The organism is Flavobacterium frigoris (genome assembly GCF_900111075.1).
In the GTDB taxonomy this organism is placed as follows: domain Bacteria; phylum Bacteroidota; class Bacteroidia; order Flavobacteriales; family Flavobacteriaceae; genus Flavobacterium; species Flavobacterium frigoris.
In genome coordinates, this window is the sequence record NZ_FOFZ01000004.1 from 173,015 (window position 1) to 230,685 (window position 57,671).

45 protein-coding genes and 3 tRNA genes (2 of these 48 running past the window's edge) are annotated in these 57,671 nt (G+C 34.0%); 24 read left to right on the forward strand and 24 right to left on the reverse strand.

Going from position 1 to position 57,671, the window contains the following annotated elements; genetic code table 11:
- A protein-coding gene (locus BMW63_RS07940; RefSeq protein ID WP_074722928.1) for a hypothetical protein crosses the window boundary here: on the reverse strand, positions 1 to 710 show its 5' portion. It extends 169 nt beyond the left edge of the window; only the first 710 of its 879 coding nucleotides appear in the window; it begins with the start codon at positions 708 to 710; its stop codon lies beyond the left edge, outside the window.
- 52 nt (positions 711 to 762) lie between these two features.
- On the reverse strand, positions 763 to 1,827 hold the full coding sequence (locus BMW63_RS07945) for a hypothetical protein (RefSeq protein ID WP_074722929.1): 1,065 nt from the start codon (positions 1,825 to 1,827) through the stop codon (positions 763 to 765).
- A gap of 336 nt (positions 1,828 to 2,163) precedes the next feature.
- Here BMW63_RS07945 and BMW63_RS07950 point away from each other — a divergent pair, with 336 nt between their 5' ends.
- The 6 genes from BMW63_RS07950 to BMW63_RS07975 all read left to right on the forward strand — a co-directional run bounded on the left by BMW63_RS07950 (position 2,164) and on the right by BMW63_RS07975 (position 13,533).
- Positions 2,164 to 3,993: a PAS domain-containing sensor histidine kinase gene (locus BMW63_RS07950; RefSeq protein ID WP_074722930.1), complete on the forward strand. Its 1,830-nt coding sequence runs from the start codon at positions 2,164 to 2,166 to the stop codon at positions 3,991 to 3,993.
- Complete coding sequence (locus tag BMW63_RS07955) at positions 3,983 to 4,375, forward strand: response regulator (protein ID WP_074722931.1); 393 nt, start codon at positions 3,983 to 3,985, stop codon at positions 4,373 to 4,375. Before BMW63_RS07950 ends, BMW63_RS07955 begins: the two co-directional genes overlap by 11 nt.
- 72 nt (positions 4,376 to 4,447) lie before the next feature.
- The gene (locus BMW63_RS07960) at positions 4,448 to 5,362 is read left to right on the forward strand and encodes an ABC transporter ATP-binding protein (RefSeq protein ID WP_074722932.1); all 915 of its coding nucleotides are present in this window, start codon (positions 4,448 to 4,450) and stop codon (positions 5,360 to 5,362) included.
- 5 nt (positions 5,363 to 5,367) lie between these two features.
- Positions 5,368 to 6,204, forward strand: coding sequence for an ABC transporter permease (locus BMW63_RS07965; protein WP_074722933.1), 837 nt, complete (start codon positions 5,368 to 5,370; stop codon positions 6,202 to 6,204).
- 15 nt (positions 6,205 to 6,219) lie between these two features.
- Entirely contained in the window at positions 6,220 to 8,559 is a 2,340-nt protein-coding gene (locus BMW63_RS07970) for a choice-of-anchor L domain-containing protein (RefSeq protein ID WP_074722934.1), read from the forward strand.
- A gap of 24 nt (positions 8,560 to 8,583) precedes the next feature.
- On the forward strand, positions 8,584 to 13,533 hold the full coding sequence (locus tag BMW63_RS07975) for a T9SS type B sorting domain-containing protein (RefSeq protein ID WP_074722935.1): 4,950 nt from the start codon (positions 8,584 to 8,586) through the stop codon (positions 13,531 to 13,533).
- 389 nt (positions 13,534 to 13,922) lie between these two features.
- Here BMW63_RS07975 and typA read toward each other — a convergent pair whose 3' ends face one another.
- Complete coding sequence (gene typA, locus BMW63_RS07980) at positions 13,923 to 15,719, reverse strand: translational GTPase TypA (RefSeq protein WP_074722936.1); 1,797 nt, start codon at positions 15,717 to 15,719, stop codon at positions 13,923 to 13,925.
- Positions 15,720 to 15,877: 158 nt separating this feature from the next.
- On the opposite strand from typA, the gene BMW63_RS07985 reads away from it, so the two are divergent.
- Positions 15,878 to 17,590, forward strand: coding sequence for a PAS domain-containing protein (locus tag BMW63_RS07985; protein WP_074722937.1), 1,713 nt, complete (start codon positions 15,878 to 15,880; stop codon positions 17,588 to 17,590).
- 4 nt (positions 17,591 to 17,594) lie between these two features.
- Positions 17,595 to 17,999: a response regulator gene (locus BMW63_RS07990; RefSeq protein ID WP_074722938.1), complete on the forward strand. Its 405-nt coding sequence runs from the start codon at positions 17,595 to 17,597 to the stop codon at positions 17,997 to 17,999.
- 188 nt (positions 18,000 to 18,187) lie between these two features.
- On the opposite strand, the gene rpsT is transcribed toward BMW63_RS07990, so the two are convergent.
- The 5 genes from rpsT to proS all read right to left on the reverse strand — a co-directional run bounded on the left by rpsT (position 18,188) and on the right by proS (position 20,333).
- The gene (rpsT, locus tag BMW63_RS07995) at positions 18,188 to 18,439 is read right to left on the reverse strand and encodes a 30S ribosomal protein S20 (protein ID WP_016991462.1); all 252 of its coding nucleotides are present in this window, start codon (positions 18,437 to 18,439) and stop codon (positions 18,188 to 18,190) included.
- A gap of 35 nt (positions 18,440 to 18,474) precedes the next feature.
- Positions 18,475 to 18,546, reverse strand: a tRNA-Glu gene (locus tag BMW63_RS08000).
- Positions 18,547 to 18,587: 41 nt separating this feature from the next.
- Positions 18,588 to 18,659, reverse strand: a tRNA-Glu gene (locus BMW63_RS08005).
- Between the two features lie 46 nt (positions 18,660 to 18,705).
- A tRNA-Glu gene (locus BMW63_RS08010) sits at positions 18,706 to 18,777 on the reverse strand.
- A 77-nt stretch (positions 18,778 to 18,854) separates the two neighbouring features.
- Positions 18,855 to 20,333, reverse strand: a complete 1,479-nt coding sequence (gene proS, locus BMW63_RS08015; protein WP_074722939.1) for a proline--tRNA ligase — start codon at positions 20,331 to 20,333, stop codon at positions 18,855 to 18,857.
- Between the two features lie 101 nt (positions 20,334 to 20,434).
- Between proS and BMW63_RS08020 the strand changes: the two genes are divergently transcribed.
- From BMW63_RS08020 to BMW63_RS08040, 5 genes are all read left to right on the forward strand, one after another.
- The gene (locus tag BMW63_RS08020; RefSeq protein WP_074722940.1) at positions 20,435 to 21,418 is read left to right on the forward strand and encodes a hypothetical protein; all 984 of its coding nucleotides are present in this window, start codon (positions 20,435 to 20,437) and stop codon (positions 21,416 to 21,418) included.
- A gap of 51 nt (positions 21,419 to 21,469) precedes the next feature.
- Complete coding sequence (locus BMW63_RS08025) at positions 21,470 to 22,972, forward strand: OmpP1/FadL family transporter (RefSeq protein WP_074722941.1); 1,503 nt, start codon at positions 21,470 to 21,472, stop codon at positions 22,970 to 22,972.
- Between the two features lie 211 nt (positions 22,973 to 23,183).
- Entirely contained in the window at positions 23,184 to 24,497 is a 1,314-nt protein-coding gene (rimO, locus tag BMW63_RS08030) for a 30S ribosomal protein S12 methylthiotransferase RimO (protein WP_074722942.1), read from the forward strand.
- A gap of 55 nt (positions 24,498 to 24,552) precedes the next feature.
- Positions 24,553 to 25,020, forward strand: coding sequence for a hypothetical protein (locus BMW63_RS08035; protein ID WP_074722943.1), 468 nt, complete (start codon positions 24,553 to 24,555; stop codon positions 25,018 to 25,020).
- A 41-nt stretch (positions 25,021 to 25,061) separates the two neighbouring features.
- On the forward strand, positions 25,062 to 25,964 hold the full coding sequence (locus BMW63_RS08040; RefSeq protein WP_074722944.1) for an N-acetylmuramoyl-L-alanine amidase: 903 nt from the start codon (positions 25,062 to 25,064) through the stop codon (positions 25,962 to 25,964).
- 169 nt (positions 25,965 to 26,133) lie between these two features.
- Here the strand turns inward: BMW63_RS08040 and BMW63_RS08045 are convergent, their stop codons facing one another.
- The 6 genes from BMW63_RS08045 to BMW63_RS08070 form a co-directional block, all read right to left on the reverse strand.
- Complete coding sequence (locus tag BMW63_RS08045; protein WP_245744920.1) at positions 26,134 to 27,141, reverse strand: outer membrane beta-barrel protein; 1,008 nt, start codon at positions 27,139 to 27,141, stop codon at positions 26,134 to 26,136.
- 916 nt (positions 27,142 to 28,057) lie between these two features.
- Positions 28,058 to 28,468 (reverse strand): hypothetical protein, encoded by a 411-nt coding sequence (locus BMW63_RS08050; RefSeq protein ID WP_074722945.1) that lies wholly within the window; start codon positions 28,466 to 28,468, stop codon positions 28,058 to 28,060.
- An 11-nt stretch (positions 28,469 to 28,479) separates the two neighbouring features.
- Positions 28,480 to 29,424 carry an NAD(P)H-dependent flavin oxidoreductase gene (locus BMW63_RS08055; RefSeq protein ID WP_074722946.1) on the reverse strand — a complete coding sequence of 315 codons (945 nt, stop codon included), beginning with the start codon at positions 29,422 to 29,424 and terminating at the stop codon, positions 28,480 to 28,482.
- 15 nt (positions 29,425 to 29,439) lie between these two features.
- Positions 29,440 to 31,047, reverse strand: coding sequence for a S8 family serine peptidase (locus BMW63_RS08060; RefSeq protein WP_074722947.1), 1,608 nt, complete (start codon positions 31,045 to 31,047; stop codon positions 29,440 to 29,442).
- Between the two features lie 114 nt (positions 31,048 to 31,161).
- Positions 31,162 to 32,349 (reverse strand): tRNA 2-thiouridine(34) synthase MnmA, encoded by a 1,188-nt coding sequence (mnmA, locus tag BMW63_RS08065; RefSeq protein ID WP_074722948.1) that lies wholly within the window; start codon positions 32,347 to 32,349, stop codon positions 31,162 to 31,164.
- Positions 32,350 to 32,424: 75 nt separating this feature from the next.
- On the reverse strand, positions 32,425 to 33,135 hold the full coding sequence (locus tag BMW63_RS08070; RefSeq protein WP_074722949.1) for a toxin-antitoxin system YwqK family antitoxin: 711 nt from the start codon (positions 33,133 to 33,135) through the stop codon (positions 32,425 to 32,427).
- Positions 33,136 to 33,627: 492 nt separating this feature from the next.
- Here BMW63_RS08070 and BMW63_RS08075 point away from each other — a divergent pair, with 492 nt between their 5' ends.
- Entirely contained in the window at positions 33,628 to 34,593 is a 966-nt protein-coding gene (locus BMW63_RS08075; protein ID WP_074722950.1) for a fasciclin domain-containing protein, read from the forward strand.
- Positions 34,594 to 34,660: 67 nt separating this feature from the next.
- On the opposite strand, the gene yidC is transcribed toward BMW63_RS08075, so the two are convergent.
- From yidC to guaA, 6 genes are all read right to left on the reverse strand, one after another.
- On the reverse strand, positions 34,661 to 36,565 hold the full coding sequence (gene yidC / locus BMW63_RS08080) for a membrane protein insertase YidC (RefSeq protein ID WP_074722951.1): 1,905 nt from the start codon (positions 36,563 to 36,565) through the stop codon (positions 34,661 to 34,663).
- An 85-nt stretch (positions 36,566 to 36,650) separates the two neighbouring features.
- The gene (locus BMW63_RS08085; RefSeq protein WP_074722952.1) at positions 36,651 to 38,264 is read right to left on the reverse strand and encodes a CTP synthase; all 1,614 of its coding nucleotides are present in this window, start codon (positions 38,262 to 38,264) and stop codon (positions 36,651 to 36,653) included.
- 153 nt (positions 38,265 to 38,417) lie between these two features.
- Positions 38,418 to 38,651, reverse strand: a complete 234-nt coding sequence (locus BMW63_RS08090) for a DUF3820 family protein (protein WP_074722953.1) — start codon at positions 38,649 to 38,651, stop codon at positions 38,418 to 38,420.
- Between the two features lie 82 nt (positions 38,652 to 38,733).
- On the reverse strand, positions 38,734 to 39,135 hold the full coding sequence (locus tag BMW63_RS08095) for an OsmC family protein (protein WP_074722954.1): 402 nt from the start codon (positions 39,133 to 39,135) through the stop codon (positions 38,734 to 38,736).
- A gap of 87 nt (positions 39,136 to 39,222) precedes the next feature.
- Complete coding sequence (locus tag BMW63_RS08100; RefSeq protein ID WP_074723033.1) at positions 39,223 to 41,190, reverse strand: LysM peptidoglycan-binding domain-containing protein; 1,968 nt, start codon at positions 41,188 to 41,190, stop codon at positions 39,223 to 39,225.
- A 127-nt stretch (positions 41,191 to 41,317) separates the two neighbouring features.
- Positions 41,318 to 42,847 carry a glutamine-hydrolyzing GMP synthase gene (guaA, locus tag BMW63_RS08105; RefSeq protein WP_074722955.1) on the reverse strand — a complete coding sequence of 510 codons (1,530 nt, stop codon included), beginning with the start codon at positions 42,845 to 42,847 and terminating at the stop codon, positions 41,318 to 41,320.
- 227 nt (positions 42,848 to 43,074) lie between these two features.
- Between guaA and BMW63_RS08110 the strand changes: the two genes are divergently transcribed.
- Positions 43,075 to 43,602: a hypothetical protein gene (locus BMW63_RS08110; protein ID WP_074722956.1), complete on the forward strand. Its 528-nt coding sequence runs from the start codon at positions 43,075 to 43,077 to the stop codon at positions 43,600 to 43,602.
- Positions 43,603 to 43,619: 17 nt separating this feature from the next.
- Here BMW63_RS08110 and BMW63_RS08115 read toward each other — a convergent pair whose 3' ends face one another.
- Together BMW63_RS08115 and BMW63_RS08120 are read right to left on the reverse strand one after the other, a co-directional pair.
- Entirely contained in the window at positions 43,620 to 44,321 is a 702-nt protein-coding gene (locus BMW63_RS08115) for a hypothetical protein (RefSeq protein WP_074722957.1), read from the reverse strand.
- 171 nt (positions 44,322 to 44,492) lie between these two features.
- A complete protein-coding gene (locus BMW63_RS08120) occupies positions 44,493 to 45,089 on the reverse strand; it encodes a hypothetical protein (RefSeq protein WP_074722958.1) in 597 nt (198 codons plus the stop codon).
- A gap of 264 nt (positions 45,090 to 45,353) precedes the next feature.
- Here BMW63_RS08120 and BMW63_RS08125 point away from each other — a divergent pair, with 264 nt between their 5' ends.
- The 6 genes from BMW63_RS08125 (at position 45,354) to BMW63_RS08150 (ending at position 51,205) form a co-directional block, all read left to right on the forward strand.
- Entirely contained in the window at positions 45,354 to 45,743 is a 390-nt protein-coding gene (locus BMW63_RS08125) for a RidA family protein (protein ID WP_074722959.1), read from the forward strand.
- Positions 45,744 to 45,808: 65 nt separating this feature from the next.
- The gene (locus BMW63_RS08130) at positions 45,809 to 47,065 is read left to right on the forward strand and encodes a voltage-gated chloride channel family protein (RefSeq protein ID WP_074722960.1); all 1,257 of its coding nucleotides are present in this window, start codon (positions 45,809 to 45,811) and stop codon (positions 47,063 to 47,065) included.
- Between the two features lie 67 nt (positions 47,066 to 47,132).
- Complete coding sequence (locus BMW63_RS08135; protein ID WP_074722961.1) at positions 47,133 to 48,140, forward strand: DHH family phosphoesterase; 1,008 nt, start codon at positions 47,133 to 47,135, stop codon at positions 48,138 to 48,140.
- A gap of 6 nt (positions 48,141 to 48,146) precedes the next feature.
- Entirely contained in the window at positions 48,147 to 48,842 is a 696-nt protein-coding gene (gene gldI, locus BMW63_RS08140) for a gliding motility-associated peptidyl-prolyl isomerase GldI (RefSeq protein WP_074722962.1), read from the forward strand.
- Between the two features lie 16 nt (positions 48,843 to 48,858).
- Positions 48,859 to 49,983, forward strand: a complete 1,125-nt coding sequence (locus BMW63_RS08145; RefSeq protein ID WP_074722963.1) for a peptidylprolyl isomerase — start codon at positions 48,859 to 48,861, stop codon at positions 49,981 to 49,983.
- A 40-nt stretch (positions 49,984 to 50,023) separates the two neighbouring features.
- A complete protein-coding gene (locus BMW63_RS08150; RefSeq protein ID WP_074722964.1) occupies positions 50,024 to 51,205 on the forward strand; it encodes a peptidylprolyl isomerase in 1,182 nt (393 codons plus the stop codon).
- Positions 51,206 to 51,296: 91 nt separating this feature from the next.
- On the opposite strand, the gene BMW63_RS08155 is transcribed toward BMW63_RS08150, so the two are convergent.
- Positions 51,297 to 51,737 carry a hypothetical protein gene (locus tag BMW63_RS08155; RefSeq protein ID WP_074722965.1) on the reverse strand — a complete coding sequence of 147 codons (441 nt, stop codon included), beginning with the start codon at positions 51,735 to 51,737 and terminating at the stop codon, positions 51,297 to 51,299.
- Positions 51,738 to 52,058: 321 nt separating this feature from the next.
- Here BMW63_RS08155 and BMW63_RS08160 point away from each other — a divergent pair, with 321 nt between their 5' ends.
- The 3 genes from BMW63_RS08160 to BMW63_RS08170 all read left to right on the forward strand — a co-directional run bounded on the left by BMW63_RS08160 (position 52,059) and on the right by BMW63_RS08170 (position 57,475).
- Positions 52,059 to 53,189: a Rieske 2Fe-2S domain-containing protein gene (locus tag BMW63_RS08160; protein ID WP_074722966.1), complete on the forward strand. Its 1,131-nt coding sequence runs from the start codon at positions 52,059 to 52,061 to the stop codon at positions 53,187 to 53,189.
- A gap of 281 nt (positions 53,190 to 53,470) precedes the next feature.
- The gene (locus BMW63_RS08165; protein ID WP_074722967.1) at positions 53,471 to 55,360 is read left to right on the forward strand and encodes a heavy metal translocating P-type ATPase; all 1,890 of its coding nucleotides are present in this window, start codon (positions 53,471 to 53,473) and stop codon (positions 55,358 to 55,360) included.
- Positions 55,361 to 55,630: 270 nt separating this feature from the next.
- Positions 55,631 to 57,475 (forward strand): PAS domain S-box protein, encoded by a 1,845-nt coding sequence (locus BMW63_RS08170; RefSeq protein WP_074722968.1) that lies wholly within the window; start codon positions 55,631 to 55,633, stop codon positions 57,473 to 57,475.
- Here BMW63_RS08170 and BMW63_RS08175 read toward each other — a convergent pair.
- On the reverse strand, positions 57,472 to 57,671 hold the 3' end of the coding sequence (locus BMW63_RS08175) for a GNAT family N-acetyltransferase (protein ID WP_074722969.1). Its footprint extends 409 nt past the window's final position; 200 of the gene's 609 nt are visible here — the last part of the coding sequence; the start codon falls outside the window, past its right edge — the gene reads right to left on this strand; the stop codon is at positions 57,472 to 57,474. The two genes, BMW63_RS08170 and BMW63_RS08175, sit on opposite strands and share 4 nt — an antisense overlap.

The window sequence follows — 57,671 nt, forward strand, 5'->3', positions numbered from 1 at the left end:
TCTGTAGTAAAATCTTTAAAAAGCCATACTTTACTATGGCATAAAAGAACCACTTTAGACCCATCTGGACTTATGGCTGCACTAGTAATAGCATTGTTTTCAAAACTACCTCCTGTCTTGAATTCTCCAAGTAACTTTGCCTGATGATAACCTGCTTTATTAGGGATTTTATAAAGGAAAGTCGTGCCATCAAATTTACTACTTCTGTTTTTTGTAAAAAGATAAAAGTTATTCTTAAACTCAAAAAAAGATTCAACATCATATAAAAGATCCTTCTTCTTTGGCGGAAATTTTTTTTGCTCTGGATACTCAAATGAAATTTTATAAGAAGCGTTTATCGTATTCTTTAGTAAAGAATCTTTAGCAATTTTATAAATACATAAATCTTTTCTCTCATTGTCATTATTACCAAAGTCCCCTATATATAAATTTCCTTTGCTATCCTTAGTAATATCTTCCCAATCGATATTTTTAGCGTTTTGGATTGTGATGCTTTTCTCGAGTTTTCCCTTTGGGTTTAACCCATAAATCATATTAGCATTACCGCTATCTTCAAGAACCCAAAGCAAGCTAGATTGTGTTGCATAAGCTATTCCTGAAACTTCTTTTAATTTATTCGGTAGTGCATAAAGTGATGTTATTACTTTTGAATCTTGTTTACAAGACAAAAACAATATTAACAATAATACAATCGAGATTGGGTTTCTCATTTTTTGGAGAATTATGTGATAAAAACTTAACAACAAAAACCTAATTCATGAATTAAAAACCAGGTTTAAATAAATTGGGATTTTTATAGTTTCTGGTAACAAATCGAAAAGCTGCAGTCAAAACATTACCCATCCTTTTAGCATTTTTAAAATTCAAATCATTTGTAAATACATACAAATCATTCTTTAGTCGTTCCACATTTTCATCAGGGGCAATGAGATCATTTCCCATAATCTTTAATAGCCTTTTAATACGTGTTTCTGCCGATAAGATTCTCTTAGCCAATACAGATCGTTCTTCATCCTTATATTGTTCAATGGAACTATCCTGCAATTTATCTTTGACTAATTTTACCATTGGATAATTCTCCTTAAAGAATTGCGGTCTATAAATCTTGAAATTTCCCTCGTAACACTGCTGATCAAAATCGATGGGACGAATTCTATAAACTACCTGGTCAAAATCATGAATGGGGACAATTACATAGTTGTAAGACCTCATGTCACCTAAAAGTCGTATCATGCAGCGTTCATTAAACTTCACAAATTCTTTTGCTATTTGTGATTTTTCAGTTTCGCTACAATCATTCAAAAGTGTTTTTATAAATACATCTCCTGGAATCCCCATGATATGTTCTTCAATCAAAGTATCTTCATATACTAAAAAATTGATTTTATCTGGAGATAGAATGTGTTCTAGCTCTAGGCCATATACTCTTGAGGCATCCGCTTTCTTTACGTAAAAATGAGTGTAGTTGTCATTTAAAATATTTCTTACTTTTATTCGAAAAGGCTTCGAATTTCCAAAGGTGCAATAATCGATTGAATCTACATTTAAAAACTTGATAATATCTAAATTTCCATCTGAATGCAAAAGCGAATAGATCTTTTTTAAAGTTAGATCAATTTCCATTCTTTCAAATTCATTATAATAAACCCTTATCCATAGGGTATCTTCTTCATGCTTATCGTAGACGTTTATAAAACCTGAGAAACGCAATAAATCATCATAAACAACAGGAACTTTTGAAATACGATCAAAACGACCTAAGTAATCAAAAAGGGCATTATTTATAGGATAGGATGGTTTTTTAAACAGTACTTCAGAATCGCTCATTACAGTGGATTTAATGCAAATTTACATCAATTTATAAGTAAAAAAGAATAAAACACAAACTTCTTAATTTATTCCAAGCATTAGATACCCATATCCCAACCCTTCACAATTATATTTAGTATCCACAATCCCAACGAAGTAGCGTAAGAAAAAATTTATACTGAAATATTTAAAATAAACGACGTTAAAAATAAAATACTGATCTACAATAACTTAAAATAAAAATAACTTCAAAGCACTAAATCACCAACAACTTATTTGTTAAAAAAAACAGTAGGGAAAATATTTATTCTACATTTGAAAGCCCCCAAGGCAAAATCGATATTCAAACCTACTATGACTGACCAGGATGATATATATGTTAAAGCAGCGGCATCTGCTAAAATTGGTATATGGAAAATAGACATTAAAGCCAATGCGGTTTATTGGGATACAGTTACAAAAAGTATTCTTGAAGTTTCTGAAGGTTTCCAACCAATAAAAGGATATGCTATCAATTTCTTCTCAGAGGGAGATATGAGGACGCGATTCGAAATAAATATAAAAAAAGCAATCGAGGAAGGAATTTCATTTCACGAAAAATTCCAAATTACAACAGCTAAAAACAACATCAGATTTGTCGAATGTGTTTGCCAGGTCGAATTCAAAAACGGCGAACCAGCTCATTTAATAGGTACTTTTCAGGACATTACAAAAGAGCAAAACCTGATTCACAAACTAGAATTAAGTGTAGAAAAATTCTCTTCTATCTTTTCCAGTGCCAATGATGCTATTATCATTATTGACTCTGCAACGGGAATTATTACAGACTGTAATGCAAGATCTTATGAACTTAGTGGCTATGACTGTTCAGAACTATTGGGTCTTCATAATTCAGAACTTTTCCCGCCTGATAAAAGGAAACAAATTAGAATCTTTCTTGCAAATCAATTAAAAAAAGATACCCATTTTGTAAATGAGACCTACTTAAAAACAAAGAATGACACTGTTATTCCAGTGGAAGTTGCCTCAGGCAAAAAATTTATAGTAGATAATCACACCTACCTAGTTTGTTTTTTCAGAAACATAAGTGATCGTAAAAATGTTGAAGCCAATCTAAACATGTTGTCTCTTGTTGCTTCTGAAACTACCGACACCATTGTAATTGCTAATGCACAGGGAAAAGCAATTTGGGCTAACAAAGCCTATTTAGATTTGACAGGGTTTAGTCTAGAAGAAGTAATTGACCACAGGCCAGGCTATAGGTCTAAAGGCCCTGAGACAGATCCTGACGCCACTGCCAAAATGAGGAAAGCGATTCAGAACAAAGAAAGCATAAAAATCACGATTCTTAATTACAATAAAAAGAAAGAAAAATATTGGTTTGAATTGAATATAACAACGGTATTTGATAACGAAAATAATTTTATAAACTTTGTTGGCGTAGGACGCGATGTCACTTTAAGGATAGAAAAAGAGATTGAACTTAAAAAACTCTTAGAAGTAACAAGTCAACAAAACAGCAAACTATATAATTTTGCACATATTGTTTCGCATAATATCCGTTCGCACTCTAGTAATTTAGAAATGGTTGTAGATATCATTGAGAACTCTGAAACGGAAGCTGAAAAACTTTCATACTTTGATTTATTTAAGGAAGGAACTGCAAAACTTTCTGAAACAATTGAATATTTAAACGAAATAATAACTATTCAGCAGAAAACAAATATTCAAAAGACAACCATTTGTTTAAAAGACGAAATCCAAAAAACAAAAATGGCGCTGAGATTAGCGATTAAAGAAAGTCAAATAGTAATAACCGATACTATTCCTGATGATTTAACGGTAAGTGTAATTCCTGCTTATTTAGATAGTATTTTACTTAACTTATTCACTAATGCCATAAAATATAAATCCCCAAACCGCAAAGCTTTTCTTGAAATCAATTACGAAATCAATGAACATCAAACTATCATAAGCTTTAAAGACAATGGATTAGGATTAGATTTAAAGAAAAATGGACATAAATTATTTGGAATGTACAAAACATTTCATGGTAATGAAGATGCAAAAGGAATAGGATTATATATTACCAAGAATCAAATAGAGGCTATGGATGGTAAGATTGAAGTTGAAAGTGAAGTAGGTTCTGGTAGTACTTTTAAAATTTTTATAAATGAAAAATAAAACAACCTATATAATCGATGACGATAAATTATCAATTAAATTAATGAGTATGTTGATTTCAAAAAATAAATTTTGTCAAGAAATAATATCGTTTCATAATTCACAAGAAGCTTTAAATGAACTCAGAAAAAATTGTAATGATTCCTCAAGTCTCCCTGACGTAATTTTACTAGATTTAAATATGCCCCTTTTAGATGGATGGCAATTCCTTGATGAATTTGTACAATTGCCCATTAAGAAAGAAATCTCCATTTTTATTGTCACTTCTTCCATTGATCCTTCTGATATCGAAATGGTGAAAAAATATGCAATTGTAAAAAACTATATCATGAAACCAATTACCGCACAAAAATTAGAAGACGCATCCAAGTTAATCGAATAGCAAACTAATTTTGGTAAAACGGTAACAATTCCCTATTTTGATCGTCCTATTTATAATATAAAAACGAACATTTTGGAAACCATCCTTTCTATTAAAAATCTCAGCAAACGCTACGGAAGCGTACAAGCCTTAAAAGATATTTCTTTCGAAATAAAAAAAGGCCACGTTTATGGTATTCTAGGCCCAAACGGAAGCGGAAAATCAACAACACTTGGTATTGTTTTAAACGTCGTCAATAAAACCTCGGGAGAATACAGCTGGTTTGATGGAAAAATGGAAACTCATGAAGCTTTAAAAAAAGTGGGGGCAATTATCGAAAGACCCAATTTCTACCCCTACATGACGGCACAAGAAAACCTGAGGCTAGTTTGTAAAATCAAGGATATCAGTTATGCTAAAGTTATGGAAAAACTGCAACTTGTAGGCTTGGATGATAGAAAAGACAGTAAATTTAGCACTTTTTCTTTAGGAATGAAACAACGTTTAGCGATTGCATCTGCCCTATTAAACGATCCCGAAATATTAATTTTAGATGAACCTACTAATGGCTTAGATCCTCAGGGAATTCATCAAATTAGAGATATCATAAAACAGATTGCCTCACAGGGAACTACTATTTTATTAGCCTCTCATCTATTAGATGAAGTCGAAAAAGTGTGCACTCATGTTTTAGTGTTAAGAAAAGGACTCGTTCTCTATTCCGGAAGTGTGCATGGTATGTCTTCCAATGAAGGTTTCTTTGAATTAAAGGCAGAAGATACTGCGAATTTAATCCAAGTTTTAAAAACGCATCCAGCCCTAGAGAGTATTAAACAAGAAGAAGGGAAAGTTTTTGTATATCTAAAAAGTCCCTTAGAAGCCGCTGCTTTAAATAAATTCCTTTGTGAAAAAAATATTAATCTAAGTCATTTGGTAAAACGCAAACACAGTTTGGAAGAGCAATTTTTAGAATTGACAAAAAATGCAAAACCAACACTTAAAAACTAAAAATAATGAAAAGATTATTATCAATTGAATTACAAAAAATATGGATGAATAAAGCCAGTCGTGTATTGACTTTGACCTACTTCATTTTACTTTCCTTTATAGCAATGATTGCGTCTATCAAATTTGACATAGGTTTTTTTAAAATTCATCTTGCAGAAATGGGTATATTCAATTTCCCGTTTATTTGGCATTTCAACACCTACATTGCCGCAATTTTAAAATTATTCCTAGCCATTGTTATCGTTTCCATGATGGCCAATGAATATAGTTACGGTACTTTAAAGCAAAATCTTATTGATGGTTTGAGTAAAAAAGAGTTCATTTTGTCTAAATTTTTAACCGTACTTTTATTCTCATTTTGCTCTACTATCTTTGTATTTATCATGAGTTTGATTTTAGGGTTTGTTTTCTCTTCATATACAGAGTTATCCATAGTCTTTTCTGAAATGGAATATCTAGTAGCATTCTTTGTCAAATTAGTTGGCTTTTTCTCTTTTTGTTTGTTTTTAGGAATATTAGTAAAGCGCTCTGCATTCGCACTTGGGTTTCTGTTAGTCTGGAACATTATAGAAGGAATTGTTAAAGGTATTTTGGTTTTTAAAATTTTTCCAGATAACAAAATAGCTGATTATATTACACAATTTTTTCCATTAGAATCGATGTCTAATTTGATAGTCGAACCTTTTTCCAGGTTATCTGTGATAAAAACTATAGGATCACAAATTGGAGTAGACAGTATTAAAGATTATAGTGTACATTTCTTATCGATATTCATTGTCTTGTCATGGTCAATTATATTTATGTTGTTTTCTTATAAATTATTAAAAAACAGAGATTTATAGTACCTTTATCAGTCTATGAAATTCATAAAAGCAATATTACTTTTTATCTTTCTATGTTATTTTCCCGTTATGGGAAGTGCACAATCAATTACGGTAAACGATACCTATACTGAACAAAATCTCGTAGACATATTGACAAATAACAGTTCCTGTTCTACAACTTCAAATCCTAAAGTCTTGGGAGATACTTTTTCAGGTACTCAAAATAGTCATGGCTATTTCAATTCAGGAACGAGTAGCTTCCCCTTTTCAGAAGGAGTGATTTTAAGTACCTGGAGCATTAGTAAAGCCGTTGGCCCCTTCGATGTGACAAATACAGGTGGAGGAAATATCTCTTGGAAAGGAGATCCAGAGTTAGAACAAGTATTAGGTATTTCAAACACTTTCAATGCAACCGTTTTAGAATTTGATTTTGTACCGTTGACCAACTTCATCAGTTTTAATTTTATATTTGCTTCTAATGAATATCAAAGTTACTTCCCATGCGAATATTCAGATGCTTTCGCTTTTCTAATAAAAGAATCAGGAACAATTGGTTACACAAATTTGGCAGTACTCCCTGGAACTAACACTCCTATTTCTTCACAAAATGTACATCCTTTAATTAACGACGTAACCGATAGTAAAGGATTTCACAAAGGCTGCCCTGCAATAAATGAAACTTATTTTGGAGGTTTAATTACAAGTGCTCCTAATAATAGTCCTATTAACTATAGTGGTCAAACAAAGAAAATGACTGCCCAAACAAACGTTGTTGCGGGAAAAACGTATCATATTAAATTAGTAATTGCCGATCAAGGTGGTAATTATTATGACTCTGCTGTTTTTCTGGAGGCAGGTAGTTTTAGATCTAAAATAGATTTAGGCACGGATCGGTTACTATCCACAAATAATGGTGTCTGTTTTGGAGAGAATTATGTTATAAACACAAACCTACCCATAACAAATAATTACAAATGGTATAAAAATAATTCTACTACTCCTATCCCTGGCGCGACTAAACCTTCATATACTGTTACAGATGCAGGAACTTACAAAGTAGAATTAGATGTCCCTAATTGTATCTCATCAGGGGAAATAAAAATTGAATATGCTGCCGAAATTGTATTGAATAATACCACTTTAGTACAATGTGATGACAATGGCGACGGGGTCTCCATTTTTAACTTAACAAAAGTAGATGCTCAAATTAAAAATAATAATTCCTCATTAAGTCCAGTCATTTATTATGAAACATTGGCTCAAGCCAAAGCATCCCTAAATCCGATTACAAATTCTTCGTCCTATGTGAATAAGTCTCAGAATCAAATTCTCTATGCAAAAGTTACAAATAGCTATGATTGCATCAACTACGCCGAATTAACACTCCAAATTTCTAATAACGCTATTACACCGCCAAATCCTTTTAGAACTTGTGACGCAGATGCCAATAAAGACGGCTTATCTGTTTTTGATTTAAATATAGAAATAACTCCCAAGGTTTTAAACGGACTACCAGCAGGATTAAATGTAGAATACTTTTTGAATACAGCCGACGCTATTTCTCAAAATAATGTACTTCCAAATACATTCAATAATATAACTCCAAATCAGCAAATTATTTTTGCGAGAATCATAAATGGTTCCGATTGCTATGCTATTACTCCTATCACTTTAATTGTAGACACATTTAAGCCTCCAAATTTTGAAGATATAAATGCCAGTTTATGCAACGGCAATACGACAACGATTTCAGTCAATACGGGTTTCTCTAGTTACCTCTGGAATACTGGAGAAATAACGACTTCGATAACCGTTAACACACCAGGTGATTACACCGTAAAAGTCACCGATTCGAACGGATGTGAAGCAACCAAAACATTTCATATCAAAGCCTCAGGGATTGCAACGATAACGGGAGCAATTGTAAATGAATTTGCCGGAAATGACAACTCAGTAGTACTTGAATATACAGGCTCAGGAGATTATGAGTTTTCACTTGACAGCACTTATTTTCAGGATGATCCTCAATTCACAGGGATTATCGCAGGATCTTATATCGCTTATGCTAGAGATAAAAATGGTTGTGGTTTATCAAATCCTTTTGCTATTAGTGTATTAGATTATCCCCGATTTTTTACTCCAAATGGAGATGGATATAATGATTTTTGGACTATTAAAAACCTTGATTTACTACCAAAATCAAAAATAATTATATTTAACAGATATGGTAAATTGCTCAAAGAAATAAGTCAGACCAGTATGGAATGGAATGGTACATTTAATGGCTCTGAATTACCTGCTAATGACTATTGGTTTAATTTAACTTTTGAAGACGGAAAAATCATAAAAGGCCATTTTTCTTTAAAAAGATAATATTTATTTTACTATTTTTAGTGCATGAAAAAAACTTTACTAATTTTCTTTACTTTTTTATCTATAAGCTGTTTCGCACAATTTAGTAAAACACATTATATTCCACCTTTGTCAGGTTCAGATCTTATTCCTGCTCAAGATCAATATCTATATATCTCAACACCGAGTACTACTGCGGTAAATGTTAAAATTAACGCATTAGGAGCTGGCATTATTAACATTCTTGTTTCTAAAGATGCTCCCTATGTTTATAACATAGGTTTTGGAACGGATTCACAATTGCACGTAAGTCCTTATTTATTGAATACTCCTTTATCAAACAAAGGATTTATAATTGAAGCCGACAACTTAATATACGTTGCTGCAAGAGTGATGGCAGGAAATTACAATCAAGCAGGGTCACTTGTTTCTAAAGGAATTTCAGCTATTGGAAATGAATTTAGGGTGGGCGCTTTTGTGAATACTGAAACAACGAATAATGCTGCATTCAGATATACTTTTTTATCCATATTAGCTACTGAAAATAATACTGTGGTGGATTTTAGTGGAATTAAAACGGGAGTAACTTTGGTTGGAAATATCGCAGTTGGAAATACACCACCAAGTGTAACATTAAATAGAGGTCAAAGCTATGTTTTAGCAACAGAAGATAATAGTATCGCAAATAAGGACGGATTAATTGGTGCCTTAGTTAAATCTAACAAACCCATTGTAATGAATTGTGGATCCTATGGAGGTACCAATGGGAATATCAATAACAATCTAGATTTAGGATTTGACCAAATTGTCTCTGCAAAAAACATTGGAAATGAATATATTTTTGTTCGTGGATTTGGGTTAGATATTTTAGAGCGTCCATTGCTTGTTGCGCATGAAGATAACACTTTCGTTTATCTAAATGGAAGCGCTACTCCATATAACGCAACACCGCTTAATGCCGGACAATATATTATTTTTGATGGTACAAATTATTCAACCAATCAAAGTTTATATGTAGAAACGTCCAAAAATGTTTTCGCATATCAAAGTGTTGGAAGTTCAAGTCAAGCAAATCAAGAAATGTTTTTTGTACCACCATTGAACTGTTCTACCCCAAATATAGTTGATAACATTCCATTTATAGAGCAAATAGGATCAACGACATTTACAACAAACAGCGGCTTAAATATTGTCACAGAAAAAGGAGCAACAATAGAAATTTCGATAAACGGCATTAAACAACCTATAGGTGTGGCTCCAAAAGATGTCGTTGGGAATACCAAATTTGAAACCTATGCGTTAAGTGGCTTGACAGGAAATATTGGTGTCTATTCATCTAAACAAGTCTATGTGTCTTATTTTGGTTCAAACAGTGCTGCCACATATGGCGGCTACTATTCTGGATTCGATCTAAAACCAGAAATTATTTCGGATAAAATTGCCGTAACGAATACTTCTTGTATTCCAAATATTATCTTAAAACTGAACTCTTTATCTTCTTATGATACTTTTCAATGGATTTTTAATGATAGTGATATCCCAGGTGCAACAACTAATACATATACTCCTACAGAGCCAGGATATTATCAAGTCAGGGGTAGTATTTCTAGTTGTGGAATACCGCAGCTTTCAGATAAAATACCGGTTAGTATTTGTACTCCTGATACAGACACTGATGGAACGAATGATAACATTGATATTGACTTAGATAACGACGGGATTACAAACTGCACCGAATCCTATGGGAATGAAGGCGTCGACATTTCAAATATAGCTAACGGTACGATTTCTAAAGACAATTACAGTAATCCATTTAGCGGAACACTAACTTCTAATGGCCCAACTACACCTACAATCTTTGCAGGTAAAACAAATGGAGATTTTACTACTGAAGTCCCATCTGGTAACGGAAACTACCTAACTTATACTATGAATTTTACTACACCAGTGTCGCTAGCTTTAGAATATATTAAAGTTGGAAACAGTAGCGATTTATTAAACTCTAATTCCGAATTTATTTTAAAATCACCTACAAATAAAACCATCACAGTATTGAATCCAGATAATCAATTGTTAATTGACACCAATTACGATGGGATTTTTGAAAGTAACATAACCGAATTTTCTTCCTTTGAAATCCGATTTAGACTTAATAGTGTTATACCATTAGCAGCTGGAACAGGAACCTTTAGTTTTCGTTCCTTTATGACCGAATCAATTTCTTTTACACATAAAAACTTATCTGACACACAAGTTAACAAAGGTTCATTCACCATTTTGGCCACTTGTATTCCTAGGGACGCAGATTTGGATGGCATCCCTGATCAATTGGATTTCGATAGTGATAATGATGGGATTCCTGATAACATTGAAGCTCAAGGAACCACAGTAATAACTATTTCTAATATAGATACCAATAAAAATGGTCTTGACAACGCTTTTGAACCTGGGTTTTCTCCTATAGACACTGATAATGATGGGATTCCTGATTTTTTAGATTGGGATAGCGACAATGATGGAATCTATGATACAATAGAGACAGGAAGTTTGGGAACGGACACTGATGGGGACGCAATTAAAGACTATCGAGAACTAGACAGTGATAATGATGGCTGTAATGATGTCATAGAAGCTGGGTTTACAGATTCTAATGGAGATGGATTATTAGGCTCAATTACACCACCAACTGTTGATTCTAAAGGAATTGTAACAAGCCGGACTAATGGCTATACTCCTCCAAATGCTAACTATACGACTGCTGCACCTATAGTAATTACAACCCAGCCGATTGTTGCAGCAACTTGTGAACTACAAAACGCCACGGTTACAGTCGCGGATAATAGCGGTAACACCTACCAATGGGAACTTTCAACGAACGGAAGTACGTGGACTCCCATAACTAATAATGCAACCTACTCACAAGAAACAACTAATTCATTATTAATTACAAGTGTAAAAAATACTATGAACGGATATAAATATCGTGTTCAACTTAAAAAAGTAGGGAATTCATGCGGCTTACTTTCCTCAGAAACAACCTTAACGGTTTATGCTTTACCTGTCGTTACTAATGTTACTATTATTCAGTGTGACGATGACATTAACGCTGTAACAACATTCAATCTAACCGTGAAAAACGATGTGATTTCTACTAACTATGCAAATGAAAATTTCAATTATTACACCTCATTTAATGGAGCTACAACTGCAAATTCCGCAGAGTTAATAACAAACCCTATAGCTTTTACTAATACAACTCCGGGTTTAATGAAAGTTTGGGCGAGAGTTGTGAATTCCAATGGCTGCTTTAGTGTAGCTGAATTAACCTTGAAGGTTTTGACAACACAAATCCCGAATACATTCCAAAGAACGTATAGACAATGTGACGACTTCTTAGATGTAAACGGGAACAACACTGCAAACAATGACAAAAGAGACGGGGTTGCTTCCTTTAATTTTAGCACTGCAGCAAATGACATAAGAACTATCTTGCCACAGGGAAATTACAATGTAGCTTTCTATCGAAATCAAGCCGATGCCCTAGCCGAAATTAATGTTATAGCAGATATTTCAAATTACAGGAATATTGGTTATAAAAACACGCAACAAATTTGGGGTAGAGTGGACAGTGATATTGATAATGCTTGTTATGGTTTGGGGCCTTATATTAATTTAATGGTCGAGGCATTACCCTTTGCAAATCCAGTGACAATACCACGACAATGCGATGATAATCAAGATGGAATTTTAACTTTTAACACCGCTACACTTGAAGCTTCCCTACTAAACGGACAAAGTAATGTTACCGTTACTTATTTAGATGCAAATAACAATCTTTTGCCAAGTCCATTCCCAGCTACATTCACAACTGCTTCGCAAACCATAAAAGCAGTAGTAACTAATAATACAACATTAGCATGTTATGATGAAACTCTGATTAAATTTATAGTAGATGATCTACCGGAAGCTTTTGCAATTACTACTTCCTTAACAACAGCGTGTGATGACGAGCCAAACCCTTTACTTCAAGATGGAAAATTTCCTTTTGACACGTCAACTTATGAGACAACAATACTAGCAGGACAAACAGGAATGACTGTAAAGTACTTTGATCAAAATGGGGTTTTGCTATCTAGTCCCCTACCCAATCCTTTCGTTACAGGAACACAAAATATAATTGTTACAGTTGAAAACACAGTAAATACAACTTGCGCCGCCACAGTAACTATTCCGTTTATTGTTCATGCGTTGCCAAACATTGAATTAAACATTGACGGTAGCGAAAATGAATTAGTGTGTTCAAATCTACCCACCTTTTTTGTTAAATTGGATGCGGGAATTCAAGACGGAAGCCTACCAAGCAATTATACATACGTATGGACTAAAGATGATGTAACTTTACCTACTCAAACTACTGAATTTTTGGATATAAATGAAGCTGGAACTTACACTGTGAGAGTTACTAATCTAAGCGGTTGTGACAGAGTACGAACTATAAAAGTTACCGCTTCAGATATAGCACATATTCAAAGTATAACTGTTGTGGATTTAGCAAACATCAATACCGTTACCGTAAACAATACAGGTCCAGGAAAATACGAGTATAGTTTAGACGAACCTAATGGTCCATTTCAATCATCAAATTTCTTTGACAATGTACCAGCCGGAATTCATCAAGTATATATAAATGATATAAATGGATGCGGAACTGTTAGCAAGATTATAGCAGTATTAGGTGTCCCAAGGTTTTTCACTCCTAATGGAGATGGTTATAATGACTATTGGAATTTAAAAGGAGTAAATGCAAGTTTCAATTCAAATACAACGATTTTCATCTTCGACAGATACGGAAAACTTCTCAAGCAAGTTGCTCCTACATCTCAGGGATGGGATGGAACTTTCAATGGATTACAACTCCCCTCAGATGACTACTGGTACACTATTAAACTTGAGGACGGTAGAGCAGTAAACGGACACTTTAGCTTAAAAAGATAAAACAAACTCATATTTCTGAAATAAACTACTCTGCACTTTCAGTGTGGGGAGTAGTTTTAGAAAAACTGAAAATCTCACTTATCTTTTCAATCAAAAACTACTTTGAATTATTAACTCTATGTTTTTTCCTCCTATGTTCTAGATGTTCATTTACCATTATCATTAAATATACTTATCACGTACAAACCTGTTAAAAAATCTATACTCAAACACTTAAGAGAGCCTTTTATTTCGCGTATGCCAAAGCATTAAATACACAGTCATAGATGATTCATATCTTAGACTAATAAAGGATCTCATACTTTGCAATAAACTTGCAACTCACATTTAATTAGCAAGCATAAAAAAAGCCATTCTTTCGAATGGCTTTTCTTTATAAAATAATAAAATTAGATTTTAAATCTTTTTCTATCTGTTTCTGTCAAATATATTTTTCTCAAACGAATAGATTTTGGAGTTACCTCTACATATTCATCTTTTTGAATGTATTCTAAAGCTTCCTCTAATGAGAAAATAATTGGTGGAATAATTCTAGCTTTTTCATCATTTCCAGAAGAACGTACGTTAGACTGTTTTTTAGCCTTAGTTACGTTAACACACATATCATCGCTACGTGAATTTTCTCCAATTACTTGACCTTCATAAATTTCATCATTAGGATTAACGAAGAATTTACCACGATCTTGCAATTTATCGATAGAATAAGGAATTGCTTTACCATTTTCCATAGAGATCAAAGAACCATTGTTACGTCCAGGAATAGCACCTTTGAAAGGCTCATATCCTATGTAACGATGTGACATAATTGCCTCACCGGCAGTAGCAGTCAACAATTGATTACGCAATCCGATAATTCCACGAGACGGAATATTGAATTTTATAATCATACGTTCTCCTTTTCCTTCCATGCTCAACATTTCTCCTTTACGGATTGTAACAAACTCTACAGCTCTACCTGAAAGATTCTCAGGTAAATCAATTGTTAACTCCTCAATTGGTTCACATTTTTTACCATCAATTTCTTTAATGATAACTTGTGGTTGACCAATTTGTAATTCATACCCTTCTCTTCTCATTGTTTCAATAAGAACAGACAAGTGAAGTACTCCACGACCAAAAACCATAAACTTATCAGCTGAATCAGTTTCACCTAATTTCATTGCTAAGTTTTTCTCCAATTCTTTATTTAATCTATCTCTAATATGACGAGAAGTTACAAATTTTCCTTCTTTACCAAAGAAAGGAGAGTCATTAATCGTAAACAACATACTCATTGTAGGCTCATCAATAGCAATTGATTTTAGAGCTTCCGGATTTTCAAAATCAGCGATAGTATCTCCAATTTCGAAACCTTCAACACCAACAATCGCGCAGATATCTCCCGCAATAACCTCTTGTACTTTCTTACGACCAAGACCTTCAAAAGTATGAAGCTCTTTAATTCTAGATTTAGATATTGTACCATCTCTTTTTACTAACGAGATTGGCATACCCTCTTTCAAAATACCTCTTTCAAGACGACCAATAGCGATACGACCTGTAAAAGCAGAAAAATCTAAAGAAGTAATCAACATTTGTGGAGTTCCTTCAGAAACTTTAGGAGCTGGAACATTAGCGATAACCATATCTAATAATGCTTCAACATTATCAGTAACGTTTTCCCAATGGTCAGACATCCAGTTATTCTTAGCAGAACCGTAAACTGTTGGAAAATCCAACTGCTCCTCTGTTGCTCCTAATTCAAACATTAAGTCAAAAACTTTTTCATGAACTTCTTCAGGAGTACAGTTTTCTTTATCAACTTTATTAATAACAACGCATGGCTTTAAACCAAGGTCTAATGCTTTTTGTAAAACAAAACGAGTTTGGGGCATAGGCCCTTCAAATGCATCCACAAGTAGACAAACACCATCAGCCATATTCAATACACGCTCTACCTCACCACCAAAATCGGCGTGACCGGGAGTATCAATAATGTTGATTTTTGTTCCTTTGTACTGAACAGAAACATTTTTAGAAGTAATGGTAATACCTCTTTCACGCTCTAAGTCGTTGTTATCAAGGATTAAGTCACCTGTGTTTTCGTTGTCACGAAATAACTGACAGTGATACATAATTTTATCAACCAAAGTTGTTTTACCGTGATCGACGTGGGCAATAATTGCAATGTTTCTAATAGATTCCATCTGTGATTTTTAATGGCTGCAAAGGTACACTTTATTTTGATATAAAAAATATTTATACAATACTTTACATATAGTTAACGTTTTAGATATTAATTGTGAGTTAAAAATAAGTGCGTAAAGGTGTCTTAAATTTCATTATAATTAATTACATTTGAGTAATGAAAAGCAAAACTAACCAGCTAACTATAACATATATCCTTATAGCCGTCTTCGTGGCTATCGTTTTTTATAAAATTTCCATAAAATACTATTATCTAGATTATTACAAAATTTTTAATTTTACAAAAGACCTCGCTTTAGTTTTTTTAACAGGCATGACCTTTAGATATATTCTATCCAAAAACGATAATAGAAACAAAATTATTTTTGAAAAACTCAAGAAAACCAACGACGAAATTAAGGAGTCAAATGAAAAATATGACATCGTTGCTAAAGCAACTAGCGATACGATTTGGGACTGGAAAATCCAGAAAGACAAACTCTTTTGGAACAAGGGAATAAAAAGCATTTTTGGATATGATCAAGATCAGGTTGGAGAAAGTTCAAAATGGTGGTTTGACAACATACACCCAGAAGATAGCATTAAAATGTCGATTAAATTATATTCTTTTATAGAACAAAAAACCGAAAATTGGCAAGATGAATACCGCTTTAAATGCGCTGACAACTCTTATAAATATGTACTTGACAAAGGATTTCTTCTAAAAGATGAAAATGGAAAGGTAATTAGAATGATTGGTGCCATCCAAGATATCACAAAACAAAAGAAAGAAGAACTCCGACTTAAATTATTAGAAACCGTAATTGTTCAAACAAAAGACTCAATAATTATTACAGAGGCTAATTTTAACAAAACTAAATTACCCAAAATAGTTTACGTAAATCCTGCTTTTTCAGTTATGACAGGTTATTCTGTTCATGAAATCACTGGAAAATCTCCAGATTTATTGAGAGGCATCAATACCGACAAGGATAATATCAAAAAAATAATAACCTCAATAAAAAACAGAGAAGAAAGCGTAATTGAAATAATTGCTTATAAAAAAAACGAAGAGGAGTTTTGGTTGCGATTTTCCATGATTCCGATTTACAATTCAGAAAACGAACTATCGCACTGGGTCTCGATACAAAGAGATGTCACTGAAGAGAAAAAGCAAGAAATAGAAAAAGAACACCTCATACGAGAGCTAACTAAAAACAACAAAGATTTAAAGCAATTTTCTTATATCACTTCCCATAACCTTAGAGCACCTTTATCGAACTTAACCGGCTTATTGAATTTAATAGAAGACATCCCCATTGAAAATTCAGAATTAAAAGAAATATTACATGGCTTCAAGAACTCAACCAACCTGCTAAACGAAACCGTAAACGACCTGACAAAAGTCATGATCATAAAAGACAACCCTTCTACTAGAAAAGAAGTAGTTGTATTAAAGGAAGTATTTGAAAAAATACAAAGCCAACTCATCTTTTCAAGTCACACCCATCAAACTATATTGAAAGTTAATTTTGAAAACGCCCCTTTATTAGAAGCCAATAAATCGTATATAGAGAGTATTCTACTGAATCTTTTGACAAATTCCATAAAATACAGATCAGAAAATAAAATTTTAGAGATATCGATATCTACACATCAAGCTGAAAATCAAGTAATCTTCATTTTTACAGACAATGGAATTGGAATTGATTTAGAAAGAAATCGAGATAAAGTTTTTGGGCTTTACCAAAGATTTCACAACTACCCCGATAGCAAAGGGCTGGGCCTGTACCTCGTAAAATCGCAAGTTGAAGCCATGGAAGGATCCATCAGTATTGAAAGCGAAGTCAATAAAGGAACTACTTTTACCATAACATTCAAAAACAACTAAAACAATGCTAGACTTAATTTTATGCGTTGATGACGACCCTATAACTCTAATGTTAAGCAAAAAAGTAATTTTCAAAACTACTTTTACACATGAAATAATTACAGCACAGAATGGAGAAGAAGCCCTTCAATTCTTCGACTCAATCAGACACAAAGGCGCGGATTTCAATATACGACCTCAGTTAATATTTTTGGATTTAAACATGCCCGTAATGGGCGGATGGGAATTCTTAGATTCTTTCAATAGCCTAGCTTATTCTGATTTTAATACTACCACAAAAATCGTGATCCTTTCGTCAACAATTGATCCAGCAGATTTAGAAAAAGCAAAAACATACCCCATGGTCATTGATTTTCTATCAAAACCCATTACTCTATCCATGCTGGATTATCTATCAAAAAAAGTATAATAAAAACTATTAAGACAGGAAGATAGCACAATGACAGACTCCGTGAAGCAAGTAGCAATATTACACTTAACTATTGTCGCTCCACAGGTTTTCAACGTGACAAACTTGACCCGTCTTAACTTAAAAAAAGACATAAAAAAAGCTCCTAGAAAAGGAGCTTTTTTTTATAATATATAAAAATGTAATAATTACAATTTAGAAACGTGTTTCGTTAATTTAGATTTTAAATTAGACGCTTTGTTATCATGAATGATATTCTTTTTAGCCAATTTATCAATCATAGAAATTACATTTGAAAGTTTAGATGTAGCATCTACCTTATCAGTTGCTATTCTTAATGCTTTGATTGCATTACGAGTAGTTTTATGTTGGTATCTGTTTAATACTCTTCTCTTTTCGTTACTTCTGATTCTCTTTAGAGCTGACTTATGATTTGCCATTTTATTATTTTTTTTCTTTTACTATTCTTTTTTTGTAGTCCGTAAGGGAATCGAACCCCTGTTACCAAGACGAAATCTTGGCGTCCTAACCCCTAGACGAACGGACCATTATCCTCCTAAGTTTTTTTTCAATCTAAAATTGAAATTGTAGTCCGTGGGGGAATCGAACCCCCCTTTCCTGGATGAAAACCAGAGATCCTAACCGATAGATGAACGGACCATTTCCTTTTAAAGTTCAGGAATACTTTTTAGCAAGACAAAAATTGTAGTCCGTGGGGGAATCGAACCCCCCTTTCCTGGATGAAAACCAGAGATCCTAACCGATAGATGAACGGACCGTGCTTCTGTATTGCGGATGCAAAAATACAACTATTTTTTAGATGTACAATAGCAGAGGCAAAAAAAATATTTTTTTTTAATACGCCTTAGCAAATAGAACCCTTCTAACAGAAGGATTACCAGTGAGAATACAGCTTCCCGAGGCTAACACGCCATCTAAAGGAATACATCTGATAGTAGCTTTAGTCAGATCCTTGATTTTCTCTTCAGTCGCTGCTGTCCCATCCCAATGCGCTGATACAAAACCACCTTTGTCATTTAAAACCGATTTAAACTCTTCAAAACTGTTCACTTCAGTGATATGAGTGTCTCTATAATTTAATGCTTTATTAAACAAATCTGCTTGAATTTCTTCCAACAAATCGCTGATATAAGTTGCAATTCCATCTTTAGATTGTACTTCCTTTGTTAAAGTATCTCTTCTGGCTACTTCAAAAGTTCCGTTTTCTAAATCTTTTGGTCCAACTGCAATTCGAATAGGCACCCCTTTTAATTCCCATTCAGCAAATTTAAATCCGGGTTTTTGAGTTGTTCTATCATCGTATTTCACCGAAACATGCAGTTTTTTCAACTCTGCCATTAAAAAATTGACCTCAGTAGTGATTTCTGCTAACTGATCGTCCGTTTTATGTATTGGTACAATTACAACCTGAATAGGTGCTAAATTAGGTGGCAAAACCAATCCTTTATCATCAGAATGTGTCATTACTAAAGCTCCCATCAATCGTGTTGAAACTCCCCATGAGGTTCCCCATACATATTCTTGTTTCCCTTCGGCATTTGCAAACTTAACATCAAAGGCTTTTGCAAAATTTTGACCCAAGAAATGCGAAGTACCTGCTTGTAATGCTTTTCCGTCTTGCATTAATGCTTCAATACAATAGGTCTCTTCTGCCCCTGCAAAACGCTCTGTCTCCGTTTTGATTCCTTTTACGACTGGAATAGCCATGAAATTTTCGGCAAACTCAGCATATACGTTCATCATTTTCTCTGATTCTTCAATAGCCTCGCTTCTTGTAGCATGTGCCGTATGCCCTTCTTGCCACAAAAACTCAGCAGTTCTCAAGAACAATCGAGTTCTCATTTCCCATCGAACTACATTAGCCCATTGATTGATTAACAAAGGTAAATCCCTATACGATTGCACCCATCCTTTGTAAGTAGACCAAATAATCGCTTCACTTGTAGGTCGAACAATAAGCTCTTCTTCTAGTTTAGCGTTAGGATCTACCATTAACTTACCTGGTTTGTCAGGATCATTCTTTAACCTGTAATGCGTGACGATCGCACACTCTTTTGCAAATCCTTCTGCATTCTTCTCTTCTGCCTCAAACATGCTTTTAGGCACAAATAAAGGAAAATAGGCATTTTCATGACCTGTTTCTTTAAACATTCGATCCAACTCTGCTTGCATTTTTTCCCAAATGGCATATCCGTATGGCTTTATCACCATACAGCCTCTAACTCCCGAATTCTCAGCTAAATCAGCTTTTACAACCAGTTCGTTATACCATTTTGAATAATCTTCTGATCTTGTAGTAAGGTTCTTACTCATATTGAATAGTTTGGCACAAATTTTGCATTAATTTATTTATCTAAATAGTTTAGCAAAACTAACTATTTTTGTACTTCACAACAATAAAAAACCTTACAGATATGAAAACTATTATTTTTTCATCCAAAAAAGCCTTCCTTTTCGCTCTTATTGGAATTTTAAGTCTTTTGGCAGTCTCTTGTGGCTCTTATCAAAATAGCTCTTACTACGAAAGAGACGGAATTTACGATAACACTTCAAATCGAGCAGTGAATATGGAACCCCAAAGAACCCAGAGCAATCAATACAAAGATTTTTTTGGATCTTTGCAAAACAATGATCAAAATACTGAGATTTTTACAGATATAGACAATTACAGCGATTATAACCCCGAAAACGACTCTGCACAGGATAATACCAATTATGCTGGTTGGGGCAGTAACTCTCAAAGTGTAAGTATCAATGTTTATGATAACAATTGGGGCATGAACAATTGGTATGGAAACAATTGGGGATGGAATGGTGGTTTCGGCTGGGGTATGAACAATTGGTACGGAAACAACTGGGGATGGAATGGTGGTTTCGGCTGGGGTATGAACAATTGGTACGGAAACAACTGGGGTTGGAATGGCGGATATGGATTTAATAACTATGGCTGGAACAATTGGTACGGAAACAACTGGGGGTATAATAATTACTACACCAATCGTAATTACTCTAACAATACAAGCAGAAGAGGTTCTTCCTATTCAAATTCTACAAACACAAGCAGAAATTACAACCCAACTTCAAGAACTTTTTCTCAGGACAGAAGCAGAACCAATAGAAGTTCTAACAACATTGATTTTAGAAGAAGTACAAATACAAACAGAACAAACGGTAATTTTAATAGAAGTAATACAAACCAGAACAACTCTTATAATACTCCTAGCAGAAGTAGAACCAATACAAATAGTTCTAGAAGAGAAAATACGGCTCCAACTAGAACATACACTCCTGCATCTAATAGTTCCAGAAATCAAAGCTACTCTCCGAGCAGATCTAGCTCTTCAGGTTCCAGTAGCGGCAGATCATCTGGAGGAAGTTCAAGACGAGGTGGGCGTTAAAACACGATGATCTTTAGACTTTTATATTAAAAACTTTATTTGTAAAAAAAAATGAAAAAATATTTATTTATATTAATCGTAGGTTTGACATTTAGTACTGTAAAATCACAAGAGGTTACTGACGCATTGCGTTACTCTCAAGATAACCTAAACGGAACAGCTCGCTTTAGAGCAATGGGAGGTGCATTTGGCGCTCTTGGAGGTGACCTGTCTTCTTTAAATGTTAATCCTGCGGGATCGGCAGTTTTCATCAATAACGAAGTCACCGTCACTTTAAGCAATAACAACATAAAAAACAATTCCAATTATTTCGGAACAACAGCTACTGATAATAGTAATTCCTTTGACTTAAATCAGGCTGGAGGCATTTTTGTTTTCAACAATCAAAACCCAAGTAGCGACTGGAGAAAGTTCTCAGTGGCCGTAAATTATGAAAACACCAATAATTTTAATAATTCTATTTTCTCAGCAGGTACCAACCCAAACAATTCTGTTGACGGTTATTTTTTAAACTACGCCAATGGTGTTCCGTTAAGTACTCTTGAAAATTCAAGCTATGGCAGTTTAAATAATGGCGCACAACAAGCGTTTCTAGCATACAATGCTTATATTATTAATCCATTAAGTAATGATCCAAACAACACCGCCTACAGTTCAAATGTACCAGGAGGCGGAAACTATTACCAAGAGAACTCAATTACCACTGAGGGCTACAACGGAAAACTCTCTTTTAATGCCGCTACCTCCTATAAAGATAAACTATATATAGGTATAAACTTGAATTCGCATTTTACTGATTTTAGAAAATACAGTAGTTTTTACGAAGACAATAACGCTCCTTTAACTCCTGATTATACTGTCTCTAAATTGCGATTTGATAATGATTTATATACTTACGGGACAGGATTTTCTTTTCAACTGGGAGCAATTGCAAAAGTTACTAATGAAATGCGCTTAGGTTTAGCATATGAATCTTCAACATGGTATCACTTGAGCGATGAATTATCTCAGAAACTGGTTTCTGTAAGCAGCAGTTCAACAGCAGATGACATCAATGATGTTTCAGATCCAAGAATCACTAATGTTTATGCCCCATACAAGTTACAAACACCAAGCAAACTTACAGGAAGTTTTGCCTATGTTTTTGGAACAACAGGTTTAATAAGTATTGATTATGCTATAAAAGATTACAGTAAAACGAAATTCAAACCTGAAAGCGATTTGTATTACAATGGTTTGAACAACTATATGATTAACACACTGGACAATACGGGAGAGTTAAGAATAGGTGCTGAATATAAAATTGAAAAATTGAGTTTAAGAGCCGGATACCGTTTTGAGCAAAGTCCCTATAAGAATAAAACAACCGTAGGTGATTTAACTGGATACTCTGGAGGTTTAGGTTATAATTTTGGCTCGACCAAAGTTGATTTATCTTACGCTTACGCAAAAAGAGATTCACAACAAGGGTTCTTTGCACAAGGTTTTACTGATGGACCCACTATCAATACCATCACAAATAATGTAGCATTAACATTACTATTTGAACTGTAATTGATCGCTCAAAAAAAGAATATTAAACCGTCTTGTTCCTTTTTTAGCAAGACGGTTTTTTTTTAGCCCTAATAGAATGATATCCAACGCATTTTTTTTGCGTGGATATAGCGTATAGCAGGAATAGCTCCATAAATATATACTAAAAGAAAGTCAAACAAAGTTCTGTTTGAATAAAAAACCGTAATTTTGCACTCCAATTTACAAATCTATGAGAACCAAGTCATTAAAAAAGAATAAAATAAACGTGATCACTCTAGGGTGCTCTAAAAACATATACGACAGCGAAGTGCTGATGGGTCAACTACGCGCAAACGGAAAGGATGTTGCACATGAAGCTCCAGTTGCCGAAGAAGGAAACATTATTGTTATTAATACCTGCGGATTTATTGACAATGCAAAGGCTGAATCAGTAAACATGATTTTAGAATATGCAGATAAAAAAGAAAGAGGATTAGTAGATAAAGTATTTGTTACCGGATGTTTATCAGAACGCTACAGACCTGATTTAGAAAAAGAAATACCTAATGTAGATCAATATTTTGGCACGACTGAATTGCCTGCATTATTGAAAGCTTTGGGTGCTGATTATAAACATGAGCTATTGGGAGAACGGTTAACCACTACTCCAAAAAATTATGCCTATCTAAAGATTGCCGAAGGTTGCGACAGACCATGTAGTTTTTGTGCTATTCCAATTATGCGAGGAAAACACGTATCGCAAACTATTGAGAAACTAGTCAAAGAAGCCGAAGGATTAGCAAGAGATGGCGTAAAAGAGTTGATCTTAATTGCACAGGACTTAACTTATTATGGTCTTGATATTTATAAAAAACGTAATCTTGGCGAATTGCTAGAAGCCTTAGTAAAAGTAGAAGGAATCGAATGGATTCGTTTGCACTATGCCTTCCCGACCGGTTTCCCTATGGATGTTTTGGAGATCATGAAACGTGAGCCAAAGATTTGTAATTACATCGACATACCATTGCAACATATCTCAGATTCTATATTGAAATCAATGCGTCGTGGAACAACTCAAGAAAAAACAACTAAATTATTAAAGGATTTCCGCGCAGCAGTTCCAGAAATGGCGATTCGCACGACTTTAATCGTAGGATACCCAGGAGAAACACAAGAAGATTTTAACATCTTAAAAGACTGGGTTCAGGAAATGAAATTTGACAGAATGGGTTGTTTTGCTTATTCTCATGAAGAAAACACGCACGCATATTTGTTAGAAGACGATGTTCCAGCTGATGTAAAACAAGACCGTGCAAATGAAATAATGGAATTACAATCTCAAATTTCATGGGATTTAAACCAATTAAAACTAGGTAAAACATTCAAATGTATTATCGATAGAAAGGAAGGTAGTCATTTTGTAGGAAGAACGGAATTTGACAGTCCCGATGTAGATAACGAAGTACTAATTGACGCCTCAAAACATTATTTAAAAACAGGAGACTTCGCAATGATAAAAATCATTGAAGCCACTGAATTTGATTTATACGGAGAACCTGCTTAAATTTTTCTTATTCCGTAAAAGACACTATTTAACAATCTTTTTTTTTTAAATAACTATGAAAACAATTCAAATATTATCCGTTTTGACATTTATGTTATTATCCATAGATACTGTTTCGGCACAATATGGGAACAACAGCTATGGTGGTGGTAGTTATGGAAACAACGGATATGGCGGCAATGGAAGAATGAGCCAAATGAATCAAGGCCAAAGCCAGGAAAAACCCAAAGAAATTCCTGTCGAGGTAACTGTCGGCAAGATAATGGACAAGTTAACTCCAGAACTTACGCTTGATGCATTGCAAGAAATTGCCATATCAAATGTTTTAAAAGAAAGTATCAGGTCACAAGGCATTTTATTAAAAGCTGAAACTGGACAAGAACAAAAAATAAAAGAAATTCAAGCCCTTTCAGAAACTACAGACCGCAAAATTAATGAGTTTTTAAATGAGGATCAAAAAATAAAATACAAAGCATTGAACGAAGAAAGTAGTACTAAAAAAAAATCAAGAAGAAATAGATAATTATTTTTTCAACCGAAAAAGCCCCTTTATCCTTTTATAGTATGCAAAAATATTTTTACTCCATAATTATTGCTGTTGTTATTGCTTCATGTTCTACGAATCCCTACAAGGCAAGCGAAAAAGAATATGACACTAAACTAAAAACTTTTAAAGAAGCAATTTCAAATAAAGAGCCTGAGCCGTTACCCATCGTTTCAAAAACAATAATAAGTATAGATAATGTATACACAAAACAACTGTATACCTTTAAGGACACTATTTCCAAAATGGGATCTACCGCTTTAGACAACGGCATCCATACTGAATGGATAGGCACAGTAAATTTCAATTTACGAAAACCCAATTACATTATCATTCACCACACAGCACAAGACTCTATTCAACAAACGATAAAAACGTTTACTGTGACCAGAACTCAAGTAAGTGCACATTATGTTATTGCAGATGATGGTAGCGTAGTACAAATGTTGAATGATTATTTGCGTGCATGGCACGCCGGAAGAGGTTCATGGGGCAAAGACACAGATATCAACTCCTCATCGATAGGAATTGAACTTGATAATAATGGGACCGAAGCTTTTTCTGAAGCTCAAATTACCAGCTTAATGTCTCTTTTAAGCAAACTAAAGAAAGAGTATAATATTCCAACTCAAAATATCATAGGTCATTCAGACATCGCTCCTACCCGTAAAAATGATCCAAGTGCACTATTCCCATGGAATATATTGGCTGAAAACGGATTTGGTGTTTGGAAGAGTGACACCATGGAAACAGCTCCACTTAATTTCAATCCAGAACTAGCACTTCGAATCATAGGATACGACACTAAAAATCTTCCCGCCGCTATTAAAGCATTTAAGTTACATTTTGTCCAAACAGAAGTTGATTCAATTTTAAACGAAAACACTATAAATACAATTTACTCGATTTACAACAAACAGTAAAAAGTAATTAAAATACATCCTAAAACAGTTCTATGACAGCTCAAAAGAACTGTTTTTTTTTTATATCTAAGTTTATATCGTCCCTTATCAAAATTAAGTTATTACAATAAAAAAAACTGCCAACATACTAATTAGAGTACCTTGGCAGTCAAAAAAAAAAATTATAAATTTAGAATCCGTAAACCATCGCTAAAGCAAATTGCGATGCAGACTTTGTAGCATTTCCATTAGATTTTTCAAAAATTTCATTCGAGCCATTATCTAATCTCAACTCAGGAATAAAAGTCAATCCACCCGTTTTTAAATTAGCCGTCAATGTTAATGCAGTTACTGAATCATCTCCAGATCCTTCTTTAAACTTAAAATACTCACCACGCAAACCTAAACTGAATTTCTCTGTTACATCTACTGCAGGATATAGAGCTAAACCAGTATATCCTACTTTACCTTCATTAGAGAAATCAGCAGCATTCAAACCTAATTTGAACTTATCAGCCAATTTGAAAGAAGCCGTTAAGTCAATTATAGTGCCACTAACAGAACCATCCATAAAGTTAAGATAAGCACTTATTCCTTCAGAAGGAGCAATAGATAACTGAGCTCCAAATGCATTTAGGCCTTTAATTGGATCTGCCTTATAAGAATTCCAAGAATCATTAAAAGCACCAACCATAATCCCTACTTTATCAGAGATCGAATAATTTACTTTAACGCCAGCATTTTGAAACGGTCCATTAGTAAATAAGTAAGAGGTTGAATAATGAAAATTTGCCAATGGTGATATTACTTCATATCCAATAAAAGTACCCATATAACCCGCTGTGAAACTTAATTTCTCAGTTGCAGCATAAGTTGCATATAAGTTTTGAATGTGAAAAGTATTTCCATCAGTTCCATCACCATTAGGTATAGACTGAAATTGACCTCTTGGACCAAAAGAAACTTCACCCACAAAAGATGCTTTACCCGTTGTTTTTTTCAAAGCGATATCAAGCATCCCTAAAGAAACTGAATTTTGATCAGTTGCAAAACTCGTTCCTATATTTTCCTTCTTAGCAAAATCATATTTATAATAAACGTCTGCAGAACCTGAAATTTCTAGTGGAGTATCCTGTGCAAATGCTATGTTCCCCGTCAGCGCTAAAGCTAAAATTACAATTACTTTTTTCATCATCATTTTGTTTTGGTTATTTATTATTTTGGTTATTCATTATACTTAAATTGCCATTTATCGGCTCTCTTCTGGGACGAATTTATTAACTTTTATTATACTTGAATAAATTAATTATGACTTTTTGATTTGATTTTGAAAGAATTATAGATAACAAAAAATCACTTCGAAAAAACAAGAAATATCTAATTTTGCCGATATAAAACTACTAAATTCATAATCTCATTTTTACAAAAAACATCACTATTTTGTATTTATTAATACGACACCCCCCCTATTTTACCTGTATTAAAATAATTAAAAACAACATTTAACCGTACATAACCCCTATTAAATTACACCTTAAGAAATAATATTATAATATCAGTGACGTTAAAAATATTCGAATTTAGATACAGAAAAATAAAATCACACAGCTATTAAATTTCATCTTCAGCTCTAAATTGAAAGAAAAAATAAAATATACTAGAGTGTTAAACTGTCACATTGATCATTAAAACACGACACATAAAACACCCGTGGAAACCATCCTATTGAATTACATTTCAAAGACTTTCGATACTTCTAAAACCACAAATAAATTATATAAGTTTCTGATACTAGATCAGTATAGAAAATTCAAATTGCGAGTTGTAAATTCAGTTCTACATTGCGAGATTCATCGAAATTATTCCAAACCAAGCGCTTAATTATGGTTTTTGATACTCCGAAAACCATTTTACATGGGAAAACTGTTAATGTTATGAAGAAAACATCAAACCCATTTTTTAATTTGCAAAAAAAATAGTACGCACGAAAAAAGCGATTGAGAATAGAATTTACCCTATTCAACAATCGCTTATCATATAAATTCATGTCGTAGCTTTACTTTATTTAAAAATACCCTCAAACATACAGTAGCTTAATTACGATTTCTCTGACTCTATAAATTAAAAATATTATAAACAATAATCCGATTTCCGTAATTAATATATAGTTGCTTTCTATTATCCTGATTTTTCCTTGTTATTATAGAAAGAGTACAATCATCTCCATTATTATCCTTACAGGTAAAGGAATAAACAACATCTGTATCATTTTCCTCAATTGGCTGATACGATATAATTTCAAATAATTGAATAATTTCCGAGTAAATTACGATTCTATTTTTATTGGTATCTAATGAAACGACAACATTTACCAATTGTAAGTCAGACCATTTTGCCCATTTCCCTTTTTCGTTTTTTTCCAAAACACTAACGCCTGAAGTTTTGAATTTGTAATTCTGACAATAGACCTGTGGTAACCCTATTCCTAAGAATAATAAAACTATATACAATTTAATTTTCGTCATTATTTCACTAATTAAAAATCAAGAGCTACTATTTCTTTTCTTGCCGCATTATAATCTTCCATCATTTCTAAAATGATTCCTTCTGCTGACTTTATTTCATATATCAAGCCCGCAATTTGTCCAATTTCCAGCTCACCTTCAACTAGATCCCCTTCAAACATCCCTCGTTTTGCCCTTGCTCTACCTAACAATGTCACTAATTCATCCTTTGTTGGACATTTCTCATATAAATTTTGCAAATCCTGAAAGAATTTGTTTTTTATTAATCGGACTGGCGCCAATTCCTTTAACGTAAGCTGGGTACCCCCTTCTTTCGTTTCTATTATCGTTTTCTTAAAATTGTCATGTGCCGATGATTCTATCGATGCCGCAAACCTACTACCCACCTGAACACCATCTGCTCCCAATACCATTGCTGCAAGCATACCGCGCCCGTTTGCAATACCTCCTGCTGCAATAACAGGAATTTTTATTTGCTCTTTTACCATCGGAATTAGCGTAAAAGTAGTAGTTTCATCCCTTCCATTATGACCACCCGCCTCAAAACCTTCGGCAACTATAGCGTCAACACCAGCGTTTTGTGCTTTTAAGGCAAATAAAGTACTACTAACTACATGCACTACCGTGATACCATTTTCTTTTAAATACGGAGTCCATGTTTTTGGATTTCCTGCCGAGGTAAAAACAATTTTAACTCCTTCTTCGACAATAATTTTCATGATTTCTTCAATGTTGGGATACAACATCGGAACATTCACTCCAAAAGGCTTAGATGTTTCTTTTTTACATTTCTGAATGTGTTCACGTAATACTTCCGGATACATAGACCCCGCTCCTATCAATCCTAATCCTCCCGCATTACTTACCGCACTGGCGAGTTTATGTCCACTTACCCATATCATTCCTGCTTGAATAATCGGATATTTTATATTAAAAAGTTTTGTAATTGTATTCATTTACTAGCTTGGATATTATTGTTTTATTATTTTTCCGATTTTCGAAAAAGTCTCTGATTCAATTTTATAAATATAAATTCCGTTGCTTAATGACTTCAATGAAAAAGTATCCACTTTATTATTCACTTGATGTTCTAAAACTTTCTGTCCTAAAACAGTATAAAAAACAACCATTCCTTTATTAAAACTTTCTGGAAATTCAACCGAAATAAAATCAGACGTTGGATTTGGATAAGCAACAAAATAATTCTTAGCAGGATTTTTTTCAGAAAGAGTTAAAGCCAAACTAAAATCAGGAATGCCATAACCATATTGAGCTGTCGGTACCGTATACCTATCTGCAGATTGAATAATTAATGCTATGATTTCTTTATTTGTTTTCGTGGGGAATGCCTGCCAAAAGGAAGCGACCATCCCTGCCATTATGGGCCCTGAAAACGAAGTTCCATTTGCAGTTACGATATCACCATATTGATTAGATAAAACTGCGGATACTCCTTGCGCCATTATATCTGGTTTTATCCTTCCGTCGTAAGATGGCCCAATCGAGCTAAAAGAAGCTCTTGTTTCTTCTGAATTAACAGCCCCAATTGCAAGAACAGATACTGCATCGGCTGGAGTTCCGATATGAGCATTAGAAGTATTGCCTTCATTACCGGCAGAAGCAACAACAATCATTCCTCTACTAAAAGCAATTTCAGCTCCTCTAGATATAAAAGCTGTAGTTCCATTCATCTCACTATAGCTATGGCTATACGCGGCATTGTCGTATTCGAAGTACCCCAAAGACGTACTTATAATATCCACCCCTAAACTATCTGCTTTTTCAGCCGCCTCAACCCAAAGTGATTCCTCAACTGGGTTCTCGCTTCTAACATCCTCTGTAATAAATAAGTAGTAAGATGCATCTGGAGCAGTTCCTACCAATTTATTTTCCGTATAACCTCCCATAGTTGAAAGGACTGATGTTCCGTGAGAGTCTGAAGTATACACATCTGAGTCTCTCGATACAAAATTATAACCTCCTAGAATTTTATTATTATCTCTCAATCTCTGAAAAGGCTGCGTTGTATTTACTCCTAAAAATCCTGCATCTAGTATTGCGACTACCTTTCCATCACCAGTATAATTTTGTTTATGCAATACGTCGCCGTTAAGCATCTTAATTTGATTATCAGATGTACCATAAGCATAATCTATTTTTGTCTTTCTGGTCTTACGTTGTTCTTTTTGCTTAAATAGTTTCGCTGTTTTCCCTACTTGATTTAATGTTTTGTTAGCGAAATCTACTTTATCCACAAAAGCGAATCCTTTTAACGAATTAATTAAGGCTTGAGAACCTCGCACATGTAGCGCATTCATCCATTTTGATTTTGCCATAACAGAAATCCCCGATACTGATTTAACCTGACTTATGTAAGTGGCATCAACAGGAACATCTTTAAAATCGATTGCTATATTTTGAGTTATTCTTCTATCCAAAGCTCTTTGAGATAGCATCAGTAAAGGGGATTCAAAATAGGATTGCTGCTTAGATTTAGCATTGAAATAAACCCACGCCTCTTCCTGAGAAAAAGCTACTGTACTAAGGGATAATAATAAGAATAGAAAAAACTTTTTCATAGTCAACTTTTGCATTAGACAAAACAGTACTATCCAATAATAAACTCATAAAACAAAATGAATGAATCAAGTGAAAAGGCATATTGCCATTTATTTTAGAAATAAAGCACTAATCTAAGAAATAACTCCCGAACCAACTAATTCATCTTCTATATACCAGGCAACAAACTGTCCTTCTGTAATAGCTGATTGTGGTTCCCGAAAAGAAACATACATTCCGTTTTCAAATTGGTGTAAAGTAGCTGCTTGTAATGGCTGTCTGTAGCGTATTCTTGCCATAACTTCCATTTCTTCTCCATTAGCCAAGGTCATATCTGTACGAATCCAGTGTACTTCAGATTTTTCTATAAACAAGCCTTTTCTAAACAATCCTGGATGCTGACTACTCAAACCGGTGTAAATTGTATTAGTCTCTACATTAGTAGCGATAATAAACAAAGGGTCTTTATTCCCTCCCACATTTAGTCCTTTTCGTTGACCAATGGTGAAATAATGAGCCCCTTGATGCTTCCCTACTACTTTCCCCATTTCTGGAGTGTATACTTTTTTATTCGAAGCCAATGCTAATGCTTGTTCGGCAGATAATCCTTCTTGCACTTCAATGGCATATATAGAATCATCTTTATCAATTTGTATAATCGAACCTTCTTTTGGCTGCAATTTTTGCTGCAAAAATTCCGGCAAACGAACTTTACCTATAAAACACAACCCTTGAGAATCTTTCTTTTCGGCAGTTACCAATTCCATTTCAGCAGCAATTTCACGCACTTCAGGTTTGGTTAACTCACCTATAGGAAATAACGATTTCGATAATTGTTCTTGTGACAATTGACATAGAAAATACGATTGATCTTTATTATTATCAGCACCGGCAAGTAATTGATATACCGTTTCACCATTGACCTCAATTTCACTTTTTCTACAATAATGACCTGTAGCAACATAATCCGCTCCCAAGCTTAAAGCAATTTTCATGAAAACGTCAAATTTTATTTCGCGATTACAAAGTACATCAGGGTTTGGAGTTCTTCCCTTCTCATATTCATTGAACATGTAATCCACAATTTTCTCCTTATATTCTTCACTTAAATCGACTGTTTGAAAAGGAATTCCTAATTTTTCAGCAACTAACAATGCATCATTACTGTCTTCTAACCATGGGCAATCGTTTGAAATGGTAACCGAATCATCATGCCAATTTTTCATAAAAAGACCTATCACTTCATATCCTTGTTGCTGCAGCAAATACGCAGCAACACTTGAATCCACACCTCCAGAAAGTCCTACTACAACTCGCTTCATTTTATACTCTTTATTAATTTTTACAAGACTGCAAAGTTACAATGTTTTTATTACAACAACTGTTCTACAATAAACTTAATTCCCCTTGGACTTCGCTGCATTATCGGGAGTGCTCATGTTCATTTCTTTGACAAGTTTTCCATTTGTATAAAATTGCCAAAGCCCCGCTTTCTTCCCGTTGATGAATTTACCTTTTGAGACTACATTACCTTGAGTGTCTTTAAAAATGGCTAATCCATTATATTCATTATTCTTATAAATCGATTCTTCAAGTACAATTCCATTCTCTGAAAAACTCTTGTAGCTACCGTCTTTTGCATTGCTTCTATAATTTATTTCTTCAGCAACTTTGCCGCTAGGGTAGTATACAGATCGCAAACCTTCTAGCTTACCCCTCTTATAATTTTCGACAGTCATAACCGTTTTAGAAGCCTGATGATAGTATTTCCATTCCCCTTCAAACAACTTATTGAACACCTTACCTTCACTTACCTTATTTTTTGCCTGATCATAAAACACCGTATACGCTGAATTATCTCTACCATTAAATTCTCTGGTAGCTATTATTGATTTTGCTTTAGTGTCGTCATAAAAACTAAATACTCCTACTTCTTTACCATGTTCGAAAGTGCCTTCGTATTTTGATCTTTTAGAATCTACGTAAAACCCCTTCCAAACTCCATTTTTTTTACCTTTTTCATCGACCTTATTATAATCTAGTTGAGCGACGGTAATATGACTCGAGAATATTAAAAATAGAAGAAAATAAAATTTATACTCTTTCATTGTATTGTATGGTTTAAGGCTATTATTATAAAAACAAAATTACTCCTTTTATATCTAAACGTTTTTATATTTTATTTTATTATCCAACAATTTATGAATGCCTTTGACAAATTCAAAATAACATTCGAATAAATTAAATAAAACACCAAACTATATTTCTTTACGACGAATTGCGATAACGTGGAGTCCTATTTTCGAATGAAACCTAAATGAAGCTAAACAAAAAAACACCTAATATCGAAAGAACCTTACTAAAACAGCATTGGTTTTTGTTTAACATTATAAAATCAGGTAAAAAACTAATTTTTAAAAAAAAAATCATATACACTTGATTATTAGTGCTATAGTTGTTTATAAAGGGGGAAATTATAAAGATAAACAGTTTTAAAAAAAAACATAAATTTTAATTTTGTTTACTATTTTTTATATAAAAATTAAACAAAATACAAAAAACTATAATTACTTTAGCTCAAACATTTAAATATAAATATTATGAAAAATCTATTTAAAACTAAAATTTTTACTTTGATTGTCTGTCTCTCTATCTTTGCAACTTCTTGTAGTGATGATAACAATAATGAGACTCCTCCCGTAGACAACACGATAACAGGAATCGCTTCAAAAACAGCTGATTTCAGTATTCTAGTTCAAGCATTAACAAAAGCAGAACTAGCAACGACCTTACAAGGAAGCGGACCATTTACAGTATTCGCTCCTACTAACGATGCTTTTACAGCATTTCTTACCGCAGGCGGATACGCAAGTATAAATGATGTTCCAAAAGCTGCGCTAACACAAGTTTTACTGAATCACGTTGTTAGCGGCGCGGTAAAATCAACAGATTTAACAACCACTTATATCAAAACTTTGGCCAAAGGAACTGCCTCTACTACAAACAACTTAAGCATGTTTGTTAATACTACCTCTGGTAACGTAAAACTAAACGGTGTTGCCACCGTTACAACTGCTGATATTATCGCTTCTAATGGTGTTATACATATCGTTGATAAAGTAATCGATTTACCTACAATTGTAACTCACGCTACAGCCAATCCTAATTTCACCTCCTTAGTTGGTGCTTTGACGGGAGCAGGACAACCGGATTTCGTAACCATTTTGTCTGGAGTAGGACCATTTACAGTATTCGCTCCTACTAACGATGCTTTTACATCTCTAAATACGGAGTTAGCTCCTGGAGGAATAGCAAGTGTTTCTGCTGCTAATTTGACAAAAGTATTACAATACCATGTTGTATCAGGAAACATTCTTGCGGCTAGTTTAACCGAAGGTCAAATTGTTTCTACATTACAAACACCGCAAACTTTTACAATTCAACTGACAGGAGGAGCTACAATAAAAGATGCAAATAACAGAATATCAACTATTGTAGCGACTGATGTACAATGTTCTAATGGAGTTATTCATGTACTAAACAAAGTTTTATTACCTACTTTATAAAAACCAAAATAATTATAAAACAAAAAAGCTCCCAAAATTGGGAGCTTTTATTATGAAATAGAAATTACTATTTCTTTTGATCTTTTGCTTTTTGAGCCTCAGCTTGCTCCATAACTTCTTGAAGTTTACGTTGGAACTTACCTTGTTTCTTAGGCTCTTTTTTCTTGTTCTCTTGAATTTGAGCATGAATCTTATCACTATCAATAATATAATTCTTAATTACAAGCATGATTCCTATTGTAATTGTATTCGAAACAAAATAATACAAACTCAACCCAGAAGCATAACTATTAAAGAAAAACAACATCATTAATGGCGAAACATAAATCATGATTTTCATCATTTTTGCCATGTCAGGCATACCTTCCTGTGTAGGAGCAGCCATTTGTTGATCTCCAGTTGTCATTTTCATATAAAAGAAAATAGCTATAGAGGCAAGAATGGGAAACAAACTAATATGACTACCGTATGCCGGAATGTGAAACGGTAACTCATAAATAGAGTCAAAAGAAGATAAATCGTCTGCCCAAAGGAATCCTTTTTGTCTTAAACTTATTGCCGAAGGAAAGAATTGAAATAAAGCATAAAATATCGGGGCTTGCATCAGTCCCGGTATACAACCAGCCATTGGATTCACACCCGCTTTATTGTAAAGCTTCATTGTTTCCTGCTGCTTTTTCATTGCGTCTTTTTTGAATTTTTCCCCAAGTTCATTAATTTCAGGTCTCAATACTTTCATTTTTGCCTGTGACAAAAATGATTTATATGTGATAGGTGACATCGCTAATTTCACTAGCACTGTAAACAATATAATAGCCCAACCGTGTTGAATAAACAAACTTAAGAAACCATACATTGGTATAAAGGCATGACGGTTAATCCAACCAAAAATACCCCAACCCAAAGCAACAATATCTTCTAAGTTTTTATCATATGATTTCAACAAAGTATAATCAGTTGGCCCGTAGTACCAATTCATTTTTTGATCAATCTCTCCGTTTTTGAACACTAAAGGAATAACTGCCTTGAATTGTTTTGTAAAAACCGTATCAATTTTATCGTCATTAACTAAATTATTTGAAAATAATTCCGCTTTAGACAAAGGCACATCTGAAACTAAAATAGAAGTGAAAAAGTGTTGCTTATAAGCAATATAAGATACATCACTAACCGTTTCTGTCTCGTCATTACCTAATCCTAAATAATTACTTTTCCCATCTTCATGTTCGTAATAAAGTTCAGAATAGCGATTTTCATAGCTAATACTCTTTTCATTTGTGTACGTTTTTAGGTCCCATTCCAGGTTTAAAGGTTTTGAAGTATTCAAGACTTTACTCAATCCTTGCGACTGAATATCAAAGTCTAACATATAATCATCCGCTTTAAGTACATATTTATATTCTAGATATTCATTAGAACCTGCTTTTAAGCGCATCGATAAAACTTGATCTTCACCGTTTTTTGTCAATGTCGGTTCAAAAAACAAATCTTTTGTATTTAAGGTACGATTATCACTAGTAAGCAACTGCACATTCAGATTAGCGTTATTGTCTTTAATCAACTCTACTAATTGCCCAGATCCTTTTTTAAATCTTTCGAATTTCTTTAAAGTAGCTTCTACAATATATCCTCCTTTATTAGCTATTGTTAACTTAACTAATTTATTTTCTATAGTTGTAAAACCTTCTTTAGCTGACGGTAATGTAGCAGAATAAGCAAAATTTCCAAGCTTTTTCTCTAATTGTGCTAATTGAGTAGAATCGCCGGTAGAAGCGACAGCAACTGTAGCTTCGGCAACCACTTTATCATTTAACTCTTTCGCTTTAGCCTCTTTAACCACCAATTCCTTTTGCGCTTTCTCAGCAGCAATTACTTTAGGATCTGGTTGATTTTGATACATTATCCAAAGTAATATTCCAAAAATCAATACAAAACCAATTATCGAATTCGGGTCAAATTTCTTTTGTTCCATTATTATAAAAATTATTTATGTTTTATTGCTTTTCGTTTCCCAATAAACAAAGGTTAGATTCTACTATCGTGTTGAAATACTAAAATTATTTCTTTTTTGCTTTTACAGCAGCGGCTACAAAATTCACAAAAATAGGATGTGGGTTTGCAACGGTACTTTTATATTCCGGATGGTATTGTACACCTATGAAAAAAGGATGATTTTCTAATTCCACGATCTCAACCAATCCTGTATCTGGATTCACTCCAGATGCTTTCAAACCAGCCTTTTCCAACACATCAACATAAGCACTGTTATATTCATAACGATGACGGTGACGTTCAGAAATTGTCGATTCTCCGTAAATTTTATACGCTAATGAGTCCGTCTTGATGTCACATTTCCAAGCTCCAAGACGCATTGTCCCTCCCTTATCAGTTACATTCTTTTGCTCTTCCATTAAATTAACGACTGGATGTTTAGTATCCTCATTCATTTCTGTCGAATTGGCATCAGCATAACCTAAAACATTTCTTGAGTATTCGATAACTGCCATTTGCATTCCCAAACAAATTCCGAAAAACGGAACTTTCTTTTCACGTGCATAACGAACCGCTTCTATCTTTCCTTCAATCCCTCTTTCTCCAAAACCTGGGGCCACTAGTATACCATCAAGATCTTTTAATTTATCTTCAATATTTGAGGCATTAATATACTCAGAATGAATTGAAATTATATTTACTTTAGTCTCATTTGAAGCTCCTGCATGAATAAATGATTCTAAAATTGATTTGTAACAATCCTGCATTTCTACATATTTACCAATCAAGCCGATGTTTATAGTATGCTTTGGATTTTTTATTCTGCGTAAAAAGGTGTTCCAATTTTTTAAATCTGGAGCTGCTTTTTTAGGTAAGTCTAATTTCTTTAAAGCAACAACATCAAGACCTTCTTCTAACATCAAATTAGGTACTTCATAAATCGTAGCTGCATCAATAGATTGAATAACTGCTTCTCTTTTAACATTACAAAACAAGGCTAATTTATTGCGAATTTCATCAGAAATTTCATGTTCCGTTCTACAAACTAAGATGTCCGCTTTTATTCCGCTCTCCATTAAAGTTTTTACGGAGTGCTGTGTCGGTTTTGTTTTCAATTCTCCTGCAGCAGCTAAATAAGGCACTAGAGTTAAATGAATGACAATAGCATTATGCTCTCCTAAATCCCAAACCAGTTGACGAACTGATTCTATATAAGGTAAGGATTCAATATCCCCAACTGTTCCTCCAATTTCGGTTATAACAATATCAAAATCACCTGAATTACCAAGGATTTGCATTCTGTCTTTTATTTCATTGGTAATATGAGGAACTACTTGCACCGTTTTTCCAAGGAATTCTCCTCTTCTTTCTTTTTCAATAACTGAAAGATAAATTCTTCCTGTAGTAACATTATTTGCTTGAGAAGTAGGAACATTCAAGAAACGTTCGTAATGTCCTAAATCTAAATCAGTTTCAGCGCCATCATCCGTCACATAACATTCTCCATGTTCATATGGGTTTAAAGTACCCGGATCAACATTTAAATAGGGGTCGAACTTTTGGATAGTCGTCCGATACCCTCGTGCTTGTAACAATTTTGCCAAAGATGCTGCGATTATACCTTTCCCTAAAGAAGAAGTCACACCGCCAGTAACAAAAATATATTTCGTTTGATTCATGCTGTTGTTGTTTGTTTTGTAGTTGTGTCAAAAACTTGGCAAAAATACGATTATAAATTGAGAATATGCTAATTTGAAAATGAGATAATTTGGAAAAATGACAATTGCTTAACAAAACCCATTTTAAACAATAAACCTCACTAATTTCTTAAATTAGTGAGGTTTTGGATACCTTTTTTTAATATTTCTTATTAATTCTTCTAGTCCATTCAGCTTTAACTCATATATAAGTTTTAATTGCTCGCCTAATTCTCCTTTCGGAAACCCTTTGTTGTTATACCATACTACGTAGTACTCAGGTAAATCAATTAAAAACTTCCCTTCATACTTTCCAAAAGGCATTTTCGTATGGGCTAATTTTATAAGTTGTTGTTGATTTTTATCCATAAAGATAGTCGTGGGAGATTTGAAGTTAGAAGTGGCAGTTAGAAAATTAAAAACTCTAACGCCTAACCTCTAATCTACTTAATTATTTCCAATTAAAAATGATTCGTTTTTCGATTTCAGTATTTAAACTTAAAAAAACAGGACAAGTCATCGCAGTTTTTTCTAGAATGGTTTGAATTTTTTGATCTGCACTTATGTTCATATCAAAAACAATCTCTATTGCCCCAATTCGCCTTGGCTCCGCGTTCATGATTTTTGTTACTAAAGCTGTCGCTCCAGTAAAATCCACATTCATAACGCGGGCTTTTATCCCCATAACAGTCATCATACAACTTGCTAAAGCATTTGCAACGGTATCGGTAGGCGAAAATGCTTCTCCTTTTCCGTTGTTATCCAAAGGAGCATCTGAAACAATTTCACTTCCTGATTGAACATGTATTGACGATGTTCTTAGGTCTCCTAAGTAGGTTACTTTTGATGTCATTTGTGTTATTATTTGTTATTTTGGTCACATGTAATTCGCATTTGACTTCTATTCGTGCTGCATAACATTTCCGTTATGCTAATGTAATTAGTTTGCTTCTTTTATCGTCATATCTGTATCATAATACAAAATAAAAACACCTTTATTTGTGTACCCGCCATCCTCTTTTTTATAGTATTCAAACTTATTCTCGCCTCGTTTTGTCGCTGCTGAATTTACAGTATCTTCAAAACTTTTATTTTGAACTAATCGAATCATGGTATCAAAAGTCAAATCAAAACCACGAGTAGCATAATCACTTGGGAAAATATTATTTACTTTTCTATATTTCTTTTCAAAAATTGCCGCTTCAGGAGACACATAGTCACTAGTTACCGACGGATACATTAGTTTTAATTTTGTAAGATTTAAATATTTAATTTCATCTGTATCTAATGTTTCATTAGGCTCTAAAATCACCAACTGCACCTGATAAGCTGGCATAGAACTCAACATAGCGGCTATAGTAGTTTTTATCATCCAGGTATTCCCTGTTTCCATTACTACATAATTCAATTTATCCTTGACCAACATACTTTTAAGACTTTCCGCTGATAAACTTCCATTATCTTTAAAGGCAACAAAGGGAACTTCTTTTTGATATTGTTTTATGTATTGTACAATAGATTCTTTTTTCTTGTCTACCACAGCAATAATATTACCATTATTTGATCGCATATAATCAAACATAGCGCCCTTAATTACTTCATTTGTAGGTATCGTTTGGTATAAGTTGCCATACGGATTTCCAACATCTTTTGAAAGTGGAGAAATAACAGGTACATTATTAACACTCAATAACTGCGCTGCTGTTTCTGCATTACTTTGATAAAACGGGCCAATAATAGCATTAGCATTCACAAGATTTCTATTCTGAATTATTGAGGCAACTTCGGAACTGTTTTTAGTTTCACGAGAGTCATAAATATCAACATCAATAGGATAACCCAGAGTTTTAGCTGAATCTATAGCAATTAAAGCACCTGCATAAAAATCTAAAGTCATATTTAAAAACTTATCTTTTTTCAAACGTGTAAAAGTAGAATTTATAGTATCACTTTCTATATTTGCCATATTAAAAGGCAAAAGTAAAACCATTCTTTTACGATTACTATAAATGACTTTTTCTGATAATAACTTATATTCTTTTTTATCCTCGATTGAAACGGGCACTTTTGATGGCACTTTTAAAACCATACCAATTTCAACTCCTTCAATGAGTTCTGGATTTAGGGCAATAAGCTCTTCTTGAGTCATCTCGAACATTTTTGACAAGCTGTATAATGTTTCTTTTGGTTTTACCTCATATGAAATATACTCGACAATCGTTAAAGCTTTTTTCAAGTCTTGTTTCTCCTTTTCGCCTTTCGGCTCTGCTTTCACAGTTACTTTTTCTAGAACTTTTTCTGTAACTTTTTCTGCTTTTGGAGCCATTCCCTTAATTATCAAACGATATCCAATAGGTAAATTATCAACCACTTCAGGATTGCGTTTCTCCAATTCCTGAATAGAAATACCATATTTTTTAGCTATAGAATATTTTGTTTCCTTTGCCAACACATCATGATAAATAAATTTATCATGATCTACAACAGTATTATTTGGGGTATTTTTTGAAGGAATAGTAAGTGTTTGCCCAATTTGCAGCCCCTCATTTTCAAGAAATGGGTTCGCTCTTTTCAAATCTTCGTCAGAAATCCCATATTTCTTTTCGATTCCATACAATGTCTCTTTTGCGATTACATCATGAGATTGGGATTGCACATTTGTTTTAGTCGGTACACTTAAAATCTGCTTACCTGATTTATTTGGAATCAGCAAGACACTGTTTGGTTTAAGACCACTTTGTGCATCAGGGTTTAATTGGTAAATATCAAATGGTGTAACTTTATACTTTTGTGCTATTTGATAGATCGTTTCTCCTTTCTCCACTTTATGCGTTATCGCTTTTCCTTGTGAAAAAACATTTGCGGTAAACAAGAAAACAGTTATGTAGATTGCAAAAAAATACTTCATCATAGTAGGTGTATAAATTATTTGTTCAAAGATAACAAAAACGGTACCAAATTTTAATGAAAAAATTGGTACCGTTTATATAAAGACTATTAAAAATTAAATTTTTAATGTAAAATATCAATGTGACTTATTCCCATTCAATTGTTGCAGGCGGTTTTGAACTAATGTCATATACCACTCTATTCACTCCTTTAACTTTATTGATAATATCATTCGATACTTTCATTAGGAAATCATAAGGTAAATGTACCCAGTCAGCAGTCATACCATCTGTAGACTCAACAGCTCGAAGCGCAACTACTTTTTCATAAGTACGCTCGTCTCCCATTACCCCTACACTATTTACAGGAAGAAGGATCGCTCCAGCTTGCCATACTTTGTCATACAGCCCCCAAGATTTCAATCCATCAATAAAGACTTTATCTACATCTTGTAAAATTTGTACTTTCTCAGGAGTAATATCTCCTAAAATACGAATTGATAATCCAGGTCCAGGAAAAGGATGTCTTCCTAATAACTCAGGATCAATTCCTAATGAAGCTCCAACTCTGCGTACTTCATCTTTAAAAAGCATACGAAGCGGTTCTACAATTTTTAATTTCATATAATCAGGCAAACCACCTACATTATGATGCGATTTAATTGTAGCTGAAGGTCCTTTGACAGAAACCGACTCAATTACATCAGGATATATGGTTCCTTGTGCTAACCATTTTACGTCTTCAATTAAATGAGATTCATCATCAAAAACTTCTATAAATACTCGACCGATAATTTTACGTTTGGTTTCCGGATCACTTACTCCTGCCAATTCTGACAAGAAACGATCTCCAGCATCTACTCCTTTAACGTTTAATCCCATTCCTTTGTATTGATCCAATACACTTTGGTACTCGTTTTTACGAAGTAAACCATTATTCACAAAAACACAATATAGGTTTTCGCCAATAGCTTGATGCAATAAGACCGCTGCCACAGTAGAATCTACTCCACCAGAAAGTCCTAAAACCACTTTGTCATTTCCAACTTTCTCTTTCAATTCCGCCACCATCTCTTCTACAAAAGCATTTGGAGTGAAATTTTGAGGAACTTCAGCGATTTTTACTAAAAAGTTCTCTAACATCTTTGAACCATCGGTTGAATGAAAAACTTCTGGATGGTATTGAATAGCATAGGTAGTTTCACCTTCAATTTTGTAAGCAGCAAATTCCACATCATGTGTACTTGCCAACTTCACACCGTTTTTAGGCAAAGCTTTAATACTATCGCTATGACTCATCCAAACTTGGCTATTCTCTGAAACACCTTCAAAGAAAACTTCATTCTCTTTAATATAAGATAAATTAGCTCTACCATATTCTCTCGTATTTGAAGCCGCTACTTCCCCACCGCTAAAGTGAGCTAAGTATTGCGCTCCGTAACATACGGCAAGCATAGGTAATTTACCTCTAATTTGAGATAAATCTGGATGTGGCGCATCTTCTCCTCTAACAGAAAAAGGGCTTCCTCCAAGAATTACGGCTTTATAACTTGATAAATCACTCGGAAAATGATTGTATGGGAAAATTTCGCAGAATATATTTAATTCGCGAACTCTACGCGCAATAAGCTGAGTATATTGCGATCCGAAATCTAAAATAAGTACGTTGTGTTGCATGCGCAAAAATACTTTTTATATTCGGAATTGAAAAATTGAATTTTGAAAAATATCTATTTATTTTTTCGACTACTATTCTATCACATTTTTTATGTCCAAAAAAAATAACTTTTGACCTATAATCTTAAAACAGGCTATTCCTATTTTGATCCAAAATTAGTATGCTTTTAAAGTAGTATCTTTGCAATTAAAAAGTAAAACTACATTTTAAAATAAATTTATAAAAGATGAAAATAAAATCATTTATCGTTATCACCCTTTTGGCCCTATTTATATTTTCATGCAGTGTAGTTGACAAGTTATTGACTTTTACCGTTTCAAATCAAACTGAGTTCACAATTGCCAGTAATTTTCCGCTTAATATTGTAAGTGGTATAGCAACACCTGACGTTCCTACTAACTCAAGTAAAGAATTTGAAAACAACAATACTAAAGCTAATCTAGTAAAAGATGTTAAATTAAAAGAATTAAAACTAAGTATAACAGATCCAAACGATAAAACTTTTAGCTTTTTAAAATCAATCCACATCTATATTTCAACAGATGCTAATGATGAAATAGAGTTAGCATATTTAGATAATATTAGCGCTACAACAAATACAATATTACTTACACCAACTTCGCAAAAACTAGACAAATATATCAAGGCTTCAAGTTACAAATTGCGAGCAGAAGCAGTCATCAAAGAAACATTGACTACAGATATTACAGTAAAAGCAGATATGAAGTTCAGTGTAACCGCGGATCCTTTTTAGTTCGAAGAAGACAATTTTTATTCTTTTATAAATGTAAAATTAGATTTGACTCCTGTGTCAAAATTATTCCACAAGTCAGACAGCAGTAAATTTCCTTCTTTATCATAAATATAAAAAGCTCCTGTATTTCCTCCCAACGACCCACGGTTTAAAGCTTCTAGCTCTAAATAATTAAGACCCTCTTGGAGTTCTATTTTGATGTCTTTGAAACTTGATTCTAAGTATAAATTATTTGCTAAAACAGTACCCTTATAATTGTGAATAACGGTAGCTTTAATCAAATCTCCATCAATTGCACCATAGTCTCTTACTCGAATCGTTAAAGATTTTGACTTTGTACGAATGATTCCAAAATCCAAGTCTTTTAGGTTTAAATAAGAAGTATTCTCTTTTAATCCATTATTGACTAATGATTTTTCAATATTCTTATTCATTTTATCTCTCACTTCATCACCTGGATTAATAAAATCATTGGTTTGAATCATAGAAATAGGATCAGGATCACCAATTTTAAAATTAGTACTCTGAAATTTGACTTCAGGCTTTTTTAAAATATTAGGAGCAACAATATCTGGTGGAGCAACTGGCGCAGGAATCGCTTTTTTAGTTTTAATGCTTGTATCCAAAGGTGGAATCGCTTTAAACTTAGAACTAAACTCAGTTTGAGAATAGCCATTTATTGCAAAACACATCATAATAACCAATAAAACCTGTTTCATATTATACCACTTTGTTTTTAAACACTCTCAATATCAAGTTGCGGCAAATATACCAAGCTTTCTAATTAGAAAACAAAACCTCGAACGAACATTAAAAAAAATTTAACCTTATTTAACTGAAAGACATCCTACATTTATAGTTCAATCCATATTCTTTATTAAAAACCACATTTATTGCTTATCGACAATTATTGTCGCCTTGTATCCTTCTCCAATGTTCCATTGACTCGAAGAAATAAGCTTTCCTTTATCGTCATAAACCTGAAATTCTGCAGTATTAGGTGCGGCAAAACCTTCATTTAATGCCTCAAAATCAATTGTATTAATTCCTTTTTCGAGTTTCAGTTCAAACCCTTTAAAGTCTCCATCCAGTAAAACTTCATATTCTACGACCTTATAATTTACATAAATCCTAATTCTATCCCCATCAACATAGGCGCCATCACGATATCTGACCCTTGCCGTTTTAGAATTTGTTTTAAAAATCCCTAAATCTTGGTTTCTTTTATACACTTCTGATGCAACAATAACATCATTCTTTGGTACTCTAAAATTATTTTCTGCTATACTAGCAGGAACATAAGGTACAACTCGAGGTGGATCCGGAATTTGCGGAACTATTGGTTTAATTTTCAAATCCTTGCTTTTAGGAGGAATCGCTTTAAACTTACCTTTAAATCCTTCCTGAGCATAACAATTGATATTCGTCCCTAAAATGAAAACAAAGAAGAGAATTCGAACAATCGCGTTTGTATATTTATAAATCATCTGTACATTTTTTTAAAAAATAAAAAACCAATAGTATATAAAAAAATAAAAATGGCGTAGTTTAATCTCCTACTATAACTTTAAATATTCAAAAATAGTATACTGTAGCGTTTATAATATGATAAATCCCAACCAGCAAAATCAAACCTTTTTTTATAAAATCAGTATTTTTTATTTTATTATTTTTTATAAATTGCAAAAAATATACCAAAGTTTATAATCGAATCACATTCCTAAAATAACAAACTAAAAAAACGCAATAAAATGAAAAGAGAAAACATATTAACAGGTTCTCCTTGGGAAGACAAAATGGGTTATTGTCGTGCTGTACGAATTGGAAACATCATTGAAGTATCAGGAACGGTGGCTATTGTGGATGGGGTAAAAGTAAAATCTGACGATGCTTACGCTCAAACACTTAACATCCTTGAAAGAGTAGAAAAAGTACTTGAAGATTTAAATGCGAGCATGAAAGATGTTATTCGTACCCGAATTTTCACTACTGACATCACTTCATTTGAGGCAGTTGCTACAGCACATGCTCAATTTTTTAAGGATATAAAACCTACTACGGGTTTCTATGAAATTAGCAAATTAGTAGCTCCTGAATATCTCGTGGAAATTGAATTTACTGCTGTACTTCCTGAAAAATAAAATAGTTCGGAAGGATTGTAATACTTTAGCCAAAAATTGCTTGGGTAATCCCACTATTAACAAGAATGAATTCAGAAAAAATAAAAAAAAATATAGTAGTTGCTCTCAAGTGGATTTCCATTTGTGTTTTGATAGGCTTTTTGTCAGGCTCAGCATCCGCCTTTTTATTAGTGACGCTGGAATGGGCAGCACAATATAGAGAACAGCACAACTGGATTATTTGGCTCTTGCCAATTGGTGGCTTATTGATTGGATTAGGGTATCACTATTACGGTCAAGAAGCTATAAAAGGCAATAATTTACTATTAGAAGAATACGAAACGCCAAAAAAGACGATTCCTTTAATAATGGCTCCGTTAGTGCTTATCGGCACGATAATCACTCATTTATTTGGTGGGTCAGCCGGTCGTGAAGGAACGGCGGTGCAGATGGGTGGCGCAATAGCTGATCAATTTACCGGCATATTTAAACTCGATAATTCAGAAAGAAAAACACTTATTATTTTAGGAATCAGTGCCGGATTTGCTTCCGTTTTTGGGACACCGTTTGCAGGGGCTTTATTTGCTTTAGAGGTTTTATATTTCAGTAAAATCAATTACAAAAGCATTGTTTTATCCATTATAGTAGCCTTTATAGCTTACTACACAGTCGAGTTTTGGGCAGTAAAACACACCCATTATTCCATTCCTATCGTTCCTAGTTTTACTTTAACGCTATTGCTTTGGATTATTCCTATTAGTATTTTGTTTGGTTTGGCAGCCATGCTTTTTTCAAGAAGCACCCATTTTTGGGGTGCTTTATTTTCGAAAACAATACAATATCCCCCACTACGTCCCTTTGTTGGAGGGATTATACTTGCATTTGCTATGTATTTCATCGGAACTACAAAATACCAAGGCTTAGGAGTTCCTATTATTGTTGAGTCTTTCTCGAATCCAAGTGAATATTATGACTTTCTACTCAAAATATTGTTTACCGGTTTTACATTAGGTGCTGGTTTTAAAGGGGGCGAAGTTACCCCGTTATTTTTTATTGGCGCCACATTAGGAAGTGCCTTATCCATTTTTGTCCCAATGCCTATAGCACTTTTGGCAGGAATGGGATTTGTGGCAGTATTTTCAGGGGCTACACACACACCTATTGCCTGCACCGTTATGGGAATGGAACTCTTTGGAATAGAAAGCGGATTATTTATTGGGCTTGCTTGTTTTATAGCTTATTTGGCATCGGGATCAGTAGGTATTTACCAATCACAAATAATAAAAGGGCCTAAGCATCTTTTATACCAAAAGTTTAAAAGAAGAAGATTAGACAATTTTTGATCTAAAAAACAACGTTAATTTCTAAATATTTTCAACATTACATTAAAAAAATGTAAATTCGCACACTATGAAAATACAAGACATTCAAGCGATACAGTTGTTATTAGCAACACCAAAAAAAATTGCAATTATTCCACATAGAGGTCCTGACGGGGATGCTATGGGTTCTACCTTAGGATTATATCACTTTTTATTGAAAAATAATCATGAGCCTATCGTGATTGCTCCAAATGAATTTCCGGATTTCCTCGCTTGGCTTCCAGGCTCAGAAACCGTTAAAATATTCGAAAAAGACAAAGAAAACTGTACTAAAATACTAGAAGCTGTAGACCTTATTTTTACGTTAGACTTCAATGCTTTGCACCGCGTGGGTGGCGATATGGAAACTGTTTTAGCCGCGATGAAGGCGCCATTTATCATGATTGATCATCATCAAAAACCAGACGATTATGCTGCTTACACGTATTCAGACACCTCTTTTGGTTCCACTTGCGAAATGCTTTACAACTTCATTTCCTTTCTTGGTAAAAAAGAAGACATCGACAAGATTATAGGAACCTGTATTTATACTGGAATCCTGACTGATTCCGGTTCTTTTCGATTCCCGGGCACTACAGGAAACACGCATAGAATTGTTGCCGAATTAATTGATTTAGGTGTTGAAAATACTAAAATACCCACTTTGCTTTTTGAAAATAGTTCGTATAGCAGATTGCAATTATTGGGTAGAGCGCTTCAAAACTTGAAAGTAATCCCAGAACATCAAACAAGCTATACTACGCTTACACAGGACGAATTAAATACCTTTGGTTATGTGAAAGGCGATACTGAAGGCATCGTAAACTATGGTTTGAGCATAAAAGGAATTATTTTTACTGCCATTTTTATCGAAAACAAAGACGAAAAAATAATCAAAATATCTTTTCGTTCACAAGGAGACTTTGATGTCAATCAATTTGCAAGAGATCATTTTCAAGGTGGAGGACATCGCAATGCTGCTGGAGGAAAATCAGAAGTATCAATGGAAGAAACTGTACGCAAATTTGAGGAATTAATAACAAAACTAACGATATAATCCATCATGAAATTTAGTCCTATTATCGTAATTATCTTATTTTTATCACTTATGGTTTCCAGTTGCAAACAGCACCAGGAAGCACGAAGACCTATTTCACAAACTTCAGGGAGTTTCATGAAAAAATCAGTGGTAAGAAATAAAAAATTAGTGGCTGGTGAAGAAGATCAGATCAAAAAACTGATGAAAAGCAATCCAGAAGTGAATTATATTGCCTCTTCAAAAGGCTATTGGTATTCCTACGACACTCAAAATGAAATAGACACGCTGACTCCAAAAAAAGGAGATGTGGTGTTCTTTGACTATGAAATAAAAGATCTTAACGGTGCTATCATATATTCTGAATTAGAATTAAGACCACAAACCTATTATGTCGACAAACAAGACATTATGATGGGATTAAGAGACGGTATTAAACTAATGCATAAAAACGAGAAAGTTAATTTTCTTTTTCCATCGCATATGGGATTTGGCTATCATGGAGACAATAAAAGAATAGGTGTAAACCAACCTTTGATTTGCACCGTGACCCTGCATGATTTTAAACCAGAAGCCGTCTATAAAAAACAAATAGTACCCAAATCAACCCCTATTAATCCTGCTGTAAAAACAGTAACGACAGACAGTACCCAACCAGTACCGGCTCCAATAAAAAAAACAATCCCAACTCCGATAAAACAAAAAGACACTTTAAAACAGTAAGTTAACCACTATCATTATGAAAAAAAGAATCTTATTCGTATTACTCACAATCGCCACATTGTTTTCCTGCAATGAGGAAAACAGCAACCTTCCAGATGGTTTATATGCCAAAATACAAACTAACAAAGGTGATATAATAGTAGCTTTAGATTATAATAAAGCACCTATAACGGTCGCTAATTTTGTTACTTTGGCCGAAGGTAAAAATGATTTTGTCACTAATAACAACCTGAAAGCTAAACCCTTTTATGATGGATTAAGATTCCATAGAGTGATTAAAGATTTTATGATACAAACAGGAGATCCATTAGGTACAGGTTCAGGTGATGCTGGGTATAAATTTAAAGATGAAATTACTGATATGCGCTTTGATGCAGGTGGCGTTTTGGCAATGGCAAATAACGGCCCAGCCACTAACAGCAGTCAGTTTTTCATTACACACGTTGCAACCCCATGGTTAGACGGCAAACATACTATTTTTGGACATGTAGTCGATAAAGGGATGGATGTCGTAAACTTGATTGAGCAAAGTGATTTAGTTAATAAAGTTACAATTATCCGAAAAGGAGAAGCCGCAAAAAAATTTAATGCAGAGAAAACTTTTTATGACTACTTCTCTGTGGAATCTGAAAAGCAAAAGCAAAAACTGGCTTTAGAAGAACAAAGTAAAAAAAAATACGATGAGAAATATAAAGATGTCCGTGAAGACAAGGTAAAATATTTTAATGCTTTAAGAAGCAAAGCTACAAAAACATCTACAGGACTAAAATATGTAATTACAACCAAAGCAGCTGGCAAAAAACCAGCAAAAGGCACAACAGTATATATTCATTATGCAGGTTTTCTAGAAGATGGTCATCTTTTTGATACAAGTATAGAAAATGTTGCTCAAACCTACGGGAAATTTGACCCTGATAGAGCTGCTCAAAATGGATATCAGCCAATTCCATTTCAAGCTGGAAAAAAGGATGGGTTGATTCCTGGATTCATTGAAGGATTAGAAAAATTATCTTTTGGTGACAAAGCAATTTTGTTCATACCATCACACCTAGCATATGGCGCTGGCGGTGCAGGAGATGTAATTCCTCCCAATGCAAATATTGTTTTTGAAATAGAATTATTGGAAACAATGCCTCAATAATCGAATAGAAATATATAATTAGTCCTTAAATAAATATAAAATGAAACTTAAATTTTTATTTTTAGTGTGCATCGGAATGTTAAATGCGCAGGCTCAGACCACAAAAAAAACTGTCCCTGTTAAGAAATCTAGTACAACCGTTAAGACTGTAGTAAAAACTCCAGTTATTGAAGGTGTTTTTGCCACTTTTTCAACAACAAAAGGCGACATCACAACTCAGTTAGAATACGAAAAAACACCTATTACAGTTGCCAATTTTATTTCGCTTGTTGAAGGAAAAAACACTCTTGTGACTGACGATAAACTAAAAGGAAAACCTTTTTATGATGGATTAAAATTTCATCGTGTAATCCCGAACTTCATGATTCAAGGAGGCGATCCTACAGGAAGTGGAGCTGGCAGTACTGGCTATGCTTTCAAAGATGAATTTACTGATCTGAAGTTTGACAAAGGTGGCATTTTGGCTATGGCTAACTCAGGCCCAGCCACTAACTCAAGTCAATTCTTTATAACTCATAAAGATACACCATGGCTAAATGGAAAGCATACCATTTTTGGACATGTAACTGAGGGTATGAATGTCGTGAATGCAATCGCTCAAGGTGATGTGATTACTAAGATCACTATTACACGCAAAGGTACTCTTGCAAAAAAGTTTGATGCTCCAAAAGTATTTTCTGAATATTTTCTAAACAAAGAAGAAGAGGCTAAAAAACAAGCTTTAATTGAAGCAGAAAGTAAGAAAGCCTCTATTGAAAAATACGCACCGGTAATTGCTTCAAAAAAGGCATATTTTGCAACTGTAAAAGCAACTGCGACGACAACTCCTTCCGGACTGACTTACAAAATAGTTCAAAAAGGAACAGATGTAAAACCAATTGATGGTAGCACTTTCTATTTTCACTATGCCGGTTATTTTGAAGATGGAAATTTATTTGACAGCAGCTATGAAGACGTAAATAAATCGTACGGTAAATACGATGAAAATAGAGCCGCACAAAACGGATATCAAGCCTTTCCTTTTCAGGCTGGAAAAAAAGACGGTATGATTCCTGGATTTTTAGAAGGATTAAGCCTAATGTCTTATGGAGACAAAGCGGTATTATTTATTCCTTCTAATTTGGCTTATGGAGCACAAGGCGCTGGTGGTGTTATACCGCCAAATACAACGCTAATTTTTGAATTGGAGATGTTCGAAAAACCGACAGGTCCAAAACAATAAAAAAAAGACTTTAAGAGAGATTTTAAAAACAGAAACCCGATACATTTTTAGATGTATCGGGTTTTTATCATTTAATAGATTTCTTTAACTATTATTTACTCTTAAACTTCCAATCAAATTCATCTTTCTGATTGATGATAGCTCCCACTTCAACTTTTACAACCTCATCAAATTCTGTTTGAAAGATAATCCAATTGTCTTCGTTAAAATAGTTTTCGAAAGTATCAAATTCTTCCTGAGTAAATTTAGCTACTCCTTTTGCAACCAATTCTTTTTTGACTTCACTAATTTTTCTATTAATCACTTTATGTCCAAATAACTCCAAGTTTGGATTAGAAGCTACCATATAACCTAGTCTAAAGTCTTCCTCTTTGTAGAATGTCAAACGGATTTTGAGAGTGTTGTAAGCAAAAATGACGTTATCATCTTCGTCTTTATAGTTTCTATCCGGCTTACCGTATATTGCAGTAACATCCTTTTGTTTCATCCCGAAAATGAGTTGATCAATTCCGTTTTTTAAGTTTATTTTCATCTGATTCTATTTTACCGCAAAGTTCGCAAAGTTTTTGGCAAATTGCGCTATGTTTTATTTTTTTATCATTTTCAATGTCTTCTTAATAGAAGCAATTCTTGCGAGGTCTACATGCTTGTAACCATTTTGCAATTCATTGCTTTTTCCCTATCTTTATGAGACTATAAACATTTAGCTTAATCTAATTCCCAACATCCTGAATTCAAAGCAGCTTAATCACTGCTAGAAACATTGCTAACACCAACCTCTCAGAAGAACATTCGAAAGATTGGATTCACAGGACAGCACGATTTTTTGTGTCAAACATTAAATTATTCGAAAATGGATTTCATAAAAGTAGCATCGCTTTCTGAACTTCCAGAAGGCAGCAGTAAAATAGTAAAAGTAAAAAATTCAAAAGTGGCTCTGTTTCATTTCAACGGAAAAATAACGGCTATTGGTAATGCCTGTTTACATAAAGGAGGTCCGCTAGGCTTAGGATGTATTGAAAAGAAATACGATGGTACTTACGTAACTTGTCCTTGGCATGGCTGGGAATATAATATCCAAACGGGTACAGCACCGCCAGGATACAAAGACCAGCAGGCAGTTTATGAAATAAAAATAAAGGGAGATGCGGTTCTAATAAGCGAAGAACCCATAATTAAAGCCAAAAAAGCAACACACGATTTAAGTGCCTTGGACGATTTAATTCATCTAAAATACCAGACCACGGCAACTTCTATAAACATATTAGGAATCTCAACCACCAATATGAATGATGATCTGGTACGGTTCAGCACATCCGAAAATGCGCTGGAAAAAGCCTTGGCGTATGCAACTGAAAAATATGGAGCCGAAACAAAAATGATAAAGCTAAGGCAATTGAACTTTCGGCATTGCGAAGGCTATTATTCTCAGCATATGAATGCTTGTACCTGGCCCTGTAGTGTGACTGAAATGGATGTCAAAGATGGCATGACGCAGGTCTATCGCGACATGGTATTGTGGGCTGATGTAGTTTTGGTGGCTACTCCCATTCGCTGGGGAAATGCTTCTTCTTTATACTACAAAATGGCAGAAAGATTGAATACGGTGCAAAATCAAATTACTCTCAAGAAAAAAATATTAATACAAAACAAAGTCGCAGCTTTCATTATCACTGGAGGCCAAGACAATATCCAAGCTGTCGCAGGTCAATTAATGGTGTTTTTTACTGATTTGGGATTTGTCTTTCCTCCATTCAGTTTCTTGGGTTGGAGCAGAGGATGGACAGCAGAAGACATGGACAAGAATGTCCTACAATTTAAAAAGAGTGAGTATATAAAGCGCACCACCAAAGAAATGATAGATAACTGTGTCGAAACTCTATCTCAAATAAAAAAAAGAGATATTTTCAAAATAATCGCTCCAAAACCACATCGACAAGATTCTCTATCCGCAGATATTGACAATCCAGAGATGAATATTTAGAGTTAGACGCCAGTACTACTCTAAAAAAATTGTTTAAAAAAGCTGTTTTTCACGGCTGCTAATTCAGCTACTGAGACTTGCTGCCCCCAATACTAAAAACAGACTTCCAGCTATTACATAATATGCTACATCAACGGACGAAACGTTATTTTTGTTTAACTTAGCCTTCAAAAAAACAAATACAACATCCCCAATTTTCTCGTAACTGCCGGCATACCCATAAAACGATCCGTTGGGATCTTAAGGATTACTAAAATTCAGTTAGAACAAATGATTTATATATGAAACTCCCCATTCAAGATAAAAAATTTATTTTACTACTTTCAGCCGTAACAATCGTTATCATTTTAGAAATTTTATCTATTATTGGTATACACATCCCTATGCCTTACGGCCCTTTTATTTTCGCCGTATTTATCATCGGTATTGGTCACGCCGTTTTGATAAATGGTATAAAAGCGATTTTTAAACTTAAATTCAGCAGCATCAATTTACTAATGACAATTGCTGTTGTAGCGGCCTTTTATTTGGGAGAATACCCTGAAGCGGCAGTTGTTATTGTACTCTATGTTTTGGGCGAACGGCTTGAAGATATAGGTCTTGAGAACTCAAAATCGGCATTAGACCAATTAGTAAACATAGCCCCAAAAACCGCTTTTGTCAAATCAGAAAATAAAAATGTTCCCGTAAACAAAGTTGCTGTAGGCACTATCATTCAAGTGAAACCAGGTGAAATGATTCCGCTAGACGGAAAAATAGTATCAGGAGAAACAACCGTTGATGAAGCGGCTATTACTGGAGAACCCATGCCGAAAGACAAGCATCCAGGCGATATTTTATTTGCAGGAACACTTAACAAAAATGGTTTTGTCGAAATGGAAACCACAACACTTTCTATAGATACCACCTTCGCAAAAATAATTCGTCTGACTTTTGAAGCAGCTGCATCTAGAAGTGACACCCAGAAATTCATTCAACGTTTTTCTAAATTCTATACGCCTACTATAATCGCGATGGCAGTTTTGGTCTTTGCAATACCAGTATTTATACTAAACTTAGACTTTGACCTTTGGTTGAAACAAGCCATTACGCTCTTAGTGATCGCCTGCCCCTGCGCACTTGTAATCTCTACACCCGTTGCCATCTACGCTGCTATAGGAAATGCTTCCGCAAAAGGAGCCCTGGTAAAAGGAGGGAAATACATCGAGGCCATGGCTCAGATAAAAGCGATTGCCTTAGACAAAACGAGAACCATCACTTATGGAACTCCAATCGTTTCCGATGTTTTTCCGCTAAATGGAACCAGCCGTGAAGAGCTTTTATCCTGTACCGCCGGAACAGAACTTTTCTCTGAACATCCATTGGCGCAAGCCATTGTCACGGCAAGCAAAGCAGAGGGTTTTGAACCGCATAAAGCCGAAGGTTTTAAAAGCATCATGGGAAAAGGGGCAATTGCACGATGTTTAGTTTGTGAGGATGAAACTGTTTTTGTGGGTAAACTTGACTTCATTAGAGAATATCACGAAGTAACTGAAGAAGCTGAAAAAATTGTCGAACAATTAGCTTCAGAAGGCAAAACAAGCGTTGTCGTTAGTTTTGGTCAAGGTGTCGCCGGTATTATAGGTTTGACTGATGCTATAAAACCCGATAGCATTACCGCCATAAAACAATTACAAGCGCTTAATATTGAGTTAATAATGCTAACAGGAGACAGCGAAAAAGCAGCTCATTTTGTGGCCAATACCATCGGTATCAAAAAAGTATTTGGGGGCTTACTTCCGGAAAACAAATCGGATAAAATGGCGGCTCTTTTAAAAGAATATGGTAACGTGGCCATGGTTGGAGACGGCATAAACGATGCACCAGCTCTGGCATTAAGTACCGTGGGAATTGCAATGGGAGCTGCCGGAAGCGATACGGCCATTGAAACAGCCAATATTGCCCTGATGAACGACAAACTTTCCCTTATCCCGTTTCTAATTCGTCTCAGCAAAAAAACCCTCTTAAGAATAAAAATCAATACTATAGGAGCCATCGCCGTGAAAGTAATTTTTATCACATTGGCCTTTCTGGGATACAGCAATTTGGTTTTCGCGATTGCTGCAGATGTAGGAGTTACTTTGGTTGTGATTTTATTGAGTCTGAACTTGATGAAATTTGAAAACAAATAAAGACCAACTATCACCTTAATTTATATATATATAACGACCTTCTATTTCTAGTGTTAAACATTAACTAAAGGCTACTAAAAATTACGAACTAATTTTCAGCACTTCAAATTCACAATTTTATTCCATTCAGATCTTTTTTGTGTGGTATTTCACTCTAAAAAAAATAATTTTGAGATAATAAATTGGATATAATTCACTAACTTTCATAATGATAAGCAAGCGAACTTCTCTTTATCAAGCTTTTTAGAAATCAAATTAAAATGTTAGTCCATGAAAATATCATTTGAAAAAAAAGTCTTTATTGGGTTTGTCATAAATGTTCTGGTAGTCATTGCTTCTGGATGGATTTTCATTTCCCGACTTAACAAGCAAAGAGATAAAACAATGGATTCGATATTGGATTGGGTAGAGGTTGCTTTATTTGCGCTATCCATCATTTTATTAATTGTTGTCTACTTTATTATTAATTCGCAATTAAAAGCTAAGCAGACATCTCAAAAATTACTATTCGACAACAGGCAATTACTTCAGTCAATTATTGACAATACATCCAATCCCATTTTTATAAAAAGAATAAACGGCGAATATCTTTTGATTAACAAACAATTTGGGGATCTATTTAAAATATCGAATGATGAAATCGTAGGAAAAACAGACTATGATTTTTTACCAGAAAGTGTTGCTGAAGCCTACAGAAACTCAGACATTGAGGTCGTAAAAAAACTACGCGAATTAAAGACCGAAGAAACCATCCAGCAAAAAGATGGCAAGCATACTTACATAGCTGTAAAATTCCCTTTGTATGACTCAACGGGTAGGATTTATGCGATTGGAGGAATATCTACTGATATTACCGAAAGAAAGAAGATGGAAGAATCCTTAGTTGCATCAGACAAGTTCTTTACTATGTCTGCAGAAATGATGATTATTGCTTCATCAACACGCTTTGTTAAAGTAAATCCGGCCACTATCAAAATACTAGGCTATTCTGAAGAAGAACTATTAAGCCAGCCTTTTCTAAACTTTGTCTATAAAGAAGACAAAACGAATACAGAAGGGGAAGTTGTTAAACTAGAAACTGGAGCAACTACAAAACAGTTTAAAAACAGATATATAGGTAAAGACGGATCTATCAAATGGATTCAGTGGTCTACTTTCCCTGATGTAAAAACGGGTTTATTGTATGCCGTTGCAAGTGATGTAACGCAATTAGTCGAAAATGAAAAATCATTAAATGCAGCTGATAATTTTTTCAATATCTCACTAGACATTATGATTATTGCTTCAAGGGAAAAATTTGAAAAAATAAATCCTACAATGGTTAAAACATTAGGATACTCAGAAGAGGAGCTATTAAAACATCCCTTTCTCGATTTTGTACATCCAGATGATAAAGAAAGCACTCAAAAGGAAATTGAGACGATTCGAGATGGGTCTCAAATACTTGAGTTTAAAAACCGATGGATCTGTAAAGACGGTTCATTTAAATGGCTCATTTGGTCTGCCATTGCTGATCCAAAAACGAGATTAATGTATGCCGTTGCACGCGACATTACAACACTTGTACAATTAGAAAAAGAACAACAACAAGCAATTGATGAGCTCTATGAAAATGAGGAAAAATTGCGACTGATTCTTGAGAATATAAGTGAAGGCGTTATCGTGGCAGATTCTCAAAAAAAGGTAATCATGGCAAATTATATTGCAAATGAAATGTTTGGAATTGAAGAAGATGATCTTATATCAGCTAACATTTCAGATCATTTTGAGCTTTATTTCCCTGATGAAAAAACAATTTTTCCTTCGCAAAACTTACCTATGGAACGAGCATTAAACGGAGAAGTTACAAATGATATTGACATTGTGCTTTGGGACTCTGACAAACGTGAAAAAAAACGAGTTCTTATTAGCGGGAGACCATTAATCGACCTAGACAATAATGTAGTTGCAGCGGTAGTTACCATAAAAGATATCAGTAAATACAAACACTTAGAGGAAGAATTAAAAAAAACAGAAACAAAATACCGACAACTAATAGGTTTTAGAAAAACAGAGGATAAAAAAGAGGAAATAAAAGAAGACGGCAAAGAAAAAGAATCGAAGCTTGGAGATTAGTTCAATTCTTTTACAATACTAACAAGGCGCTGCTTAACATTGCTAAACCATTCCTCTCTAAGAATGCTTAAAATAATAGTATCACGTCGTATGTCGCTATTATAAGTTGGCATGTGATTTCGCAATATGCCTTCTTCAATGCAGCCGATACTTTTCATCGCGGCAATACTTCTTTTATTATCATTATCAGCTCTAA

What these genes read in the sequence shown, in the direction of transcription:
- BMW63_RS07975 (WP_074722935.1), top strand. Translation starts at nt 8,584, where the DNA reads ATGAAAAAAACTTTACTAATTTTCTTTACTTTTTTATCTATAAGCTGT.
- BMW63_RS08055 (WP_074722946.1), bottom strand. Translation starts at nt 29,424, where the DNA reads ATGAATACAATTACAAAACTTTTTAATATAAAATATCCGATTATTCAA.
- BMW63_RS07955 (WP_074722931.1), top strand. Translation starts at nt 3,983, where the DNA reads ATGAAAAATAAAACAACCTATATAATCGATGACGATAAATTATCAATT.
- BMW63_RS08135 (WP_074722961.1), top strand. Translation starts at nt 47,133, where the DNA reads ATGAAAATACAAGACATTCAAGCGATACAGTTGTTATTAGCAACACCA.
- BMW63_RS07990 (WP_074722938.1), top strand. Translation starts at nt 17,595, where the DNA reads ATGCTAGACTTAATTTTATGCGTTGATGACGACCCTATAACTCTAATG.
- BMW63_RS08150 (WP_074722964.1), top strand. Translation starts at nt 50,024, where the DNA reads ATGAAACTTAAATTTTTATTTTTAGTGTGCATCGGAATGTTAAATGCG.
- BMW63_RS08125 (WP_074722959.1), top strand. Translation starts at nt 45,354, where the DNA reads ATGAAAAGAGAAAACATATTAACAGGTTCTCCTTGGGAAGACAAAATG.
- mnmA (WP_074722948.1), bottom strand. Translation starts at nt 32,349, where the DNA reads ATGAAGCGAGTTGTAGTAGGACTTTCTGGAGGTGTGGATTCAAGTGTT.
- BMW63_RS08075 (WP_074722950.1), top strand. Translation starts at nt 33,628, where the DNA reads ATGAAAAATCTATTTAAAACTAAAATTTTTACTTTGATTGTCTGTCTC.
- BMW63_RS08145 (WP_074722963.1), top strand. Translation starts at nt 48,859, where the DNA reads ATGAAAAAAAGAATCTTATTCGTATTACTCACAATCGCCACATTGTTT.
- gldI (WP_074722962.1), top strand. Translation starts at nt 48,147, where the DNA reads ATGAAATTTAGTCCTATTATCGTAATTATCTTATTTTTATCACTTATG.
- BMW63_RS07965 (WP_074722933.1), top strand. Translation starts at nt 5,368, where the DNA reads ATGAAAAGATTATTATCAATTGAATTACAAAAAATATGGATGAATAAA.
- BMW63_RS07950 (WP_074722930.1), top strand. Translation starts at nt 2,164, where the DNA reads ATGACTGACCAGGATGATATATATGTTAAAGCAGCGGCATCTGCTAAA.
- BMW63_RS07970 (WP_074722934.1), top strand. Translation starts at nt 6,220, where the DNA reads ATGAAATTCATAAAAGCAATATTACTTTTTATCTTTCTATGTTATTTT.
- BMW63_RS08045 (WP_245744920.1), bottom strand. Translation starts at nt 27,141, where the DNA reads ATGATGATGAAAAAAGTAATTGTAATTTTAGCTTTAGCGCTGACGGGG.
- BMW63_RS08165 (WP_074722967.1), top strand. Translation starts at nt 53,471, where the DNA reads ATGAAACTCCCCATTCAAGATAAAAAATTTATTTTACTACTTTCAGCC.
- BMW63_RS08035 (WP_074722943.1), top strand. Translation starts at nt 24,553, where the DNA reads ATGAAAACAATTCAAATATTATCCGTTTTGACATTTATGTTATTATCC.
- BMW63_RS08100 (WP_074723033.1), bottom strand. Translation starts at nt 41,190, where the DNA reads ATGAAGTATTTTTTTGCAATCTACATAACTGTTTTCTTGTTTACCGCA.
- BMW63_RS08115 (WP_074722957.1), bottom strand. Translation starts at nt 44,321, where the DNA reads ATGAAACAGGTTTTATTGGTTATTATGATGTGTTTTGCAATAAATGGC.
- BMW63_RS08110 (WP_074722956.1), top strand. Translation starts at nt 43,075, where the DNA reads ATGAAAATAAAATCATTTATCGTTATCACCCTTTTGGCCCTATTTATA.
- BMW63_RS08020 (WP_074722940.1), top strand. Translation starts at nt 20,435, where the DNA reads ATGAAAACTATTATTTTTTCATCCAAAAAAGCCTTCCTTTTCGCTCTT.
- BMW63_RS08130 (WP_074722960.1), top strand. Translation starts at nt 45,809, where the DNA reads ATGAATTCAGAAAAAATAAAAAAAAATATAGTAGTTGCTCTCAAGTGG.
- BMW63_RS08070 (WP_074722949.1), bottom strand. Translation starts at nt 33,135, where the DNA reads ATGAAAGAGTATAAATTTTATTTTCTTCTATTTTTAATATTCTCGAGT.
- typA (WP_074722936.1), bottom strand. Translation starts at nt 15,719, where the DNA reads ATGGAATCTATTAGAAACATTGCAATTATTGCCCACGTCGATCACGGT.
- BMW63_RS08060 (WP_074722947.1), bottom strand. Translation starts at nt 31,047, where the DNA reads ATGAAAAAGTTTTTTCTATTCTTATTATTATCCCTTAGTACAGTAGCT.
- BMW63_RS08090 (WP_074722953.1), bottom strand. Translation starts at nt 38,651, where the DNA reads ATGGATAAAAATCAACAACAACTTATAAAATTAGCCCATACGAAAATG.
- BMW63_RS07945 (WP_074722929.1), bottom strand. Translation starts at nt 1,827, where the DNA reads ATGAGCGATTCTGAAGTACTGTTTAAAAAACCATCCTATCCTATAAAT.
- rimO (WP_074722942.1), top strand. Translation starts at nt 23,184, where the DNA reads ATGAGAACCAAGTCATTAAAAAAGAATAAAATAAACGTGATCACTCTA.
- BMW63_RS08120 (WP_074722958.1), bottom strand. Translation starts at nt 45,089, where the DNA reads ATGATTTATAAATATACAAACGCGATTGTTCGAATTCTCTTCTTTGTT.
- BMW63_RS08050 (WP_074722945.1), bottom strand. Translation starts at nt 28,468, where the DNA reads ATGACGAAAATTAAATTGTATATAGTTTTATTATTCTTAGGAATAGGG.
- guaA (WP_074722955.1), bottom strand. Translation starts at nt 42,847, where the DNA reads ATGCAACACAACGTACTTATTTTAGATTTCGGATCGCAATATACTCAG.
- proS (WP_074722939.1), bottom strand. Translation starts at nt 20,333, where the DNA reads ATGAGTAAGAACCTTACTACAAGATCAGAAGATTATTCAAAATGGTAT.
- BMW63_RS08160 (WP_074722966.1), top strand. Translation starts at nt 52,059, where the DNA reads ATGGATTTCATAAAAGTAGCATCGCTTTCTGAACTTCCAGAAGGCAGC.
- BMW63_RS08085 (WP_074722952.1), bottom strand. Translation starts at nt 38,264, where the DNA reads ATGAATCAAACGAAATATATTTTTGTTACTGGCGGTGTGACTTCTTCT.
- BMW63_RS08170 (WP_074722968.1), top strand. Translation starts at nt 55,631, where the DNA reads ATGAAAATATCATTTGAAAAAAAAGTCTTTATTGGGTTTGTCATAAAT.
- BMW63_RS07985 (WP_074722937.1), top strand. Translation starts at nt 15,878, where the DNA reads ATGAAAAGCAAAACTAACCAGCTAACTATAACATATATCCTTATAGCC.
- rpsT (WP_016991462.1), bottom strand. Translation starts at nt 18,439, where the DNA reads ATGGCAAATCATAAGTCAGCTCTAAAGAGAATCAGAAGTAACGAAAAG.
- BMW63_RS08155 (WP_074722965.1), bottom strand. Translation starts at nt 51,737, where the DNA reads ATGAAAATAAACTTAAAAAACGGAATTGATCAACTCATTTTCGGGATG.
- BMW63_RS08040 (WP_074722944.1), top strand. Translation starts at nt 25,062, where the DNA reads ATGCAAAAATATTTTTACTCCATAATTATTGCTGTTGTTATTGCTTCA.
- yidC (WP_074722951.1), bottom strand. Translation starts at nt 36,565, where the DNA reads ATGGAACAAAAGAAATTTGACCCGAATTCGATAATTGGTTTTGTATTG.
- BMW63_RS08095 (WP_074722954.1), bottom strand. Translation starts at nt 39,135, where the DNA reads ATGACATCAAAAGTAACCTACTTAGGAGACCTAAGAACATCGTCAATA.
- BMW63_RS08025 (WP_074722941.1), top strand. Translation starts at nt 21,470, where the DNA reads ATGAAAAAATATTTATTTATATTAATCGTAGGTTTGACATTTAGTACT.